The 54,025-nt window shown below is 65.2% G+C and carries 63 protein-coding genes and 1 tRNA gene (2 of these 64 cut by a window edge); 40 read left to right on the plus strand and 24 right to left on the minus strand.

From position 1 onward, the window contains the following. Window positions 1-305: the 5' portion of a low molecular weight protein-tyrosine-phosphatase gene (locus tag B0I08_RS10590; RefSeq protein ID WP_106212613.1), read on the minus strand. The gene continues 220 nt to the left of window position 1, outside the view; 305 of the gene's 525 nt are visible here — the first part of the coding sequence; the start codon lies at window positions 303-305; the stop codon falls past the left edge of the window. A gap of 191 nt (window positions 306-496) precedes the next feature. Here B0I08_RS10590 and B0I08_RS10595 point away from each other — a divergent pair, with 191 nt between their 5' ends. Next, complete coding sequence (locus B0I08_RS10595; RefSeq protein WP_146134388.1) at window positions 497-751, plus strand: hypothetical protein; 255 nt, start codon at window positions 497-499, stop codon at window positions 749-751. Then, on the plus strand, window positions 748-2,229 hold the full coding sequence (locus B0I08_RS10600) for an alpha/beta hydrolase family protein (protein ID WP_106212617.1): 1,482 nt from the start codon (window positions 748-750) through the stop codon (window positions 2,227-2,229). The genes B0I08_RS10595 and B0I08_RS10600 overlap by 4 nt, the downstream gene beginning before the upstream one ends. Before the next feature lie 64 nt (window positions 2,230-2,293). Here the strand turns inward: B0I08_RS10600 and B0I08_RS10605 are convergent, their stop codons facing one another. The 5 genes from B0I08_RS10605 to B0I08_RS10625 form a co-directional block, all read right to left on the minus strand. Further along, complete coding sequence (locus tag B0I08_RS10605; protein ID WP_245884752.1) at window positions 2,294-3,400, minus strand: adenosine deaminase family protein; 1,107 nt, start codon at window positions 3,398-3,400, stop codon at window positions 2,294-2,296. A 3-nt stretch (window positions 3,401-3,403) separates the two neighbouring features. Then, the gene (locus B0I08_RS10610) at window positions 3,404-4,480 is read right to left on the minus strand and encodes an extracellular solute-binding protein (RefSeq protein WP_106212619.1); all 1,077 of its coding nucleotides are present in this window, start codon (window positions 4,478-4,480) and stop codon (window positions 3,404-3,406) included. 142 nt (window positions 4,481-4,622) lie between these two features. Then, entirely contained in the window at window positions 4,623-5,627 is a 1,005-nt protein-coding gene (locus tag B0I08_RS10615; RefSeq protein WP_106212621.1) for an ABC transporter ATP-binding protein, read from the minus strand. Further along, a complete protein-coding gene (locus B0I08_RS10620; protein ID WP_245884753.1) occupies window positions 5,624-6,421 on the minus strand; it encodes an ABC transporter permease in 798 nt (265 codons plus the stop codon). The genes B0I08_RS10615 and B0I08_RS10620 overlap by 4 nt, the downstream gene beginning before the upstream one ends. After that, window positions 6,418-7,239 carry an ABC transporter permease gene (locus tag B0I08_RS10625; RefSeq protein ID WP_106212623.1) on the minus strand — a complete coding sequence of 274 codons (822 nt, stop codon included), beginning with the start codon at window positions 7,237-7,239 and terminating at the stop codon, window positions 6,418-6,420. Before B0I08_RS10625 ends, B0I08_RS10620 begins: the two co-directional genes overlap by 4 nt. Before the next feature lie 201 nt (window positions 7,240-7,440). Between B0I08_RS10625 and B0I08_RS10630 the strand changes: the two genes are divergently transcribed. After that, window positions 7,441-8,412, plus strand: coding sequence for a LacI family DNA-binding transcriptional regulator (locus tag B0I08_RS10630; RefSeq protein ID WP_106212625.1), 972 nt, complete (start codon window positions 7,441-7,443; stop codon window positions 8,410-8,412). A gap of 55 nt (window positions 8,413-8,467) precedes the next feature. Here B0I08_RS10630 and B0I08_RS10635 read toward each other — a convergent pair whose 3' ends face one another. Then, complete coding sequence (locus B0I08_RS10635; protein ID WP_106212627.1) at window positions 8,468-8,866, minus strand: phage holin family protein; 399 nt, start codon at window positions 8,864-8,866, stop codon at window positions 8,468-8,470. Window positions 8,867-8,957: 91 nt separating this feature from the next. Here B0I08_RS10635 and B0I08_RS10640 point away from each other — a divergent pair, with 91 nt between their 5' ends. The 13 genes from B0I08_RS10640 (at window position 8,958) to B0I08_RS10700 (ending at window position 20,595) form a co-directional block, all read left to right on the plus strand. Then, on the plus strand, window positions 8,958-10,007 hold the full coding sequence (locus B0I08_RS10640; RefSeq protein ID WP_245884765.1) for a histidinol-phosphate transaminase: 1,050 nt from the start codon (window positions 8,958-8,960) through the stop codon (window positions 10,005-10,007). 5 nt (window positions 10,008-10,012) lie between these two features. Continuing rightward, window positions 10,013-11,137, plus strand: coding sequence for a thiamine pyrophosphate-dependent dehydrogenase E1 component subunit alpha (locus B0I08_RS10645; protein ID WP_106212631.1), 1,125 nt, complete (start codon window positions 10,013-10,015; stop codon window positions 11,135-11,137). Next, on the plus strand, window positions 11,134-12,117 hold the full coding sequence (locus B0I08_RS10650) for an alpha-ketoacid dehydrogenase subunit beta (protein ID WP_106212633.1): 984 nt from the start codon (window positions 11,134-11,136) through the stop codon (window positions 12,115-12,117). Before B0I08_RS10645 ends, B0I08_RS10650 begins: the two co-directional genes overlap by 4 nt. Before the next feature lie 11 nt (window positions 12,118-12,128). Further along, the gene (locus B0I08_RS10655) at window positions 12,129-13,535 is read left to right on the plus strand and encodes a dihydrolipoamide acetyltransferase family protein (protein WP_106212634.1); all 1,407 of its coding nucleotides are present in this window, start codon (window positions 12,129-12,131) and stop codon (window positions 13,533-13,535) included. A gap of 475 nt (window positions 13,536-14,010) precedes the next feature. Next, window positions 14,011-15,030, plus strand: coding sequence for a metal ABC transporter substrate-binding protein (locus B0I08_RS10660; RefSeq protein ID WP_106212636.1), 1,020 nt, complete (start codon window positions 14,011-14,013; stop codon window positions 15,028-15,030). Further along, complete coding sequence (locus B0I08_RS10665) at window positions 15,027-15,863, plus strand: metal ABC transporter ATP-binding protein (protein WP_106212638.1); 837 nt, start codon at window positions 15,027-15,029, stop codon at window positions 15,861-15,863. The genes B0I08_RS10660 and B0I08_RS10665 overlap by 4 nt, the downstream gene beginning before the upstream one ends. Then, window positions 15,863-16,789 (plus strand): metal ABC transporter permease, encoded by a 927-nt coding sequence (locus B0I08_RS10670; protein WP_106212639.1) that lies wholly within the window; start codon window positions 15,863-15,865, stop codon window positions 16,787-16,789. Before B0I08_RS10665 ends, B0I08_RS10670 begins: the two co-directional genes overlap by 1 nt. A gap of 13 nt (window positions 16,790-16,802) precedes the next feature. After that, window positions 16,803-17,189 (plus strand): Fur family transcriptional regulator, encoded by a 387-nt coding sequence (locus B0I08_RS10675; RefSeq protein ID WP_106212641.1) that lies wholly within the window; start codon window positions 16,803-16,805, stop codon window positions 17,187-17,189. A 220-nt stretch (window positions 17,190-17,409) separates the two neighbouring features. Beyond that, window positions 17,410-17,646: a 50S ribosomal protein L28 gene (gene rpmB / locus B0I08_RS10680; RefSeq protein ID WP_106212643.1), complete on the plus strand. Its 237-nt coding sequence runs from the start codon at window positions 17,410-17,412 to the stop codon at window positions 17,644-17,646. Beyond that, complete coding sequence (gene rpmG, locus B0I08_RS10685; RefSeq protein WP_077054657.1) at window positions 17,646-17,813, plus strand: 50S ribosomal protein L33; 168 nt, start codon at window positions 17,646-17,648, stop codon at window positions 17,811-17,813. Before rpmB ends, rpmG begins: the two co-directional genes overlap by 1 nt. 2 nt (window positions 17,814-17,815) lie before the next feature. Then, a complete protein-coding gene (gene rpsN / locus B0I08_RS10690) occupies window positions 17,816-18,121 on the plus strand; it encodes a 30S ribosomal protein S14 (RefSeq protein ID WP_106212645.1) in 306 nt (101 codons plus the stop codon). 74 nt (window positions 18,122-18,195) lie between these two features. Continuing rightward, a complete protein-coding gene (locus B0I08_RS10695) occupies window positions 18,196-18,483 on the plus strand; it encodes an HU family DNA-binding protein (RefSeq protein ID WP_106212647.1) in 288 nt (95 codons plus the stop codon). 129 nt (window positions 18,484-18,612) lie between these two features. Beyond that, on the plus strand, window positions 18,613-20,595 hold the full coding sequence (locus tag B0I08_RS10700; RefSeq protein WP_106212649.1) for a bifunctional copper resistance protein CopD/cytochrome c oxidase assembly protein: 1,983 nt from the start codon (window positions 18,613-18,615) through the stop codon (window positions 20,593-20,595). Between the two features lie 53 nt (window positions 20,596-20,648). Here the strand turns inward: B0I08_RS10700 and B0I08_RS10705 are convergent, their stop codons facing one another. Further along, the gene (locus B0I08_RS10705) at window positions 20,649-21,620 is read right to left on the minus strand and encodes a hypothetical protein (RefSeq protein ID WP_106212651.1); all 972 of its coding nucleotides are present in this window, start codon (window positions 21,618-21,620) and stop codon (window positions 20,649-20,651) included. A 117-nt stretch (window positions 21,621-21,737) separates the two neighbouring features. Here B0I08_RS10705 and B0I08_RS10710 point away from each other — a divergent pair, with 117 nt between their 5' ends. Next, a complete protein-coding gene (locus B0I08_RS10710; protein ID WP_106212653.1) occupies window positions 21,738-23,024 on the plus strand; it encodes an ATP-dependent DNA helicase in 1,287 nt (428 codons plus the stop codon). Between the two features lie 99 nt (window positions 23,025-23,123). Here B0I08_RS10710 and B0I08_RS10715 read toward each other — a convergent pair whose 3' ends face one another. Beyond that, a complete protein-coding gene (locus B0I08_RS10715) occupies window positions 23,124-23,528 on the minus strand; it encodes a DUF4383 domain-containing protein (RefSeq protein ID WP_106212655.1) in 405 nt (134 codons plus the stop codon). Between the two features lie 199 nt (window positions 23,529-23,727). Between B0I08_RS10715 and B0I08_RS10720 the strand changes: the two genes are divergently transcribed. The 5 genes from B0I08_RS10720 (at window position 23,728) to B0I08_RS10740 (ending at window position 26,847) form a co-directional block, all read left to right on the plus strand. Continuing rightward, on the plus strand, window positions 23,728-24,246 hold the full coding sequence (locus tag B0I08_RS10720; RefSeq protein WP_106212657.1) for a DinB family protein: 519 nt from the start codon (window positions 23,728-23,730) through the stop codon (window positions 24,244-24,246). A gap of 164 nt (window positions 24,247-24,410) precedes the next feature. Then, window positions 24,411-24,884 carry a DUF7144 family membrane protein gene (locus B0I08_RS10725; protein WP_219905646.1) on the plus strand — a complete coding sequence of 158 codons (474 nt, stop codon included), beginning with the start codon at window positions 24,411-24,413 and terminating at the stop codon, window positions 24,882-24,884. A 12-nt stretch (window positions 24,885-24,896) separates the two neighbouring features. Continuing rightward, window positions 24,897-25,634 carry a potassium channel family protein gene (locus B0I08_RS10730; RefSeq protein WP_106212659.1) on the plus strand — a complete coding sequence of 246 codons (738 nt, stop codon included), beginning with the start codon at window positions 24,897-24,899 and terminating at the stop codon, window positions 25,632-25,634. 126 nt (window positions 25,635-25,760) lie between these two features. After that, complete coding sequence (locus tag B0I08_RS10735) at window positions 25,761-26,234, plus strand: PhzF family phenazine biosynthesis protein (protein ID WP_245884754.1); 474 nt, start codon at window positions 25,761-25,763, stop codon at window positions 26,232-26,234. Window positions 26,235-26,376: 142 nt separating this feature from the next. Then, on the plus strand, window positions 26,377-26,847 hold the full coding sequence (locus B0I08_RS10740; RefSeq protein WP_106212661.1) for a DUF6325 family protein: 471 nt from the start codon (window positions 26,377-26,379) through the stop codon (window positions 26,845-26,847). A gap of 241 nt (window positions 26,848-27,088) precedes the next feature. Here B0I08_RS10740 and B0I08_RS10745 read toward each other — a convergent pair whose 3' ends face one another. Together B0I08_RS10745 and B0I08_RS10750 are read right to left on the minus strand one after the other, a co-directional pair. Beyond that, window positions 27,089-27,403, minus strand: a complete 315-nt coding sequence (locus tag B0I08_RS10745; RefSeq protein ID WP_146134389.1) for a hypothetical protein — start codon at window positions 27,401-27,403, stop codon at window positions 27,089-27,091. Window positions 27,404-27,546: 143 nt separating this feature from the next. Further along, window positions 27,547-28,386 (minus strand): serine/threonine-protein kinase, encoded by an 840-nt coding sequence (locus B0I08_RS10750; protein ID WP_106212665.1) that lies wholly within the window; start codon window positions 28,384-28,386, stop codon window positions 27,547-27,549. 214 nt (window positions 28,387-28,600) lie between these two features. On the opposite strand from B0I08_RS10750, the gene B0I08_RS10755 reads away from it, so the two are divergent. Continuing rightward, a complete protein-coding gene (locus tag B0I08_RS10755; RefSeq protein ID WP_181243387.1) occupies window positions 28,601-29,431 on the plus strand; it encodes an EAL domain-containing protein in 831 nt (276 codons plus the stop codon). A gap of 49 nt (window positions 29,432-29,480) precedes the next feature. Here B0I08_RS10755 and B0I08_RS10760 read toward each other — a convergent pair whose 3' ends face one another. Beyond that, window positions 29,481-29,741: a hypothetical protein gene (locus B0I08_RS10760; RefSeq protein WP_106212667.1), complete on the minus strand. Its 261-nt coding sequence runs from the start codon at window positions 29,739-29,741 to the stop codon at window positions 29,481-29,483. Window positions 29,742-29,872: 131 nt separating this feature from the next. Between B0I08_RS10760 and B0I08_RS10765 the strand changes: the two genes are divergently transcribed. After that, window positions 29,873-30,181: a DUF7882 family protein gene (locus B0I08_RS10765; protein WP_106212669.1), complete on the plus strand. Its 309-nt coding sequence runs from the start codon at window positions 29,873-29,875 to the stop codon at window positions 30,179-30,181. 8 nt (window positions 30,182-30,189) lie between these two features. On the opposite strand, the gene B0I08_RS10770 is transcribed toward B0I08_RS10765, so the two are convergent. After that, on the minus strand, window positions 30,190-30,942 hold the full coding sequence (locus B0I08_RS10770; protein ID WP_181243388.1) for an EAL domain-containing protein: 753 nt from the start codon (window positions 30,940-30,942) through the stop codon (window positions 30,190-30,192). Window positions 30,943-31,075: 133 nt separating this feature from the next. Between B0I08_RS10770 and B0I08_RS10775 the strand changes: the two genes are divergently transcribed. Both B0I08_RS10775 and B0I08_RS10780 read left to right on the plus strand, forming a co-directional pair. Then, window positions 31,076-31,894, plus strand: coding sequence for an alpha/beta fold hydrolase (locus B0I08_RS10775; RefSeq protein WP_106212673.1), 819 nt, complete (start codon window positions 31,076-31,078; stop codon window positions 31,892-31,894). Further along, the gene (locus B0I08_RS10780; protein WP_106212675.1) at window positions 31,894-33,303 is read left to right on the plus strand and encodes a sensor domain-containing protein; all 1,410 of its coding nucleotides are present in this window, start codon (window positions 31,894-31,896) and stop codon (window positions 33,301-33,303) included. Before B0I08_RS10775 ends, B0I08_RS10780 begins: the two co-directional genes overlap by 1 nt. 15 nt (window positions 33,304-33,318) lie before the next feature. Here B0I08_RS10780 and B0I08_RS10785 read toward each other — a convergent pair whose 3' ends face one another. Beyond that, a complete protein-coding gene (locus tag B0I08_RS10785; RefSeq protein WP_106212677.1) occupies window positions 33,319-34,299 on the minus strand; it encodes a diacylglycerol/lipid kinase family protein in 981 nt (326 codons plus the stop codon). 67 nt (window positions 34,300-34,366) lie between these two features. On the opposite strand from B0I08_RS10785, the gene B0I08_RS10790 reads away from it, so the two are divergent. Next, window positions 34,367-34,627 (plus strand): zinc-ribbon domain-containing protein, encoded by a 261-nt coding sequence (locus B0I08_RS10790; protein WP_106212679.1) that lies wholly within the window; start codon window positions 34,367-34,369, stop codon window positions 34,625-34,627. A gap of 71 nt (window positions 34,628-34,698) precedes the next feature. Here the strand turns inward: B0I08_RS10790 and B0I08_RS10795 are convergent, their stop codons facing one another. The 3 genes from B0I08_RS10795 to B0I08_RS17795 are packed head-to-tail and all read right to left on the minus strand — an operon-like array spanning window position 34,699 to window position 36,454. After that, a complete protein-coding gene (locus tag B0I08_RS10795; RefSeq protein ID WP_106212681.1) occupies window positions 34,699-35,289 on the minus strand; it encodes a DUF3618 domain-containing protein in 591 nt (196 codons plus the stop codon). Then, entirely contained in the window at window positions 35,286-35,702 is a 417-nt protein-coding gene (locus B0I08_RS10800) for a phage holin family protein (RefSeq protein WP_106212683.1), read from the minus strand. The genes B0I08_RS10795 and B0I08_RS10800 overlap by 4 nt, the downstream gene beginning before the upstream one ends. Further along, window positions 35,699-36,454: a hypothetical protein gene (locus B0I08_RS17795; protein WP_106212685.1), complete on the minus strand. Its 756-nt coding sequence runs from the start codon at window positions 36,452-36,454 to the stop codon at window positions 35,699-35,701. The genes B0I08_RS10800 and B0I08_RS17795 overlap by 4 nt, the downstream gene beginning before the upstream one ends. Window positions 36,455-36,735: 281 nt before the next feature. Here B0I08_RS17795 and B0I08_RS10810 point away from each other — a divergent pair, with 281 nt between their 5' ends. Further along, window positions 36,736-36,987: a hypothetical protein gene (locus B0I08_RS10810; protein ID WP_106212687.1), complete on the plus strand. Its 252-nt coding sequence runs from the start codon at window positions 36,736-36,738 to the stop codon at window positions 36,985-36,987. 133 nt (window positions 36,988-37,120) lie between these two features. On the opposite strand, the gene B0I08_RS10815 is transcribed toward B0I08_RS10810, so the two are convergent. Further along, window positions 37,121-37,342 (minus strand): hypothetical protein, encoded by a 222-nt coding sequence (locus B0I08_RS10815; RefSeq protein ID WP_106212689.1) that lies wholly within the window; start codon window positions 37,340-37,342, stop codon window positions 37,121-37,123. Between the two features lie 159 nt (window positions 37,343-37,501). Here B0I08_RS10815 and B0I08_RS10820 point away from each other — a divergent pair, with 159 nt between their 5' ends. Both B0I08_RS10820 and yiaA read left to right on the plus strand, forming a co-directional pair. After that, the gene (locus tag B0I08_RS10820) at window positions 37,502-38,869 is read left to right on the plus strand and encodes a glucose-6-phosphate dehydrogenase (protein WP_106212691.1); all 1,368 of its coding nucleotides are present in this window, start codon (window positions 37,502-37,504) and stop codon (window positions 38,867-38,869) included. Between the two features lie 195 nt (window positions 38,870-39,064). Further along, entirely contained in the window at window positions 39,065-39,520 is a 456-nt protein-coding gene (gene yiaA / locus B0I08_RS10825; RefSeq protein WP_106212693.1) for an inner membrane protein YiaA, read from the plus strand. A gap of 60 nt (window positions 39,521-39,580) precedes the next feature. Here yiaA and B0I08_RS10830 read toward each other — a convergent pair. Then, window positions 39,581-39,651: transfer RNA gene (locus B0I08_RS10830), tRNA-Gly, on the minus strand. A 54-nt stretch (window positions 39,652-39,705) separates the two neighbouring features. Here B0I08_RS10830 and dcd point away from each other — a divergent pair. Beyond that, the gene (gene dcd, locus B0I08_RS10835; protein WP_106212695.1) at window positions 39,706-40,314 is read left to right on the plus strand and encodes a dCTP deaminase; all 609 of its coding nucleotides are present in this window, start codon (window positions 39,706-39,708) and stop codon (window positions 40,312-40,314) included. 60 nt (window positions 40,315-40,374) lie between these two features. On the opposite strand, the gene idi is transcribed toward dcd, so the two are convergent. Continuing rightward, window positions 40,375-40,896 (minus strand): isopentenyl-diphosphate Delta-isomerase, encoded by a 522-nt coding sequence (gene idi, locus B0I08_RS10840; RefSeq protein ID WP_106212697.1) that lies wholly within the window; start codon window positions 40,894-40,896, stop codon window positions 40,375-40,377. Window positions 40,897-40,917: 21 nt separating this feature from the next. Here idi and B0I08_RS10845 point away from each other — a divergent pair, with 21 nt between their 5' ends. The 6 genes from B0I08_RS10845 to B0I08_RS10865 are packed head-to-tail and all read left to right on the plus strand — an operon-like array spanning window position 40,918 to window position 46,149. Continuing rightward, on the plus strand, window positions 40,918-41,988 hold the full coding sequence (locus tag B0I08_RS10845; RefSeq protein ID WP_106212699.1) for a polyprenyl synthetase family protein: 1,071 nt from the start codon (window positions 40,918-40,920) through the stop codon (window positions 41,986-41,988). Then, a complete protein-coding gene (locus tag B0I08_RS17800; RefSeq protein WP_181243389.1) occupies window positions 41,985-42,851 on the plus strand; it encodes a phytoene/squalene synthase family protein in 867 nt (288 codons plus the stop codon). Before B0I08_RS10845 ends, B0I08_RS17800 begins: the two co-directional genes overlap by 4 nt. After that, window positions 42,848-44,608, plus strand: a complete 1,761-nt coding sequence (gene crtI / locus B0I08_RS10850; protein ID WP_181243390.1) for a phytoene desaturase family protein — start codon at window positions 42,848-42,850, stop codon at window positions 44,606-44,608. Before B0I08_RS17800 ends, crtI begins: the two co-directional genes overlap by 4 nt. Before the next feature lie 2 nt (window positions 44,609-44,610). After that, a complete protein-coding gene (locus B0I08_RS10855) occupies window positions 44,611-44,991 on the plus strand; it encodes a lycopene cyclase domain-containing protein (protein WP_106212701.1) in 381 nt (126 codons plus the stop codon). Next, on the plus strand, window positions 44,988-45,293 hold the full coding sequence (locus tag B0I08_RS10860) for a lycopene cyclase domain-containing protein (protein ID WP_106212703.1): 306 nt from the start codon (window positions 44,988-44,990) through the stop codon (window positions 45,291-45,293). The genes B0I08_RS10855 and B0I08_RS10860 overlap by 4 nt, the downstream gene beginning before the upstream one ends. After that, window positions 45,280-46,149, plus strand: a complete 870-nt coding sequence (locus B0I08_RS10865; RefSeq protein ID WP_219905647.1) for a prenyltransferase — start codon at window positions 45,280-45,282, stop codon at window positions 46,147-46,149. Before B0I08_RS10860 ends, B0I08_RS10865 begins: the two co-directional genes overlap by 14 nt. Window positions 46,150-46,160: 11 nt before the next feature. Here the strand turns inward: B0I08_RS10865 and B0I08_RS10870 are convergent, their stop codons facing one another. From B0I08_RS10870 to B0I08_RS10885, 4 genes are all read right to left on the minus strand, one after another. Next, window positions 46,161-47,150 (minus strand): septum formation family protein, encoded by a 990-nt coding sequence (locus B0I08_RS10870; protein ID WP_106212705.1) that lies wholly within the window; start codon window positions 47,148-47,150, stop codon window positions 46,161-46,163. A gap of 170 nt (window positions 47,151-47,320) precedes the next feature. Next, window positions 47,321-47,758, minus strand: coding sequence for a MarR family winged helix-turn-helix transcriptional regulator (locus B0I08_RS10875; protein ID WP_106212707.1), 438 nt, complete (start codon window positions 47,756-47,758; stop codon window positions 47,321-47,323). 107 nt (window positions 47,759-47,865) lie between these two features. Next, a complete protein-coding gene (locus tag B0I08_RS10880; protein WP_106212709.1) occupies window positions 47,866-48,654 on the minus strand; it encodes an isocitrate lyase/PEP mutase family protein in 789 nt (262 codons plus the stop codon). A gap of 65 nt (window positions 48,655-48,719) precedes the next feature. Then, complete coding sequence (locus B0I08_RS10885; RefSeq protein WP_106212711.1) at window positions 48,720-50,141, minus strand: MFS transporter; 1,422 nt, start codon at window positions 50,139-50,141, stop codon at window positions 48,720-48,722. Between the two features lie 600 nt (window positions 50,142-50,741). Between B0I08_RS10885 and B0I08_RS10890 the strand changes: the two genes are divergently transcribed. The 3 genes from B0I08_RS10890 to B0I08_RS18055 form a co-directional block, all read left to right on the plus strand. Further along, window positions 50,742-51,287 carry a hypothetical protein gene (locus tag B0I08_RS10890; protein WP_106212713.1) on the plus strand — a complete coding sequence of 182 codons (546 nt, stop codon included), beginning with the start codon at window positions 50,742-50,744 and terminating at the stop codon, window positions 51,285-51,287. 140 nt (window positions 51,288-51,427) lie between these two features. Beyond that, on the plus strand, window positions 51,428-53,287 hold the full coding sequence (gene dnaK, locus B0I08_RS10895; protein WP_106212715.1) for a molecular chaperone DnaK: 1,860 nt from the start codon (window positions 51,428-51,430) through the stop codon (window positions 53,285-53,287). Between the two features lie 3 nt (window positions 53,288-53,290). Next, a protein-coding gene (locus B0I08_RS18055; protein WP_245884755.1) for a nucleotide exchange factor GrpE crosses the window boundary here: on the plus strand, window positions 53,291-54,025 show its 5' portion. The gene runs 27 nt beyond the window's last position; the window shows 735 of its 762 coding nt (coding positions 1-735); its start codon is at window positions 53,291-53,293; its stop codon lies off the right edge, out of view.

Here is a 54,025-nt window from a genome sequence, read left to right on the forward strand (position 1 = left end):
CTGCGGTCGAAGACCACAACGAGGTCGAGGCTGCTGAACCAGTCCGGGTCGAACTGCCTGGCCCGGTGGGAGCTGCCATCGTGGCCCTGGGCCGCCAGCGCGGCTACCGTGCGGGAGTCGCTCGGTTCACCCACGTGCCAGTCGCCGGTTCCCGCCGACATCACGGATATCGCGTGGGTGAGACCCGCCTTGCGGATCAGGCTCTTGAACACGGCCTCGGCCATGGGAGAGCGGCAGATATTGCCGGTGCAGACGAAACAGATGCGGAACAGTGCCGACTCGGCGAGAGTGCGGTCGAAGCTCATTACCCTAGTGTCCCGCAGTTTCCCCTCCTTCACATGACGCATCTGCGGCACCGAGGCAACGGATATCCGCAAACCTGCTGGCGAATGATCGTCGCCCGGAAGACTTTGTGCGAGGAAGTGCGGACGTGACGCCCAGAGGCGACGTGCGCACGTGATGTGCGCGAGCAACGAGCAGGGAAAGGGGTGCGGAGATGACGATGGGCGGCGATCTCCGATTGCTAGCCGTGCTGGCCGAACAGCGCACGGATCTCAGCTCGGCGCTCTGGCGACTCGAACGGGCGGCGCACCTGGTGCCCACGGTTGATACAGCACAGTGGCAGGGACCCGCGCGCGGCGCGTACGACCTCGCGCTGGCACGGCTGCGCTCGTCGCTGACCGCGGCCATCAACGAGCTGACGGCCGCACGCAACGCGACCCACACCGCAGAGCGGACCCTGTTGCGGTGAGCCGGGACCACGACGGCACCGCAGGCCTCGTAGTGTCGGGCGGCGGCACCGTGATCGTCGCCTCCGATGAGCTGCGGAGCCAGGCGGACGCGCTGATGAGACTCTCCGGGGACCTCGATGAGGTACGCCGCCTGGTCTCGGCGGTCAGCCACCGGTACGGCCAGGCCTGGCTCGTGGCCCTCGACGCCCCGGTGAGCGCGGTCGCGGCCGATCGAGCCGCGGCGGCGGCCCTTGACCTGATTGTGGGATGCCGGGGCGAAGCCGAACGAGTGTCGTGGATGCTGCGCACTGCCATGCACGGTTACGGCGTCGCGGAGGCATTCAGTACCCGGCTAAGCCAGCAACTTGCGGCGCGCCTGGGGCACGCGGTGGGCACACTTCTCCCCCTCGCCGTGCTGCTGGCACTCCCGGTGCTGGGCGGCGCCGTCGTCGCCGTTGCGCTCGGGACGCTCGCGCCGGGCGAGAGTCCGGGCGAGGTGCTCCGGGGGGTTGCTGAGTGGGCGCGCGAGCACAACGAGGTGCTGAGCGATCCGATCACGGTGGCGCTGGTGCGCGGAGCAATGCACAGCTCAGACGACGTGCTCGGCGGCGCGCTGCAGCTTCCCGCTGAACTCCTCACCCTGCTCGGCGACGAGGGCGCGGGGCTGACCAACCTCAGCACCGCCGCGACCCTCGTCGTGCTGCTCGGTCGCACGGCCGGAGTGCTTCGGGAAAGTGGGGTTGCGGTGACACAATCCACCGCCGCGCCCGCCACGGCCCCGCGCTCGCTCGCCGGCCGGGCTGCGCGAATACCGCGGCCGTCCGCGGGCACGGGTGAACAGATCCGGATCGATCGCTACTCCACCCCGGGGCAACCCGACCGCTTCGAGGTGTACGTCGCGGGAACGATCGACTTCGGAGTTGTGTCCGATGAAGAGCCCTGGGATATGACCAGCAACATCACGGGGATAGCGGGAATGCCCGCGGCGTCTCCCGCCGCGGTCATGGAGGCAATGGCGCAGGCGGGCATCACCGCGACCAGCCCGGTGGTGTTGACCGGCTACTCGCAGGGAGGCCTGGTCGCGGCGGTGGTGGCCTCCTCCGGCAACTACAACACGCAGGCCCTGGTGACGTTCGGGGCGCCGAGCGGACCGGTGCAGATTCCGTCGGGCATCCCGGTGCTCGCGGTGCGTCACACCGACGACATCGTGCCGGCGCTGGGCGGGTACGACACGTCCACCCAGGCTCTCGTCGTCGAGCGTGAACTGTTTGCGGGCGTTCCGGTGCCGTCGGAGGAAGCCTTCCCCGCCCACCAACTCAGGCACTACCGCGAGACCGCGTCACTCATCGACGCCGCGCAGAGCCCCGAGCTGCGGGCGACACTGAGGCACCTCGATGAGTTCGCGGGGCAGGGCGCGGGCCCCGCGGCATCCGCCTCAATGAATTCGGCACGAACGACGGTCGAATCGACCACGTACCGCGCTAGGCGAGTGGGCTGAGGAGTGGAGATCCAGCGCCAGGCAAGTCGGCTGAGGAGCGTCGGTACCGCGCGAGGCGAGTCGGCTAGGGCGCAGCGATTGCCGTTGCGACCTCGGCGCGCAACCGTGCCTTGTCGGTCGTGGGCAACCAGGATGCCTCGACGGCGTCGAGCGCCATCGCGGAGAGTCGGTCCCGGTCGATGCCCATCTCGGACATGATCTCGTACTCAGCGCCGAGGGTGGTGGGGAACATGCCCGGGTCGTCTGAGCACGGCACAACGCGCAGGCCCGCATCGACCATCGCCATGATTGAGGCGCGCCGCCACGGCCGCCACGACCGGCGCGAGGTTGTCGAGGCGACGGTGAAGACGACGCCCTGCTCGGCCACCCGTTCCACGACGGCGGGATCCTCGAGCACAAAGTAGCCGTGATCGATCCGGTCGCAGCCAAGCAGATCGAGGCAGGTGACCGTATTGGCGGCGGTGGGGGCATGCTCGGAGGAGTGGGCGGTGCGGCCGAGTCCAGCCTCGCCGGCGAGCCGGTAGGCGTCGACGAACCGTTCGGGCGGACCTGCGGTCTCGAGGTTGTCGAGACCGATCCCGGCGACATACTCGTGCGGGTTATCGACGACCTGCCGGACGAGGGCAAGGGCTTCCTCTCCGCTGCGGCTGCGATCGATGCCGGCGATCATGCGCCCGGTCATGCCGAAGTCGCGCTCGGCCATACGGATACCCTCCGCGTAGGCCTCGACGCTGCCGCGATAGCCCAGCGAATGCAGATGGGACGGCACCCCGTCGAAGAAGAGCTCGAGGTGGCGGGTGTTGCTCGCGTGGTGCGCGTCCTCGAACGCTTCGTACACAATTCGGGTCAGGTCTTCCGCGCTCCGCAGTACCGCGACGGCCCAGGCGGACACCTGGAAGAGCGAGTAGGAGACGGTGGGCTCGTTCGTTGACTGCCCCTGCGGCACCGGGATCACGGTGTCGCGGTAGAGCGCCGGATCCGGCGGACGGGAGTTGATGTCGGCGAAGATGCGCTCGGGGTCAGCGGGCAGCGCCAGGTTCTCGCGCCGGGCGAGCTCGGCGAAAGTGGAGGGGCGGATGGTGCCGATGAGGTGACAGTGCAGGTCGACCTTTGGGATGCGATTGATCCACTCGGTCGTCGCGGCGTCAGGACGGGCGGTGTCGAGCGTCACGGGCTACTTCGCGGTCACTTCGCGGGCGAAGCGGTCGACCCACTCGCTGCGGGTGGGCACCAGCTCGGTCGGGTCGAGGGTCTCGTAGCCTGCGGCCACCGGGTCGGTGACGATGTCTCCGACGACGGCGGTAATGCTGTCGGGGACGGTCGCCGCGAGGTTCACGGGCAGGTCGCCGACGATTTCGGCCGAGGAAGTCTGGGCCTCAGCCGACAGCAGGTAGTCGATGAACTGCTCCGCGGCATCAACGTTCGGGGCGCCGGTGGGGATCATGGCACGGTTCGTCGCCATGTAGCGGCCCGTTTCTGGTGCCGTCCAGGCGATCGGCTCGCCCGAGGCGACGAGGTCGGTCGCGAAGCCGCTCAGGGAGTCGGCCGCGACGATCTCGCCCTGGGTCAGCAGGTTGGTCACCTCGGTGGAGGAGCTGTAGAACTGCAGGATGCCGGGCGCCCAGTCGGAGAGGGTCTCCAGGGCGGTGTCTATGTCGTAGGGGCCATCGCCGAACGTGTCAGCGATGCCACTGACGGTCAGCTGGCCGGCAGTGACGGCGATATCCGGCAGCGCCAGCCGTCCGGAGTACGCCGGGTCGCCGTAGAGGTCCCAGGAAGAGGCCTGGGCTGCGGTCAGGGCGTCGGTCGAGTACAGCGTGCCATTGAGCTGGTAGCTGTACGCCGGGCCGAGGTAGGTGTCTTCGGTGGCAAACTCGGCGATCTCGGAGATGGTGGGAACCTGGGCGGCGTCGACCTGCTGGAACAGGTCGTCTTCCTGGCCGAGGGCGGCGTAATAGTCGCTGATCAGCATCACGTCGATGCCCGGGTCTCCCCCGGCGAGCTGCAGCTGCGAGAGACGGTCGGCGTTCGACCCGGTCTCCACCTCGACCTCAATGCCGGTCGCCTCGGTGAACGGATCGACAATGGCTTCCTGGAACTCTTCAACCCCAAACGCGAAGGTGCTGACGACGAGGGTGTCCGAGTCGGCGCTGTCAGCGTCGGAGGTGCTCGAGCAGCCCGCGAGGGTGAGGATTCCAACAAGAGCACCGGCGGCGAACGGAATGGCGCGACGAGTCGTGGAGCGGGGCATGGACGTGTCCTTTCATAGGGCGTGCAGGGCGAGCAGGGCGAGCAGTCATGGGGCGAGCGGTCATAGCGCGAGCAGTCATAGGGCGTGCAGTCGTGGGGCGTGCGGTCACAGGGCGTGCAGCACGCCGGGTGGGGTGGGAGCTTTACGCGGCGATGGGGACGAGCCGCGTCTGGTGGGCGCTGACCGTGACGCGATCCCCGACGGTGACCGGCGGCGCGGTGTCCGCGCGGAGGTCGGAGACGAGCGTGACGTTCAGGCCGCTTGGATCGGTGGACTGGACGGTGACGAGAACGTCGACCCCGCGGTAGGCGACGTCGGTGACCGTGCCGGGCAGGCTCAGGCCCCCGTCAATGACGGGCCGCCCGGCTGGAGCGACCTCAAGGTGCTCGGGTCGGACCGTGTGCAACGAGCCATCCGTCATGGTGATGAAATTTTCATACCCGAGGAACTCGGCGACAAACCGGTTGGTCGGTGACCCGAAGACGTTCGAGGGTGCGCCCTGCTGCATGATCTTGCCCGCGCGCATCAGGACCATTTCGTCGCTCATCTCGAGCGCTTCGTCCTGGTCGTGCGTCACGAGCACCACCGTCAGGCCGGTTTCCGATTGGATGCGGCGAATCTCGGAGCGCATCTGAACACGCAGACGCGCATCGAGGTTCGACAGGGGCTCGTCCAGGAGCAGGAGTTTCGGGCGAATCGCGATGGCTCGGGCCAGGGCGACGCGTTGTTGCTGTCCGCCGGAGAGCTTGCGGGGACGGCTGGCGGCGAGGTGGGCGAGCCCGACCATTTCGAGGCTCTCGGTGATGCGGGCGCGTCGGGCGGGTCCGGTGATGCCCCGGAGTTTCAGCCCGTATCCCACGTTGTCGGCGACAGTCATGTGGGGAAAGAGCGCATAGGACTGGAACACCATGCCGAGGCCCCGCTTCTCCGGCGGCAGCTTCGTGCTGTCGACGCCATCGATGAGGATGCGCCCCGCGGTGGGTGCCGAGTAGCCGGCGAGCATCCGCAGCGATGTGGTCTTGCCGCACCCGCTCGGACCGAGAAGGGTGGTCAGCTTGCCCTGCGGAATGCTGAGATCGATCGCGTCGACGGCCGTGAAGTCGCCGAACTTCTGGCTGACCTCCACAAATTCTGCTGCTGCTGTCATCGGTTGATGCCTCCGAAGATTTTCGCGAAGCCGAGCGTGCGTTCCGCGATGATCGCGATAACGACGGTGGCTCCGAGGATGAGGGTCGAGGTCGCAGCGACCATGGGGTCATAGCTCTGCTGCACGTAGTCGAGCATGGTGACCGGCAGGGTGCGGGCGTCCCTGCTCTGCAGCAGCAACGACAGCGGAACGTTGTTGAACGACGTGACAAAGCCGAGCAGCGCGGCGGAGAACAGGCCCGGCCGCAGGATAGGGAGAGTCACCGTAACGAAGGTGCGAAGCGGTGAGGCCCCGAGCCCCCGCGCGGCCTCCTCGAGAGACGGGTCGGCGTTAGCGAGGGATGCCCCGGTGACTCGCACCGCGTAAGGCAACAGCAGTGCGGTGTGACCGATGAGCAGCACGCTGGCGTTCTCGAGGTTGTAGGTGATCACCAGCTGCTGGAACAGCGCGAGTCCGACCACGAGTTCGGGCACGATCAGCGGCGAGAGGAAGAGACTTTCCACGATGTTTTTGCCGGGCAGGCGGCCGCGGTGGATCGCGATCGTCGCCGGAACCCCGAGCAACAGGGCGATCGCCGTAGACGCCACCGCCAGCTGGAGGCTGGTGACGAGCGACTCCAGGAACGGGTCATAACTGAGCGCTTCGCCGAACCAGCGCAGCGACAGGCCGTCGGGCGGAAACTTCAGCGTGGAACCGGCGGAAAATGCTGTGGCGACCACGAAAAGAATCGGCACGATCATGATGATGTAGCCGGCGACTGCGAGGGTTCCGGCGACGGGGCGCGATGTTTTCACGAGGTCGCTCCCCTGCGTGCGGCGAGTGACGACAGCCCCGAGACCAGGAAGACGAGGAACGTCATGATCATGGCGGTCGCGGAGGCGCCCGCCCAGTCGATCGTCACACTGGAGTAAGAGAACAGTTGCGTGCTGAGCATGCGCTGGCTGGACCCGCCGAGCAGGTATGGAGTCGTGTAGGCGGTCACGGACCCCGCGAAGACGAGGGTTGCCGCGACGACCAGCCCCGGGAGGGACAGCGGCACAACCACATCCCAGAAGGTGCGGGTGCGGGAGGCTCCGAGGCCGCGGGCGGCGTCATCGAGCCCCGCATCGACCTGGGACACGGCCGAGTAGCAGGAGATGATGGCGAGCGGCAGGAACAGCTGCGTCAGGCCGAGCACAATCGCAAGCTCGGTGTAGAGAAGCTGGGGGGCCTCCTCGAGCACACCGAGGCCGGTGAGGAGCTGGCCGATCACCCCGTTGGAGCCGAGGATCACGAGCCAGCCGAACGTGCGCACGACGTTGCTGAGCAGGAGGGGAAAGATCGCCAGCGCGAGCAGCACCCCGGCCCAGCGGGACTGGGATCGGGCGAGCAGGTACGCGATCGGAAAACCAAGGGTGATCGACACAACAACAACGACGAGCCCGATGGCGACCGTGCGCCCGATGATGCGCAATTCGTACGGGTCGGTGATCATCTCACCGAGGCGCACGAAGATCTCGCCGGTCTCGGTTCCGGGAGGCGAGAAGAGCATCGCGAGAGACGGAATCAGAAACCCGAGAACGAGAAGCGCCAGCCCGGGCAGTACGAGGAGAGACGTCGTACGAGATCTCATGCCGTGCCTCCAATCTGACGGGCGACGCTCGCCCAGCGGCGTCGGCACGGATGTAACCGGTTGCAACGACTGTACGACACGGTCTTTCCTGGTTCAATTCCGGCTTGTTAAATCTATGTTTCACGGGAATGAGGAGTCGTCAACTGCGGGTGGTACCGGTTGCAAGCCACCGCTAGGATGATGGCCATCGAAAGGACGAGCATGGCTACGCTGGCAGACGTTGCACAGCTTGCGGGAGTGTCGAAGGCGACTGCGTCGCGTGCGCTGAGCAAGCCGGAGATGGTGCTGCCGGTGACGGCCCAACGCGTCCTCGACGCGGCCACGAAGCTCGGCTTTGAACCCAACAACACCGCGCGGTTGTTGGCTCGGGGGCGCAGTGGCGTGCTCGCGCTCGTGGTGCCGACCCTCGACAATGCCTTCTTCACTCCCATCATCGGTGGTGCGCAGCGCCGGGCAGCGGCGGCGGGGCTTCAGCTCACGGTGGCCGTGCATCCGCTGGAATCGGTGACAGAACTCGCCACCTTCGATCGCCTCGCGCGCCAGGTGGACGGCTTCGTGGTGGTGGCGCCTCGTGGCAGCGATGACCTCATCATCGCCGCGGGCACGCTCAAACCCACCGTGCTGGTCGACCGGGAGATCGAGAGCCTTCCGTCGGTGGTCGCCGATACGGCGTCTGCGTTTGGCTCGCTCGTGGACCACTTCGTCGCCCAGGGACACACCAAAATCGCCTACATGGGCGGGCCCGCCGGGTCGTGGCAGGACCGCCAGCGCACCGCGGCCGTGGTCGCCGCAGCCTCCGGGCGCGCCCACCTCGACGTGCTCGGCCCCTATCCATCGACGTTCGCAGCCGGTCTGTCCGCCGCCGTGGCGGTGCGGGCATCCGGGGCGACCGCGGTCATTCCCTACGCGACCGCTATCGGACTCGGTGTGCAGTACCAGTTGCTTGCGTCTGGCGACATCCACCCGCCCCTCGTGATCAGCTCGGAACGCGCGATCGTCGACGCCCTGGGGCTGCCCGGCGTCCCGGCGATCGATGTGGACGGCGAAGAACTCGGCAGGCGTGCGACGGAGGTGCTCCTGGAACGAATCGAGTCCCCCGGCGCGCCACCATCACACGAGCGGCTCGGCGTTCCTATCTACTGGAGCGGCGCCGACGAGGTCGAGCTGCGCTAGCGATGGCGCCGACGGGGTCGCACTGCGTTAGCGAGGGCCGATGAGGTTGAGCTGCTTAGCGACGGCCGATGAGCGGGCGCAGGAGGATTCCGATGAGCCAGCTGAGCAGCGCCAGCACGAGTGCGCCGAGTACTCCCCAGCCAAACCCGTCAACCTGAAGGCCGAAACCGAGCAGGCTCGTGAGCCAGGCGACCAGCATCAGCAGGAGCGCGTTGACCACGAGCGAGATCAGGCCGAGCGTGATGATGTAGAGCGGGAAAGCCACGATCCGAATGAAATTGCCGATCAGGCCGTTGACAACTCCGAAGAGCAGCGCCACGAGCAGGTAGGTGAGCACGAGCTCGAGCGTTCCGCCCGGGGCAAAGGGAACCACGCGCACTCCCTCGCTCACGATGATCGTGGTGAGCCAGAGGGCAACCGCATTGATAAGCAGGCGCACGAGGAATCTTGTCATGCGACCACTATGCACCGCCGCATCTGGTGTCGCAATTAGGCTGGCACGTGTGAACTCCCCCCGCGTGCGGCTTCGTGCCGATATCGAAGCCATGGCCCCGTACCGTCAAGGCAAGCCTGCCGCTGCAGATGCATTCAAGTTGTCATCCAACGAGAATCCGTTCGAGCCGCTGCCCGCCGTGCTGGCCGCGATCGCCGGCGCGACCGTCAACCGGTACCCGGACGCCTCCGCGGCAGAGCTCCGCGGGCGCCTCGCCGAGAAGTACTCCGTCACGCCGGAGCAGATTCACGTGGGTTCGGGGTCGGTCGCGCTCCTTGCCCAGTTCATCGCGGCCGCGGCATCCCCCGGTGACGAAGTCATGTACAGCTGGCGCAGCTTCGAGGCCTATCCCAATCTCGTCACCGTCGCCGGCGCAACGAGCGTCACGGTTCCGAACACCGCCGACCACCGCCACGACCTGCCCGCGATGGCCGCCGCCGTCACCGACAAAACGCGCGTGATTCTGGTCTGCAGCCCAAATAACCCCACGGGCGCCATCGTGACCCTCGACGAGTTCGAGCGGTTCATGGCCCTTGTGCCGTCGACCGTGCTCGTGCTGCTCGACGAGGCCTACATCGAGTTCGTGTCGGATCCGTCCGCGGTACGCGGCATCCCCCTCCTCACCACCTACCCGAATCTGGTAGTTCTCCGTACATTCTCGAAAGCGTATGGGCTTGCCGGGCTGCGGGTGGGCTATGCGATCGGAGCGGAATATTTGATGGATGCCGCGCGGGCAGCAGCCATCCCGCTTTCGGTCATCGACCATGCGCAACGCGCGGCCATTGCGTCTCTCGATTACGAGGATGAGCTGTTCGACCGGGTCGCTCAGATCTCGGAGCTGCGCGACAGCCTGTGGCAGGCTCTGCGCGAGCAGGGCTGGGATATTCCGCGGCCCCACGGCAACTTTTTGTGGCTGCCCACCGGGGCCGATACCGCCATGGCGGCCGCAGTATTTGCGCGCAACGGCATCGTGGTGCGTGCCCTCGGCGACGGCGTTCGCGTCAGTGTGGGAGAGTCCGCGGCTGTGGACAAACTCCTAACCTCGTCGGCGGAGGTTGTGCACAACCTCCGAACGGGCGCCGCTCGAGCCACGTTAGATTAGGACTCATGTCTTACACCGAGGCGACGATCCAGCTCTTGAATCCCGAGGGCTCGCTCGTCACCAGTGACGCGTCCGCCGAATACCTCCCCTACATCGACGCGCTCAGCGACGAACAATTGCGCGAGTTCCACCGCCAGATGGTGGTGGTGCGGCGCTTCGACGAAGAGGCCGCGAACCTGCAGAAGCAGGGCCAGATGGGCCTGTGGGTGCCGAGCATCGGGCAAGAGGGCGCCCAGGTGGGATCCGGCTTCGCCGCGCGCGCGCAGGACCACATCTTCCCGGCCTACCGCGAGCACGCGGTTGCGCGGATTCGCGGGGTCGACGTGCTCGACATCGTCAAGCTGCTGCGCGGAACCACCCACGGCGGCTGGAATCCGGCCGAGCACGGCAATTTCCACCTGTACACGCTCGTCATCGCCGCCCACACGCTGCACGCCACGGGCTACGCGATGGGGATAGCGCTCGACGGCAAGTCCGGAACGGGCAACCTCGACGCCGATGAGGCCGTCATTGTGTACTTCGGCGACGGCGCGACCAGCCAGGGCGACGCCAGCGAGTCCCTGGTCTTCGCGGCGAGCTTCCAGACGCCGCAGGTGTTCCTTCTCCAGAACAATCACTGGGCGATCTCGGTTCCCGTCTCCACCCAGTCGCGTACTCCCCTGTACCTGCGGCCCTCCGGCTTCGGTATTCCTGGGGTGCAGATCGACGGAAACGATGTGCTGGCCAGCTACGCGGTCACGCGCAAGAACCTGGACGATGCCCGCGCCGGTGCGGGCCCGCGTTACATTGAGGCGCTGACCTACCGAATCGGTGCGCACACCTCCAGCGACGACCCGACGAAGTACCGCAAGGACTCCGAACTCGACTACTGGCGCCAGCGGGACCCGATTCCGCGGTTCGAGGCCTTCCTCCGCAGCCGTGGCGAGGGTGACGCGTTCTTCGAAGAAGTTCGGGTCGAAGCGGAGGATCACGCCGCAGACATCCGCCGACGCACCTTCGAAATTCAGGACCCGGGCACCTCGCTGATCTTCGACCACGTGTATTCGGAGCCCCACCCGCTCGTGGTGGAGCAAAAAGCATGGCTTGCGGCGTACGAAAGCGCTCTTGATGAGAACGGTGCCCAGGCATGAGCGACATCCAGACTCTCCCCCTCGCCAAGGCGATCAACGCGGGACTGCGCCAGGCGATGCTGGACGACCCCAAGGTTTTGCTGATGGGCGAGGATATTGGCCCTCTCGGCGGAGTGTTCCGGGTCACAGAGGGCCTGCAGGCTGAGTTCGGTGCGAAGCGCGTTATTGACACACCCCTTGCCGAAGCGGGGATCATCGGGTCGGCGATCGGGCTCGCGATGCGCGGCTACCGTCCGGTCTGCGAGATCCAGTTCGACGGCTTCATCTTTCCCGGGTTCAACCAGATCACGACACAGCTCGCCAAGCTGACGAACCGGCACGAGGGCCAGATCCAGATGCCGGTGGTGATCCGGGTGCCGTACGGCGGGCACATCGGCGCAGTGGAGCACCACCAGGAAAGCCCCGAGGCGCTGTTTGCGCACACCGCGGGTCTGCGGTTGGTCAGCCCCTCCACCCCGAATGACGCGTACTGGATGATTCAGGAGGCCATCGCGAGCAACGACCCCGTGATGTTCTTCGAGCCGAAGGGTCGCTACTGGCCGAAGGGCCCGGTCGACTTCTCGGCCAGCTCCGCGCCGCTGCACTCCACTCGCGTGGTGCGGGAAGGAACCGAGGTCACCCTCCTGGGGCACGGCGCGATGCTCAGCGTTCTTCTCGAGGCGGCCGACATCGCCGCCGACGAGGGCACGAGCATCGAAGTCATCGACCTGCGCTCGATCTCCCCCATCGACTACGGTCCGATCCTCGCGTCGGTGCAGAAGACCGGCCGGCTGGTTGTCGCGCAGGAGGCTCCCGGTTTCGTCAGCGTCGGCTCCGAAATTGCCGCCACCGTGACCGAGCGGGCGTTCTATTCCCTCGAGGCTCCCGTGCTGCGGGTCACCGGCTTCGACACACCGTTCCCTCCCGCAAAACTCGAGACCATTTATCTGCCAGACGCCGACCGCGTGCTCGAAGCCGTCGACCGCGCCCTGGCGTACTAAGGACTGCACTGATGGCGAACTTAGAATTCCTCCTCCCCGACGCGGGCGAGGGTCTGACCGAGGCCGAAATCGTCAGCTGGCGCGTAAAGCCGGGTGACACGGTCGCGGTCAACGACATCCTCGTGGAGATCGAAACCGCGAAGTCGCTTGTCGAACTCCCGTCGCCGTTTGCCGGGGTGGTTGCCGAAATTCTCGTTGAAGAGGGGCAGACGGTGGATGTCGGGACGGTGATCATCACCGTTGCCGGTCCTGGGTCCGCGGCATCCGCTTCATCGAATGCGCCTGGCGCCTCCGCTGGCCCTGCACCTGCCAGCATTCCCTCCGAGGAATCTGTCGCGCTGGTAGCAGATGCCGCAAGCAGCATATCTTCGGAGGCGACCGCTGTCGGATCTGCCGCGGAGGACAAGCCGGGCGCGGTTCTGGTGGGCTACGGCACCAAGACTCATGCCGGATCGCGCCGACGCCGCGGAGGCGCCGCTGCGGCGTCGACAACCAGCACCCCGCCGTCGACCCCCGCCGCTCCCCCGCGGCCGCTGTCTGTTCCTGCGGCGTCGTCCGCCGTCGTCATCGCGAAGCCGCCGATTCGCAAGCTTGCGAAGGACCTCGGAGTCGACCTGTCGCTCGTCGTTCCGACGGGGCTCGCGGGCGAGACGACGCGCGACGATGTCGTGCGCCAGGCCAAGCAGGCGAGCGTCTTTCGCAACATCCAGACGCCCGAGTGGAGTGACGAGCGCGAGGAGCGCATCCCGGTAAAGGGCGTCCGCAAGGCGATCGCCGCCGCGATGGTGAACAGCGCGTTCACCGCTCCCCACGTGAGTCTGTTCGTCGATGTCGATGCCACCCGCACGATGGAGTTCGTAAAGCGTCTGAAAAACTCGACGGACTTCGCCGGGGTGCGCGTCTCTCCCCTGCTGATCATGGCCAAGGCAATCATCTGGGCGTCCCGTCGCAATCCCACGGTCAACTCCGCCTGGACCGACAAAGAGATCATCGTGCGGCACTACGTCAACCTCGGCATCGCGGCCGCGACACCGCGCGGGCTCATCGTTCCGAACGTCAAGGACGCGCAGAGCCTGTCCCTGTTGCAGCTCGCGACCGCGCTGGAGCAGCTCACGATCACCGCGCGTGACGGCAAAACCACTCCGGCGGACATGGCGAACGGCACGATCACCATTACCAATATCGGATCGTTCGGGATGGACACCGGCACGCCCATCCTCAACTCGGGCGAGGTTGCGATCGTTGCCCTCGGAACGATCAAGCCGAAGCCGTGGGTGGTCGACGGCGAGGTGCGTCCCCGCCTGGTCACCACCATCGGCGCGAGTTTTGACCACCGAGTGGTTGACGGAGACGTGGCCAGCCGGTTCCTGGCGGACGTTGCGAGCGTTATGGAGGAGCCGGCACTACTCCTGGACTGATCGCCGCCGTCTGGAGCCAGTGGACAGCAATCAGCGAGTGGACAGCAATCATCACGCGGGCGCCTCGACCGGGCAGCAACTGTCGAGCCGCCCCGTTGACCGGACAGCACCCGACCGTGTTCGGGCCGGAACCGCTCGAGACCTGGCCGCTCGGCGGCGTCGTGCTGCCCGAATCGTCGTGAACTGCCCGCTGGGAGGGGCAGAGGCGCCACGGGCGCAACAACCGAGACACTGGACAGACGCGGGGCGCGCATGGGACGTCGCCGACGACCTGGCTGGTCCGACGACCTGGCTGGTTCGACGACCTCGATGTTCCGACGACCTCGATGTTCCGACGACCTCGATGTTCCGACATATTGGATGGCCGGGACAACCGTCACGGCGGTCGCCTCGATTTGCGAAGCTGGCGAGCTCCCCTATAGTTGATAACGGATATCATTACGGTGTCCTCCTACGACTCTAGAAAGTCCCCACCATGCGCCTCCCCGTATCCCTCAGCTTCGCTACCGCAGGCGTCGCCCTCACTGCGCTCGCGCTTTCCGGATGTGCGAGCACACCCGCCGCATCCGCGGACGGCACCGTTCACATCGTCGCGTCGACCAACGTCTACGGCGATATTGCCGAGCAGATCGGGGGCGACCTCGTCACCGTCACCAGCTTCATCACCGGCGCCGCGCAGGACCCGCACAGCTACGAGGCCTCGGCCCAGGACCAGCTCGCCCTCTCGAAGGCGTCGATCGTCATCGAGAACGGGGGCGGTTACGATCCCTTCATCGACACCCTGCTCGACGCCGCCAGCAACGATGACGTTGCAGTGATCAACGCGTCCGAGGTGTCCGGGCTGCTCGACGGCGATGACGAGCACGCAGATGACGAGCACGCAGACGAGGCCAGCACCGGCGAGGCGAGCACCGACGAGGCCAGCACCGACGAGCACACCGAGGACGACGGCCACGACCACATCGAGGGCTTCAACGAGCACGTCTGGTACAGCTTCCACGGCGTGGAGCGCGTCGCCGAGGCCATTGCCACCGAGTTGAGCACCGTCGACGCGGACAACGCCGACACCTACGAGGCAAACCTCGCCGCGTTCGTCGAGAAGATCGCCACCCTCGAGGCAGACGCGGAAACGCTGCGCGCAAACACCGCCGGCCTGGGCGCGGCTATCACCGAGCCCGTGCCGCTGTACCTGCTCGAAGAAGTCGGCCTGACGAACAGGACCCCGGACGAGTTTTCTGAGGCAATCGAAGAGGGAACGGATGTCGCGCCGCTGGTGCTTCAGCAGACGCTCGCTCTCTTCGAGGGCACCGACGTTGCGCTGCTTGCATACAACGAGCAGACCGCCGGGGCAGAGACCGAGCAGGTGCGGGATGCCGCGGACGCCGCGGGCATCCCGGTGGTCTCGTTCAGCGAGACGCTCCCGGATGGAGCAGACTACATTTCGTGGATGACCGAAAACCTCGCAGCGATCTCCGCCGCGGTCAGCCCGGAGTGACGCCAGACTCTGCCGCTGCGCCCGTTCTCAGCTTCGCAGACGCATCGCTCGGTTTCGGCTCCCGAATCCTCTGGCGCGGCCTCGACCTGAACATCCGACCGGGGGAGTTCCTCGCGGTACTCGGACCCAACGGATCCGGCAAGACCAGTCTGCTGAAAACCATTCTTGGCCAGCAAAAACTTGACTCCGGCTCGGTGACGCTCGCCGGTGCGGCAGTGCGCCACGGTGACCGGCGCATCGGCTACATTCCGCAGCAGAAGCTGATTCCCGCCGGTGTTCCGCTGCGGGGTCGCGACCTGGTTGCGCTCGGGGTCAATGGGCATCGGTTCGGTGTTCCTCTGGCCTCCCGCGCCGTGCGTCGACGCGTCGACGAGTTGCTCGCCGACGTCGGAGCGACAGCCTACGGCGACCAACCGGTGGGGGAGTTGTCTGGCGGCGAGCAGCAGCGACTGCGTGTCGGACAGGCCCTCGCGGGCGATCCCGTGTTGCTGCTCTGTGACGAACCGTTGCTCAGCCTCGACCTGCAGCACCAGCGCGGGGTGTCCGAGCTGATTGACCGACGACGCCGAGAACACAACACCGCGGTGGTCTTTGTTACCCACGACGTCAATCCCGTGCTCGGCATGGTGGATCGAATTCTCTATCTTGCCGCTGGGCAGTTCCGCGAGGGCACCCCCGCAGAGGTGCTCCGCAGCGACGTGCTCAGCGAGCTATACGGCACGCCGGTTGAGGTGCTGCGCAGCGGCGAGCGGGTGTTCGTTGCCGGAGTGCCGGATGGTCATGCTGAAGGCCACCACCACGCGGATCCTCACCGCGGAGAGGGCGCCTCCTGATGGACACCCTCGGCGACCTCTGGTCGAGCCTTTTCAGCTTCGAAAACTACGGCGAGCTGGTTGTACTGCTGTCGAACTCCATCATCGCGGCCGCCGTTCTCGGCATTGTCGGCGGCCTGATCGGGGTTTTTGTGATGCAGCGTGACATGGCCTTTGCCGTGCACGGCATCAGCGAGCTGTCGTTCGCCGGCGCGGCCGGTGCGCTGCTGATTGGCGCCAACGTGGTCACGGGATCCCTCGTGGGTTCCCTGCTCGCGGCGATCCTGATCGGCGTGCTCGGGTCGAAGGCTCGGGACCGAAACTCGATCATCGGGGTCCTGATGCCGTTCGGCCTCGGGCTCGGCATCCTCTTCCTCGCCCTCTACCCCGGCAGGAGCGCGAACAAGTTCGGGTTGCTCACCGGGCAGATCATCTCGGTCGATATCCCGCAGCTGGGCCTGCTCATGGGCATCGGTGTCGTGGTGCTTGTGGCGCTTCTCGTCATGTGGCGCCCGCTGACCTTTGACAGTCTCGATGCGGATGTCGCGGCCGCTCGTGGCGTGCCGTCCCGGGTTATCGCCCTCGCCTTCATGGTGCTGCTCGGCCTCACGGTCGCCGTGTCGGTGCAGATCATCGGGTCGCTGCTGGTGCTGGCGCTGCTGGTCACCCCGGCGGCCGCTGCGCTGCGGGTGTCGTCGTCGCCGGTTCTCGTACCGCTGCTCAGCATGGGCTTCGGTTTGGTTTCTGCGCTCGGGGGAGTGCTGCTCGCGCTCGGGGGCTCATTGCCCATCAGCCCGTTCATCACCACAATCTCGTTCACCATCTATGTGGTCTGCCGACTGCTCGCACTGCGCAAACGCGGTGCGGGGCGCGACCGCGGAGCTGGACGTAACCGTGGTGCCCCGCTCGCACCGCAGCGCGCGGCGCTAAAATCGGCAGGAAGCTAACGAGGAGTTACGGGTGAAGCGCAATACCTGGCAGCGAGAGGCCGTTCGCGAGGCCCTCGGCACGTCCGAGGGATTTGTGAGCGCGCAGGGGCTCCATTCGGCCCTGCGGGACGCTGGCTCTCCCATCGGGCTGGCGACGGTCTACCGCGCGCTCGCGGACCTCGCGGTCGAGGGGGATGCCGACTCGCTCCAGCAGGAGGGTGAGAGCCTGTACCGGGCCTGCACCCCGGGAAGCCATCACCACCACCTCATCTGCCGCAATTGCGGGCTGACGGTGGAGATCGAGGCGGACGCGGTGGAGAGCTGGGCGTCACAGGTCGCGGCGGAGCATGGTTTCACCCAGCCGAGTCACGTCGTGGACGTCTTCGGCCTGTGCGCGAACTGTCGCGCCGCCCAGTGACGCGGCCCCGCGGCATCCAGCTCACCAAATAATGTTGCGCGATGGTGTGCAGCCCCGTAGGATAGCTCCTTGGTTGAGTGGTATCCACACTCACATGTACGCCAATCCCCACATGTAGGTCGATTCTTCACCGAAGAGGCCTGCTGAAAGAGGATTTTGCGCGTGCCGACAAGGGATCTTGGGTAGAGCACCTCGCTCTACGGTACTAAGGAGAAGACACATGGCAGCAACCTGCCAGGTGACCGGAGCCATTCCCGGCTTTGGGCACAACATTTCCCACTCGCACCGACGCACCAAGCGTCGTTTCGACCCGAACGTGCAGAAGAAGACGTACTACGTCCCCTCGCTGCGCCGCAACGTAACCCTGACGCTCAGCGCCAAGGGCATCAAGGTCATTGACGTACGCGGCATTGAGTCCGTCGTCAAGGACATCCTCGGACGTGGGGTGAAGATCTAATGGCTAAGCACCAGGACGTACGTCCGATCATCAAGCTCCGTTCGACCGCGGGAACCGGGTACACCTACGTGACCCGCAAGAACCGTCGTAACGACCCTGACCGTCTCGTGCTGAAGAAGTACGACCCCGTCGTACGCAAGCACGTCGAATTCCGCGAGGAGCGCTAACAATGGCCAAGAAGAGCATGATTGCCAAGAACGAGCAGCGCAAGGTCATCGTCGCGCGCTACGCCGCGAAGCGTCTCGAACTGAAGAAGGCACTCGTCGACCCCGCAGGGACCGACGAGTCCCGCGAGGCCGCCCGCGTCGGTCTCCAGAAGCTTCCGCGCAACGCGTCGCCGGTCCGCGTCCGCGGCCGCGACTCCATTGACGGTCGCCCGCGTGGTTACCTCAGCCAGTTCGGTGTTTCCCGTGTTCGCTTCCGCGACATGGCGCACCGGGGCGAATTGCCCGGTATTACCAAGTCCAGCTGGTAGGTTCGAGGCGGTTCCACAGCGCCTCGGCCTGCCGGAACAGTCTCTAATTGCACAAAGTCCGAGGAGGACAACTCATGGCTGATAAGTCACTGAACCGCACTGAGCTCGTTGCCGCTGTTGCCGCTGAGTCTGGCCAGAGCCAGGCAACTGTCAACGGTGTGTTCGACGCACTGTTCTCGACCCTCGCCACGTCCGTGGCCGAGGGAACCAAGGTCACCATCCCGGGCTGGCTCGCAGTGGAGCGCACGCACCGTGCCGCTCGCGCTGGTCGCAACCCGCAGACCGGTGAAGCAATCCAGATTCAGGCAAGCTTCGGCGTGAAGGTCAGCGCCGGCAGCAAGCTGAAGGCTGCTGCCAAGTAGCTTTTGCTTTTCGAGGGGGACGGTGGCCGAAAGGTCGCCGTCCCCTTTGGCGTACCCGGTCGCGTGGGCGTACGCCGAGGGTGGGTGCACACGCACGTGACGCACACCTAAAGCGCCTAAGCTTTTACGGTGAACCGTCTTGCCCGACCGCTGGGCCCCGCCCTGCTGCTGCTAGTGGCGTTCCTCACCCTTTTCGTTTCCCTGGCGTACGGCGGGGGAGCAGACGCCCCGCTCGCCACCGACCCCGGCGCCGCCGTGCGCTACGGTCTGCCCGTCTCCAAGCTCCTGGTCAACCTCGGCGCTGCAGGATCGCTGGGCGGTCTGGTTCTCGCCGCGTTTGCGCTCGCGCAGACCAAGCCGGAATTCGGGCGGGCGTTGGATGTCGCGGCCGGAGCCAGCGCGGTCTGGACCGTAGCTTCTGCCGCCACCGGATTTCTCACGTTCCTGAGCATCTACAGCCAGCCCGTCAGTTTCGACGACCGCTTCGGCGATCTGCTCGCGACCTTTATGACCACGACCGAGCTCGGGCAGGCCTGGCTGACGACGACGCTCGTCGCTGCGGCCCTCACGGTGCTCTGCTTCGCCGTGCGCAACCAGACCGCGATTGTGTTCGTCGCCTTTCTTGCCGCCGCCGGGCTTGTGCCGATGGCGCTGCAGGGCCACGCCGGCGGAACCGAGACGCACGACGCCGCGGTCACCGCTATCTGGCTGCACATCGTTTTTGCCGCGCTCTGGGTCGGCGGCGTCCTCACCGTCGTCTGCGCTCGCTCGCTCCTCACCGGCAAACGCCTCGGATCTGTGGTGGAGCGCTACTCGACACTCGCGCTGATCTCGTTCATCGTGGTGGCCGCCTCCGGGTACGTCAGCGCGGAGATCCGGGTCGGAACCCTCGAGAACCTGCTGACTCCGTACGGAATCCTTGTGCTCGTCAAGGTCGCCGCGCTCGGCGCGCTCGGGCTGTTCGGTGTTGCCCAGCGGCGGTTCCTGGTCGGGCGGATGAACGCCTCGACCACCGGAGGGCGTGGCTACTTCTGGTGGCTGGTCACCGCCGAACTGGCGTTTATGGGTCTCGCCTCGGGCGTCGCGGCGGCGCTCGCCCGCACGGCCACCCCGCAGACCGAGGTGCCCGCAGCGCAGCTGACCAATCCGACCGCGTCGGAGCTTCTGACCGGCAGCGTCCTACCGGAGCCGCCGACGGCGCTGCTCTACCTCACCCAGTGGGACTTCGACCTGCTCTGGCTGCTGCTGTGCGGATTCGCGATCTTCTTCTACGTTGCCGGGGTGTGGCGGCTGCGTCGTCGGGGCGACCGGTGGCCCGCCCATCGCACGGTGCTCTGGATTGCCGGCATCCTGCTGCTGTTCTGGATCACGAACGGGGGAGTGAACCTCTACCAGAAGTACCTGTTCAGTTCGCACATGCTCGCCCACATGACCCTCGGCATGATGGTGCCGGTGCTGCTGGTTCCCGCCGCTCCCGTGACCCTGCTGCTGCGCACCGTCGCCAAGCGCTCCGACGGCAGCCGCGGCGCCCGCGAGTGGGTTCTGCTCGCGGTCGGCTCGCGCTACTTCGGGTTCCTGTCCCGGCCGCTGCCCGCAGCAATCCTGTTCGCCGGGTCCCTTTGGGCGTTTTACTACACGCCCCTGTTCAGCTGGGCGACCACCGACCACATCGGGCACGAGTGGATGATCGTGCACTTCCTGCTCACCGGGTACCTGTTCGTGTCGTCACTAATCGGCGTCGATCCGTCTCCCCACCAGGCGCCGTACCCGATGCGCCTGCTCATCCTGCTCGGAACGATGGCGTTCCACGCCTTCTTCGGCTTGACCCTGATGACCGGAACCGGCCTGTTGCTCGCCGATTGGTATGGGGCGCTCGGCTGGGACCGCGGCATCGACGCCATCACGGACCAGCAGAACGGCGGCGGGATCGCCTGGAGTGTGGGGGAGATCCCGACTGTGGCCCTGGCGATCGCCGTCGCGACGATGTGGGCGAGGAGCGACGGCCGCGAGTCGAAACGGTACGACCGCAAAGCCGACCGCGACGGGGACGCGGAACTCGCCAGTTACAACGAAATGCTGGCTCGCCGGGCGAGCGCCGCCCCGCGTCGCTGAGAAGCCCTGCACGCTGAGCAATCCCGAACGCACCAAGCCGAGCGCGCACCGCGTCAGCTGAACAGCGCCGAGATGAAGAGCTTGTCGTTGGCGTCGATGCTGATGTCGTAGGACACCGTGAAGGGCACGTCCTCGTCGAATTGGGTGCGCGTGCCGTCAAACAGCGACCGAACCTCGACCTGCAGGTGGGCTGCCGCCGGCGTCTGGGGCACCAGCCAGTCCCCGACTGTCTCGCCGGGGATGACTTCGATATCGGGGTAGGTCGCGATGGACCAGACCGGCGTCGTGTCTATCCGGTTCTCAAAACCTTTGCCGAAGGGACATCCGGTGGGGAGAAGCACTTCCTGGGTCGCGCAGCCGTCAAGGAACTCTTTCAGCTCGTTCGACACCTGCTGGGTGAAGTAGGTGTTTGCCTGCACGTCGACCTGCACGGCGGTCACGCTGCCCGGCTCGCTGATGGGAACCGCGACGGAGTCGGCTTCGAGGTAGGTCGATTCGTGGTCGAAGGTGTACAGCCCGGGGGCAAAAACGAGGAAGCCACCCGACGCGGTGGGCTGGTCGTCGGCGGTGAGGTCTACGGCATTCGCCCGAAAACGGTCGTCGTGCAGCACGGTGACGGCGACGGTCGCCAAGGGGGACGACTCGAATTTCCAGGTCGGGAACAGTCCGAGAAAAGCGCCCGTCTGCACGACCCGGAACGAGCTTTCGGCGAGTTCACCGCCGATGTTGTACTCGTAGCTGAGGGTATGGACGCCGTCGGAGTCTACGTCGTTACCGATCAGCTCGATTTCGCTGAGCTCGCCGAGCGCGCCATCCGTCAGCAAATTTGCCGCGGAGTCTTCTGAGGCGAGCACGCCGGGGAGTTCGCGGGCGCTGGTGGCGTCCTGACGGGCGAGTGCGTTCAGGTAGGTGTCCACAAAACCGGACGAGCTGTACAGCGTGGCGTTCATTGCCACTACGGTTACGGCGAAGGCGCCAAGCAGAACCACGAACGCGATCGCCCAGGAGATAAACACGCGCCGCATCCCCACATCCTAAGTTGCGTAGCCACCCGGGGTGCACAGGAGGGTCTGCCTGCCGCGCACCGGCCGCTGCCCCGAGTAGCCTTGACACGCACCGCCAGACAACCCGTGGAGACCCCTGTGACGCAATTGACGCTCTCTGCCGAGCAACAGGCGGTCTTCGACGCGATCGAGACGACCCGCGAGAACATCTTTGTCACCGGGCGTGCGGGCACGGGCAAGTCCACCCTTCTGAACCACCTCTCCTGGAACACGTCGAAGCAGATCGTTATCTGTGCGCCCACGGGCGTTGCGGCGCTGAACGTGGGCGGGCAGACCATCCACTCCCTGTTCCGCCTGCCGATCGGGGTGATCGCCGATCACCAGATCGAGCAGGTTGCCGAGCTGCGCAAGCTCCTCAACACCATCGACACCCTCGTCATCGATGAGGTGTCGATGGTGAACGCCGACCTGTTGGATGCCATCGACCGCAGCCTCCGCCAGGCGCGCCAGAAGCCCCACGTGCCGTTCGGGGGAGTGCAGGTCGTGCTCTTTGGTGACCCGTACCAGCTCGCTCCCGTTCCCGGAGATGCTGACGAGCGGGCCTACTTCGAGGATCAGTACCGATCGATGTGGTTCTTTGATGCGAAGGTGTGGGATGACACGGACCTCCGTATCTACGAGCTCAACGTCATCCATCGCCAGCACGAAGACGAGTTCAAACACATGCTCAATGCCGTGCGGCACGGACGCGTCACGGCGGAGATCGCCGGTCGCCTCAATTCCACCGGCGCTCGGCCCGCGCCCACCGAGGGAGCAATCACTCTCGCGACGACCAACAGCACGGTGACCCGCATCAACGCCAGCGCGCTCGGACGCCTGCCGGGTAAGTCCCAGACCGCACGGGCCGAGATCTCGGGCGAGTTTGGCGGGCGAGCGTATCCGGCGGATGATTCGCTCGAACTGAAGATCGGCGCCCAGGTGATGTTCCTGCGCAACGACGCAGAGCAGCGCTGGGTGAACGGCAGCATCGGCACCGTGCGGCGGATCGACACCACCGTGTGGGTCGAGGTCGACGGTGAGGTGCACTCGGTGGTCCCGGCGATCTGGGAGAAGTACCGCTACACGTACTCCGCAGCGACTAAAGCACTCAAAAAGGACATCGTCGCCGAGTTCACCCAGTTTCCGCTCCGCCTGGCCTGGGCGGTCACGATCCACAAGTCACAGGGCAAAAGCTACGACCGGGCCATCGTCGATCTCGGGTCCCGTTCCTTCGCGCCCGGCCAGACCTACGTCGCGCTCAGTCGCATCACCGAGCTCGACGGGCTGTACCTGAGCCGACCGCTCCGCCCCTCCGACATCATCGTCGACCCCAACGTGCAGCGGTTCATGTCGCGGGCCGTCGCGGTACCCGGCATCCAGGCCTGATCAGCAGGGAGCTGCCGGGCGGCCACGGGGTCCCCGCGTCCCCCCCTCGCTCCTCGCCCCGCGCTCCTCGCCCCGCGCTCCTCGCCCCGCGCTCCTCGCCTACGCTCCGACGCGATCGGCCTTCTCGGCCCCCAGACCGACGGCGAGCAGCAGCACCGCGCTGCCGAAGTGGAGCACATTGCCCGCGGCATTCACGGCCAGCAGATTGTTTGGGGTGCCGACCAGAAACAGCCCCGCGATGCCCAGCGCGAGGCAGACAGTGCCGACGACGATGTTCACCCTGCGGGCAGCGGGCACGCTCGACAGCCCGGCCAGGAGCAGCGCGGCCCCCAGGAGCACGTGCGTGAGCGTGTGCACGGTGTTCACGGCGAGGGTTCCGAGCAGCAATCCGCCGACGGTGTCGCCGGGCGCAGAGCCGAGCGTGACGGTCAGCCCGACAAATCCCAGAAGCGTGTACCCCGCGCCGACGATGACGCCGATCAGGCGGTTGGGCGAACGGGACATAGGTGACTCCTGAGCAAGACGGGGCGGCCGGCTCCTAGTCTGTCCTGTAAACCGTCGCGGACGTCGGACGTCGCCGGCCAACCTCCGAGCGAGCCCACGACCGAGCCCCCGTCCGGCCCACCCCGACCCCACCCCAAGCCGACCCCGAATTGGCACTAATTCGCTGGCCACGGCGGTGAGTCCCGGCCACACTGGTCAGATGCCCATCACCCCCGACACCAAAGACTGGACCTGGGTCATCGAGCGGCCCTGCGGCGAATGCGGCTACGACGCGTCTGCCCTCACGCCCGAGCAGGTGGCCGATCGTATCCGCGAGAACGCGGCGGCCTGGCCCGCGGTGCTCGCGCGCAGTGATGCGCGGGACCGCCCGCGCGACGACACCTGGTCGCCACTGGAGTACGCCGCCCATGTACGCGACGTGCTGCGACTGTACCGCGAGCGGTTGCACCTGATGATCGAGACGGATGATCCGCTCTACCCGAACTGGGACCAGGACGCGACGGCGCTCGCCGAACGATACAGCGAGCAGGATCCGGCGATGGTGGGGAGGGAGCTGGGGGATGCCGCGGCGGCACTCGCCGCGGACTTCGACACCGTTTCCGGCGACCAGTGGCAGCGCCCGGGCCGCCGCAGTGACGGTGTCAGCTTCACCGTCGCCACCTTCGCGCTGTACTTCATTCACGACCCCATTCATCACCTGTGGGACGTGCGCGGCTGACGCCGCGCCTCGTTTCCTGCCGTCGCGCAAAGCCGCCTGAATCGGGCGCTTCTCATCACCCGAATCGGTCGCGCATCGTCACCCGATTCGGGCGACGATGCGGCACAGGCGCCGCAGTAGCGTGCCAAACGAGGCCATCCCTTGGGCTCGAATGGAGGAATCACATGAACGCCACACGAGAAACCACGGGCACGTCGACCGGGGCACAGTCGGGGGCACGCAGCGTGCAGGAACCCACCTGGGGAGGTGGCGAAGCACCGTCCGCATGGACCGGATGGGTCGTATTTGCCGGCGTTGTGATGGTGATGATGGGCAGCTTCCATCTCATCCAGGGATTTGTCGCGTTGTTCCAGGACACGTACTACGTCGTGCGGGCTTCTGGTCTGGTCGTGCAGCTGGACTACACAACCTGGGGCTGGGTGCACATGGCGATCGGCGTGCTCATCGTGGTTGCGGGTATCGCCCTGTTGGCGGGCCAGCTGTGGGCGCGCATTTTCACCGTCATCTTGGCGTTCGGCAGTGCCATAGTGAATATCACCTTTATGGCGGCATACCCGCTCTGGTCGCTCGCCTTGCTCGCTCTCGACGTAGTGGTCATCTGGGCGGTCACGGTGCACGGCGACGAACTGAAATCCTGACCGCGCCCTGCAGTGGCACCGCACGCTGGCTCCACCACTGATCGTCACGATCGGCCTGATCGAGACGATCAGACGACTCGGGGAGACCGGACCGACCGCCGCGACCGCCGCGACCGGTGGGAGGCGGCGACCGCGGTGCCGCTCGTGGGGATTGGTCTCGCGTTTATCGTCGCCTACTCGGTGCTTGTACTGAACGAGTCGCCTGCCCGCTGGGTGCTCGTGACCGTGTGGGTGGTTCTCGTGACGGCGTGGGTGGCGTTTTTCACCGACTACGCGGTGCGGTGGTGGCTGTCCGGCCGAGGCGGACGGGCAGACTTCATGCGCAGGAACGTGCCCGATCTGCTGTCGGTGCTGGTGCCCGTGTTCCGGGCGATGCGGGTTGTTGCGCTGCTGCGCAATGTTCCGTACTTCCAGCGCAGAACCGGTAAGGCGGTGCGAGCGGCGGTGATCACCTACGCGGCCGCGTACTCGGTGATTTTTGTATATTTCATCGCCATCGTGACCCTTCACGTGGAGCGGAACGCTCCCGGCGCCACGATCACCGACTTCGGTCTCGCGATCTGGTGGGCCTGCGTGACACTCGCGACCGTCGGGTACGGCGACACCTATCCGATCACCACGCCCGGACGCATCTACGCGGTCATTCTCATGTTCGGCGGCGTCGCGATTGTGGGCACCGCGTCGGCGCTGGTCATTTCCTGGATCACCGAGCGGGTCGCCCAGGTGAACCGCCGCAATGGCGGCCAGTAGACCGTCGACGTCTTGTGTTTGTCTGGCCGCAGACATCGGTTACGCGGAAACCGCCTTCGTGGTCGAGCGTGGCGTCGAAGGCGATGACCGCCGATCCCGGGTGCGCTAATTCTCGTCGAGCCCGAGGTGGCGCCGCTCGACGCCGCCGTTTTGGAATACCTCCTCGGATTGCTCGGACTCGCGCCGTTCGATCTTGACGAGCGCTACCCGGTGCGGCTCTCCTACGCAGGAAACTGGCATCCGATTCTGGTGCTTCGCGACCGTACGGTGTTCGACGCGTTTCGCTTCGATCCCGTTGCCCTGCGTGCCCTGATGGACGCGAAGGGCTGGAAAGGCACCGTCAGCGTGCTGTTCGCCGTGTCGGCGCACGAGTATGAGGCTCGCAATCTTTTCCCTGTGGGCGCGATTACCGAGGATCCCGCGACCGGATCGGCCGCGGCATCCCTCGGTGGATATGTACGTGCCCTTGGTGTGGTGGATGCCCCGGCGCGGGTCATCGTGCACCAGGGTCGCCACGTCGGAAGGCCCAGCCTGCTCACCGGCGACATTCCGGAGGCTGGCGGCATCGTCGTGAGCGGCACCGCCGTTCCGATCGCCTGAGCGCCCTCGCGCTGCAGCGGATGCACAGCGAATGAGGTCACTCCTCGGCGGAAATCTAGGCCCTGCCGCTTCGTTTACGCGACGCGTAGTGTGGCGCCCACAGCCTCGATTATCGCGATCGAAGCAGACGAAGGGATGCACGATGACAGACACTTCTCTCGACACCTTGGGGCCTGTCGACTTCTTGATTGTGGAGTTCCCCGCCGGGGAATCCAGCTTCACCGGGGAGATTGCGGAAGAGCTGGTGCGGCTCGTTGACGCTGGGACAATTCGAGTGATCGACATGCTCATTCTCGCGAAGGACGCCGACGGAAGCATCGAGGCGCTGGAGCTGTCGGACACCGACGACCTGGGCCCGCTGCAGAGCCTTGAGGCCGAACTCGCCGAACTCCTCGCGGAGGAGGACGTCGAGAACCTCGCCGCTGCCATGGATCCGGGAAGCGTCGCGGGAGTGCTCGTCTACGAAAACTTGTGGGCCGCGCCGTTTGCATCGGCTGCCCGGCGCGCGGGCGGGCAGCTGATCGCGAGCGAGCGGATTCCAATGCAGGCCATTATCGCGTCGCTCGAGGCGGATGCCGCTTCTGACGTCGCGTCCGAGCAGAAAGGGAAGTGACGGAGATGCCATTGAGGCCAGCACGAGTTGGACGGGTCGGCGTTGTCCGCAGGCCTGTCGCAAAGGCCGCCGTCGTCGGAGCAGCCGTGACCCCCGGTCGTTCACCGGTAGCGCGCGCAGCCGTCGTCGGAGCCGCGGTCACGCCAGGGCGCCGACGCATCTAGCCGGGGAACGAAACGGAACCGGTTCACGAACGGGTCCCCGAGATTCTCGGGGGCCCCAAGATCCGAAGACCGAAAGTTTAGAAGATCAACGAGAAGCCGGCGATGGCCGAGCACATCAGCGCGGCAGCCGCGATCGCTTTGAGCAACACGACCTCACGCAGGTCGGTGTTCAGCGGAGACCACGTCTCCACGGCCCGCTGAGCCTGCGGGAGCGAATCGAACTCGCCCACGGTCTTGCCCTGCCGGTTGACCGCAACGAAGCGCTTGCCCAGATGTTCAATCATTCCCTGGTACTCGCCCTGCGCAGACGAGACCCAGAGATCGGGTTGTGGACTTCTCCACAGTGGCGTCGACACCGAGACATCCGACCAAGCGTCAAGCACTGCAGTCATCGCTCACTCCCATCGGCTGGCCGGTACTTGCTAATGACCAATGCTGACAGCAGGGGCGAGGTGAGATCGGGGGTTGCCGATGTGACCGAAGCGTGTTACAGCATTGAAGTTGTGAGGCGGATGCCGCGGGGCAAACCGTGAGGTCAGCGACGTTTCCGCAGCAGCGCCCGGATCTCGGACGCAGTCTCGGCGGCGCTCGGTCGCTGCGCCGGATCCTGTTCGGTCATGTGCGCAATGAGTCCCCGCCATTCGCGCGGGACCTCCCTAGGAATGAGCGGATCCTGGTTGAGGCGTCGCAGGGCCGACCGCACTGCCGCGCCGGGGAAGGCGACCACGTTGGTGAGGCACTCGAGCATGACGAGGCCGAGGGAGTAGATGTCCGTCGCGGGGGTGAGCGACTGGTTCTTCACCTGCTCCGGGCTGAGGTAGGCAGCGGTGCCCGTGACCTGCGCGTCCGCGGCGTGGATGTAGTCCGTGCCGATGGCGATACCGAAGTCGGTCAGGCGCGCGCGCGATCGCGCGGAGGCGGTTCCGTAATCCGTCAGCATCACGTTCGACGGAGTGATGTCGCGGTGGATCACGCCCTGGCTGTGTACATAGTCAAGCGCCTCCGCCACTTCGTACCCGATCTCTCCCACCTTGCGGAGAGGGAGGGAACCTTGCCTCAGGGTTTCCTGGATCGTGTGCCCGCGCACGAGCTCCATGACCAGAAAGGGGCGGGGGTCGGCGGGGGTCGAAAGGTCGATGCCGGCGTCGACGATGGACACAATTCCGTGGTGGCTGAGTCCGGCGAGAACGCGGAGCTCCTCGCGGTATTGCACGAGATCCGTCCCGGCGCGGAACACCTTGATGGCGACCGCGCGTTGGAGCGTTTCGTCAGTGCCCTCGTAGATGAGTGCGCTTCCGCCGCGGGCGAGCAGGGTCCGCGGACGGTACCTGTTGAGCAGCAGCGGTGCGTCCAGTGGCTGCAGGGCGTCGCTCATATCTAACCCCCGGGTAGTACGCGATCGATGGACCCTCGGATTCTCGGATCGCGGGAGCGTGGAAGCGTTTGCCGCGAGAAAATTTGACGTTCGCGAGCGCTGCAACGAGAAGTATAAGGCTACGCAGGGCGCCCCAAGGCGCGTTGACGAGTCGTTGCACAGCGCGAAACATTGTGTGTGGGACCAACCAAAGTGCGTCAGACAGGATCTAATCGTGAATTATCCGTACCCCAGCGACCCGGCTGCGCCGCGTTCGCTCGGCGATCTGTCTCGCCTGCACGCGAATCTGGCGGCCGACCTCGACGGCGCCGCCGAGCGAGGCGAGCTGGTCGCCTACTTCCAGCCGCAGATCGATCTGGCGACGGGTCGCGTCGTGGCCGCAGAAGCCCTGTGCCGATGGTGGCATCCCCGGTTGGGGATGGTCTCGCCTGGAGTGTTCATTGCCATCGCGGAGCAGTCCGATGTTATCCACGAGGTGGGCGCATTTATGCTCGAAGAGAGCTGCAGTTTTCTGGAAGAGACCAGTAAAAACGGGCATTCCCTTGAGGTTGCGATCAATGTATCCCCGGCGCAACTCACTTCGACGGGGGTGCTCGACTACCTTGCCCCGCGGATTGAGTCGGGCGCGCTCGACCCGCAGAAAATCACCCTTGAGGTGACCGAAACAATCGAGATAGTCGACCTGGGCCTCGCGGCCGCCCAGTTGAACGCGATGCGTGCGATCGGCCTCGGTGTATCGCTCGATGACTACGGAGCGGGCCACTCATCAGCCACCCAACTGGGTGCGCTCCCGGTCACCGAAGTCAAGATCGATCGTTCCCTTGTGCAGGGCGATTCTGAGGACAGTCGCACCCAGGTCGCGGAGGTAATCGACCTCGCACGCGAGCGTGGACTTCGTGTTGTGGCGGAGGGGGTTGAAAATTCTGAGCAAAACGAGTACGTGGTCGGCGCGGGATGCGAGCGCGCCCAGGGGTTCCTGCTCGGACGCCCGATGAACCTGTCGAAATTCGACCGTTACCTGACCGGGTGGCTCGCAGAGGCCTGAGCCGGCCGGGTTATCACATCAGGTCGTCCGCCGACATCAGGTCGGCGAATTACATCAGGTCGTCTGGGTCGATGTCGGAGTCTTTGTCCGCATCGTTGTGAGCTTCCGGTTCGCCTACGTCGAGTTGCGTCCAGACCACGGGCATCCCGGGGGAGAACAGGATGTCGACACCCGATCCGGACTTCAGGGGCGGGATGTTGACGTAGCCGCCCCCGGACTTCACCGCCGCGAGAACCTGGTCACGCAACTCCGTTACGGGGTGGGGAAGGAAGTAGTCCTTCCCGTCGACGGTCAGCCTATGCACGATCATTGTCTGTCCCCTACCTGCCAATGGTGCTGGCGCGAAAATGTCTCGGCTATCAGGCTACCTCGCCCTGGGCGGGCGTTCCGGCACGGTATGGTGCTACAGCACCGAGCCGGTCGGGAATAGGGGGCAGTACCGTGGGAATTCTCTATTACGACGGCCAGGAGTTCGACTTCGAGGACCGCACCCTCACCCATCTCCAGATCGTCATCAGCACGAAGCTGCGCCGCAAAGAGGATTTCTTCCTCAGCTGGAACCAGCCTGTGGAACGCGGCAGTGGCCGTCACGCGCTCTGGATTGACAACGGTGTGCCGATCCACTTCTTTTACGAGGGTTCGCGCCCGCCGACGGTTAACCGCGAGTGGATTGAGATGCTGGTTCTCGCCGCCGGCCGCGCGTCTGGCCTGCAGCTCACGGAAGTGGCCGAGCCCCGGTCTCTTCGCTAGAGCGCTCGTTACGTGAGCGCCTCAAGCAGGTGCACGGTGTCCCGTTCGGGCAGCGGCCGACCGAACAGGTAGCCCTGAACCCGGTCCACCCCTAGCTCCCGTACGACGCGCAGCTGCTCCTCGGTTTCCACACCCTCGGCAACAACGCGAAGCCCTCGATCGCGCGCCATCTCCACGACTTCGGTGATGAACGCATCCGAGCTGGTACCGCCCTGTACGCGTGACCTGTCGATCTTCACTTCGGTGGCGGGTAGTGCCATGAGCTGGGACATCGACGAAAAGCCCGTGCCGTAATCATCCACCGAGATCCCCAGCCCGATGGAGCGCATGCGATTCAGCCGGTCGCAGACTTCGGCAATCGCAATCACCGGCAGAGACTCGGTGATCTCGATGACGAGCGCAGCGGCGGGCAACTCGTGCTGCCGAAGCCTGACCGCGACATGGTCGAGCATTGCCGGGGTTCTCAGCTGTGCCGCAGAGACGTTGACGGCCACCTGGACGCCGAACCCGCGATCGTCCCACTCCGCAGCACACCTGCAGCCCTCGTCGATCATAAAACTGCCGATGTCGGCGATGAGACCGTACTGCTCCGCGAGCGGGATGAACACGCCGGGCAGGATGAGGCCGAGGGTGGGGTGGCGCCAGCGCGCAAGGGCTTCGACCGCAACGACTCGACGGGTGATGGCGTCGACCTGGGGCTGAAAGTACGCGATGATTTCACCGCGCGCGACCGCCTGAGAAAGATCCGGTACTAGGTCCACGGTTGTTTCTCCGGATCGGTCGGACGTCATCGTCGAGCTGATCGGGGTCCGGGAAAAGCGCGATGACGTTACAACAGAGTAATCAGATTTCCTGCGCCTATATAATTTGGCGAGGGACAGATTTGGAGAACAGATGCCCATTTCGCCCATTCACGCTGGCATATCTCTCCACCGCAACAACGTGCAGGTGAGCGGAAACCCGCTCGGCCAGCCCGTGTTGTTTGCCCACGGATTCGGCGGAAGCCAGGAGTCCTGGCAGCTTGTTACGCCCGCGTTTCTCGACGATTGCCTGGTGGTCGTGTTTGATCACGTGGGCTCCGGCGGCTCCGACGTGAGTGCATACGACCGCGGCAAGTATGACTCGCTGCACGGATATGCCGACGACATCCTGGAGATCATCACCGAGCTCGGTCTTCGCGACGTCGTCTACGTCGGGCACTGCGTGAGCGGAATCATGGGCATTCTGGCCGCAAATCGATCACCCGAATTGTTCAGCAAGCTGGTCCTGGTTGGCCCGTCGCCGAGGTATGTCGCCGACGAGGACTACGTGGGCGGCTTCACGCAGGACGCCATAGACGACATGCTGGATTCACTGGATTCCAACTATTTGGGTTGGTCCTCCGTCATGGCGCCGACGATTATGGGCAACTCCGACCGGCCACAGCTGGGCGAGGATCTCACCGCAAGTTTCAGCACCGTGGATCCCGCGATCGCCGCCCACTTCGCGCGAGTGACCTTCCTCTCTGACAACCGCCGCGATCTGGCCGACGTCGTGGTGCCAACTCTCGTGCTCCAGTCGACCGATGACGTGATCGCGCCGCTCGCCGTTGGCCAGTACGTCACCGAGCAGATCGCGGGCAGCACGTTCGTCGTCATGACCTCTCGGGGCCACGTTCCCAACCTGTCTGATCCTGACGAAGTCGCAGGTCACATTCGATCGTTCCTTGATTGATGGATGTCCCGCTGGCATCGAGCGATGACCTGTACGATCACGCCCCGTGCGGCCTGCTCCTGACGACGCCTGACGACCTCGTGCTCACGGTCAATGCGACGTTTCTGGAGTGGACCGGCTACGCCGAATCCGATGTGGTGGGTCGCGACTTTCACCAGCTGTTAGACCCGGGGAGCCAGGTTTTCTACGCGACCCGATATCAGGCGGAACTCTGGGCGCGGGAGGAGATTCGCGAGGTTGCGTTCACCCTGATCAAGGCCGATGGCTCCGCGATGCCGGTGCTGTTGAACTCGGTGCTTGAGCAGGCAGACGTGGGCGAAAACTCGTTTGTGCGCCTTGCGGTGTTCGATTCGACCGGCCGCAAGGACTACGAGCGCGAGATGCTTCTAGCCAAGCGGCAGGCCGAGGTATCCGAGACAAGCGTTCGTCTCCTCCAGGAGGCATCCACGCGGTTCCTTGCGGCGACCACGGAGACCGACGTCGCCGTCGCTCTTGCCGAAGCCGCCTGCGAGGCGTTCTCGGCGGCCGATGCCGCTGTCGTCCTGTACGACGCCGCCGGCGATGCCGTGTTCCTGGCGGGCGCCCATCTCAGCGAGCCGCTGCGAGAACTCAATGACGCCCGATCGCCCCAGCTACCCTCGCTGGAAGACGGCATGATCATCATCTCGAGTCTCGATGAGGTGTACGCCGATTCCTCGCGCGCAGGCGACATCCTCCGTTCCATCCGCACGGAGGCATTGACTGCGATCAGGATCGTGGACGGCGACACCGTAGTCGGCGTTTTGGTGACCACGTTCGGGCGGCCGCGGGAATTCGACGAATACGCGATCTCGCTGCACCACGCGTTCGTCAGGCAGGCGGCACTCGTGCTCTCGCGTGTGCGGCTGCAACTGGCGCTGCGTGAAATGGCGATGCACGACCAACTGACCGGGCTCGCCAACCGCAACCTCATCGATGAGCGTCTCACCCACTCAATGGCGGTCTCGGCGCGGAGCGAACTGCCCATCGCGCTGATCTTTGTCGATCTCGACGGTTTCAAGCTGATCAATGACGAACTCGGGCACCGGGCAGGGGACATGGTGCTGCAGACCGTCGCAGAGCGCATGCGCAGTACCGTGCGAGAGGTCGACATCGTCGGGCGGTTCGGCGGCGACGAGTTTGTGGTGATCTGCGAGGGCGCGGACGAAACGATGGCGCTCAGCATCGCCGAACGCATCCTCGCCGAGGTCCGGCTGCCGATGCCGGGGTTGGCGGAGGGATTCAGCATCACCGCATCCGTCGGCGTCGCGGTGCACGTGACACGCGAGACGGCCGCAACAACAACCGACTACCTCATCCGTCGCGCAGATGCAGCGATGTACGAGTCGAAGCGCGGCGGTTCCGACCGCGCTACGATCGCACGTCTGTAGCTCGCGCCCTGGTGACTAGGGGCGCACGGCGGGGATACGAACCCGCAGGGCGCTCGGCTCGATCCACGCCTTGAAGGCCGCCGCTTTGCCGAATCCGTCGCCGTCGAGCTCGATCTCCTCGGGCCGTGAGAAGCGGGCGGTGAACTTCGTTCCGGTTTCGTAGTGCAGATCGCCGTCGTTCTGGTGCTCGCCCGCGAGTGCTCTGCCCGCCTTGGTGCGGCGAACGATGCCGTTGGTCCAGGCGACCTTCACCCACACCCGGATCCACCCGAGCACGCCTCCGGGTCGGGTCATCATGACGTCGAACAACCCGTCATCCAACACCGCTTCGGGCATCAACAGAATGTTCGCGGGAAGCGAGCCGCAATTGCCGAGGATGAGGGTGTGCACGGTCGCGCGCTTGGCGGTACCGTCGTCGAGCCGGAAGCGGAGCTGAAGCTCGTCGGGGTCGCGCAACGAGGCGACGATTGCCTTCACGTAGGCGGCCCAGCCGGCCTTCTTTTTCAGGTCTTCGTCGGTGTTAGAGATCATCTTCGCATCGAGGCCCAAACCGGCCATCACAACAAACGCGTGCTCGTCGCGAGACTTGTCTTCGCGCTCGATGCGGATCATTCCCAGATCAATGGCCTTGTCTTCGCCCGTGAAGGCGGCCCGCACACTCCCGGGCATGTCGTTCAGAGTCATCTTCAGGTTGCGCGCGAGAAGATTGCCGGTGCCGGAGGGCAAGAGCGCGACGGCTACGTCGTGTCCACGAACGCCCTCGACAACCGCACGCACGGTGCCGTCACCCCCGGCAACAATGACGAGGTCGACGCCCTGCTTGAGCGCTTCGGCGGTCACGCCCTGTCCCACGTCTTCCACGGACGTCTCAAACCAGAGGCTCTCTCCCCAGCCTGCGGCGGAAGCTTCCGAGTTCACGGCTTCGCGCAGGGCATCAAGGTCGACCTTGATGGGGTTGTAGATGACGGCAGCGGTGCGGAGCTTGGTGTCGGTCATTTTGTCAGTGTAAGGTGCGCTCTCCGGGAGATGCCCGTCAAAACCCCCTTGAGCCGTGAGGTGAGTCATGTTTCTCCTTTTCGGAGCGCGCACTGCCGAGGCGCTCATTAATGTTGTGACGTTCGTGTGTGGCTACTGCGGCGTCAGAGCCGAGCAGCAGGTAGTGAAACGTGCGACAAAATTCACCCTGTTCTTCGTGCCGCTGTTCACCGTGTCTTCGTCGTACAGCAATACCTGCACGCACTGCGGCGGTACGACGAACCTGACCAAAAACCAGGCCAAGCACTCGCTTGAGTGGACGCAGGCGAACAAGGCTGCCCAGCCGTAACGGCGATACAACAGCGGTGGTGCCGGGCGCATCATTCGCGCCCGGCACCACCGGGTGATTTTGGGTTCAGGCTAGGAGTTCTGGTCCTGGACCGTTTCTTTGGCGTGCTTGGCAGAGTCTTTGACCTCGTCAGCCGCAGCGGAGGCGTCTGACTTCACTGCATCAACGGCATCCGTGGCGGTGTCTTTCACCGATGCGGCGGCCTGCTGCGCGGGCTCCTTGAGGTTGCCGGCAATGTCCTTCGCCGCATCCGTCACCTGGGTGACGAGGGGCTCGGCAGCATCCTTGACCGAGGCTGCGAGCTGCTTCTCCTTGTCGCTCGCCGGGATCAGCGAAGACACGAGAAGTCCAACACCGAAGGCGATGAGCCCAACCGCTACGGGACTGCCCTTCGCCTTGGTGACAGCGGTTCCGGGGGAGCTGGCGACGTTGCTCACGCCGTCCGCAGCCGCGGAAGCCGCGTCGCGCACATGATCGCGGGTGTCGGAGGCGGCACCCATAACCTGGTCCTTCACGGAGCCGAGGGCGTCCTTCACCTTGTCGGTCTGGCGGTGCACGATCTTGGACGGCGTCACCTTGTCGGCGAGAGCATCAACGTTTGAGCCCAAGTCGCCACGGGTGCGCTCGATGTCGGCGCGGATCTGGTCGGCGTCACTGGTCATCGGTTTTCCTCATTCTTTCTCAACGTTTCCGGGATTTTCTTCAATGAGTCGACGGTCTGGGGCGCACCCTCGACGGTCTTGAGCGACTTGCGGCCGCTGCGGTAAAGGATCAGGCCGATGATCGCCCAAATTGCGGCGACGATCACGGCAGACCATCCGTTGTCGATCAGGTGGCCGAGGCCCCACCACAGGGCGATGGACAGAAACAGCACTGCCATCATCCCGGCGTAGGCCGCGCCGCCGACGAGTCCGGCTCCCTTGCCCGCCTTCGCGGCAGACTCCTTGAGCTCGGCCTTTGCGAGTTCGACTTCCTGCCGCATCAGCGTCGAGATGTCACGAGTGACCTCTCCCAGGAGGTCGCCGAGCGAGGTGGATGCCGCTTTCGCCTCTGCTGGCGTGGTGGGATCACTCACGAGCGGGGGTTCCGGTAGTACGGATCGCCATCGACCGGGGAGGCCTCAACGTCGTCGACGTCGCGACCCAGCGGAGCGGCAAACAGCTCGTCGGCCGCCGGCGGTGTCACCACGGGAGGAACGGTGGGTGCCGACACCACGCCGGTAGTCGCGGTGGGAAACGCGGATGCCGGCGTGGTCGTCGTGGTCGGAGCTGACGCGGCAGCGTGCTCGGCGGCGGCCTTCTCGTCCGCTGCCTCGCTGGTGAGCGAACGCGTCAGGCGCCCCGCCAGGATGCCGGCGACAGCGGCAAGGCCGATGAAGGTGCCCGGGCGAGTGCGCGCGAAGGTCTTGACCTCGTCGAGCAGCGATCCGGGATCGCGATCGTCGAGCCACGTCGCAACTCCGCCGGCGCGGGTCGCTACCTGCTTCACGAGGTCAGCGGCAACTCCACCGCCCTCGGACTTCTCCGCCATGGTTCCGAGCTCGTCGCTGAGCGAGCGCAGTCCGCCGGCAACCCGCTTCTGCTGGGTACCGGCCTGCTCGCGCAATTCGGTCTGGGTCTGCTTGAAAAGATCTTTGGCCTGGGTCGTGACCTCGCCTGCAACGCTTGCTGCCTGCTCCTTGGCCGTGCCGAGGACGTTTTCGCCGGCAGTCGCGGCGTCGCTGGCGACGTGAGACGCCTGCTCTTTCGCTGTGTCCGTGGTGCCCGATGACGCTGGGGTGCCAAACGGCGCGTCGGACGCCGGTGTCGGGGGGTAAATGTTCGACATTCTGTGCCCTTTCGTGATGTTCGCCGCTGGATTCAGCGGAGATGGCTGCACTGTGCGGTTATCAGCATTCACCACGGGAGGACGCAAACTTGGGGGGCGACAATCTCAGGAAAGCGCGGTACCGTACCGGCGTTGTGCCGACGCACTGAGGGAACTCCGTGCTCCCGCTCAGGTCGCCGTGCGTACACTTCATTGCCCAAACGGCTCATCGTCTGAACGGCTCATAGCCTGAACGGCCCATTGCCCGAAACGGCGTTCGCTGCCAAACGACTGGAGACCCCGTGGATCTTGGACCGTACTCTTCCTACCGGCTGCCGCCGACGATTCGGGCTGCATTCGGCGTCGAGACCGCACAGGAGCTCGCGGACCAGCTTGGTTTGACGGGCACGCTCACTGCACAGGTTGCGCGTGAAGCCGAGCGCGCATACAACGGGTACAGAGCTGGTGACCCATCCGCCGTGAGCGCATTCCTCAAGGCCCATACGGGGATGGACGACCAAGCGGTCGCCACAACACTGAGCAAGTTACCGTAGGCCTGGCGCGTTGCCCGGGCCTGCATCACGCTCTTCGCGCGGCGACCAATCGCGTGGTCCGGGCTCGCGCCAGAAATGCTCCAAACGTGCCGAGCGTGACCGAAGACCAGGTCGGTACTACCCGGTTTCCCTGCTACTCGGAGTCGCGGAGGTCTATGTCTTCCCCGGCGAGCTCGTTGTCGAGCAGCTCGGGCTCCGCCTCCAGGGGCTCTGATCCGGCGGGCCCGGCGTAATTGCCGTTGTCCACGACCGTCTCGCCCGCCACCGCGTCGTTGGTCACGGTCTGCTTGCTGGCAGCAGGATCCGTCAGGGGGTCACCGGCGTTCTCGGGCGTAGTTGCACTGGTGTCAGTCATATTTCCAGCCTGCCACACGCGAAACGCGAGCGGTCGATCGGCCAACTCTCGCGCAGGAGACTTACAGAGTCACTCGATTCGCGGGCAACCTCGAGTGAGCTTGCTGAACATACGCACGGCGTTCGCTCCGCGGCTTCGTCGTGCGACTAGGTTCGAACAATGGCTGCACACCGTAAAACCTTGGTAATTTTCGGCGCAGGTGGAGACCTGAGTACCCGCTTGCTTCTTCCCGGGCTCGGTCAGCTTCTCGCGGCTGACCGGGACATCGAGCTCGAGCTGATCGGTGCGAGCAACGCGACGATCTCCACGGAGGCGTGGCAGGACATGCTCCGCACGGCCTTCGCAAAGGGTGGCGCGGATCCAGCGACGACTGAACCCGTGGTCGCACGAAGCCGCTACCTAGTCGCCGATGCCACGAGCGCAGACGATCTGCGCCAGATCCTCGGCGAATGCGCGACCCCGCCCGCCCTGTACTTCGCGCTTCCGCCGGCCGTGACCGAGGCGAGCTGCCGCGCGCTTGACACCATCGAGCTCCCCGAGGGCACCTCCCTCGCCCTGGAGAAGCCATTTGGCACCGACCTGGCAAGCGCGGTTGCGCTCAACCGGCTCGTCTCGCGCCTTGTGCCTGAGTCGAGGGTTCACCGCGTCGACCACTTCCTCGGCAAGTCCACTGTGTTGAACCTGCTTGGCCTTCGCTTCGCGAACCGCATCTTCGAGCAAAACTGGAACGCAGAAAACGTCGAGAAGATTGAGATCAGCTACGACGAAAAGCTCGGCCTGGAGAGTCGCGCCGGGTACTACGACAAGGCGGGCGCGCTTGTCGACATGATCCAAAGCCACCTGCTGCTGGTGCTCGCCCTCACCACCATGGAACCGCCGTCGACCCTCGACTCCGACGATCTACGCGGATCGATGGCACAGGCGCTCCGCGCGACTCACCTATGGACCGGAGACCCGCACCTCGTCGCTCGCCGTGCGCGCTACACCGCCGGAACAATCGACGGTCGCGACCTACCCGCCTACGCGGACGAAGCGGGCGTCAACCCGAAGCTCAACACCGAGACCCTCGCCGAGATCACCCTCACGGTAGACAACTGGCGGTGGGCCGGGGTTCCTATTGTTTTGCGCTCGGGAAAGGCCCTCGATGACACCCGCAAGGACATCGTGGTCACCTTTAAACCCGTGCCCCATCTGCCCACGGGGCTCACCGGCGCCACGGCACCCACGCGGCTGCACATCGCGCTCGACCCGAACGGGATGAAGCTCGACATCAACGTCAACGGCGAGGGCGATCCTTTCACCCTCGAGACGGTTTCACTCGAGACCGACCTCAGTGCCGGACAGCTTGACGCCTACGGCGAGGTCCTTGCGGGCATCCTCACGAGTGACCCGTCGATTTCAGTGCGAGGGGACGTCGCCGAGGAATGTTGGCGGATCATCACCCCGATACTCGAGGCGTGGAAAAACGGTGACGTGCCGCTCGACGAGTACCCGGCAGGCAGCGCGGGCCCGTCGCACTGGCGCTGAGGCGCAACGTCGATTGCGCGCGACCGTCACATCGCTCGACGGGGAATTTGTGCCTCCCGCTGAAACGTCGTGAGGACACGACAAAACGGCGAGAGCAAGACCGAATGATGTCAAATCGCCCGCATGTCCCTAAGGTGAGACAAGATCCGCACACGCGGACTGACGCACCATTCCGATGCAACCCGGGGAACACACATGACTGACTCAAATCAACTAGGTCGTCCGACAGCAGCGTTTGTCGGCGCGTCGTGGTTCATCTTGGTACTAGGCACCGCCGTGTACATGATCGGGTTGTCGAACGCGGACATGGAGCTCAACGAGCAGGGCTATTACCTGACGGTGTTCCTCTTTGGCCTGTTCGCCGCCGTTTCTCTGCAGAAAGCTGTCCGGGATCGAGCTGAGAACATCCCCGTCACCGGGCTTTATATCGGCATCGCCTGGTTCTCGCTGCTGGCATCGCTGACTCTGCTGGCGGTCGGGCTCTGGAATGCCGGCATGCTCCTGTCGGAGAAAGGCTTTTACGGCGTCAGTTTCGCAATGTCGCTGTTCGCGGTGATCGCGGTTCAGAAAAACGTGCGGGATTTGGCTGCCTGGAATGCAGCGCATCCGGGGTATCAGCAGAGAGACAGCAGCAAAGTCTCTGGCGACTAAGCCCCGAGAGGAACCGCATTCGGTCGATGGAAGAACCCCGATGTTCCGGCGCTCAATGAGAGCGAGCGACGGGAATCGAACCCGCACTACCTGCTTGGGAAGCAGGAGTTCTGCCATTGAACTACGCTCGCGTGGCTGCCTGAGGCAACGAACCCATGTTACCCGGCTCCGGTAGTCTCGACGCCATGCTTCTCAGTGATCGGGACATCAAGTCCGAACTTGCTTCCGGCCGCATCGGACTCGACCCGCTCGACCTTGCGATGGTCCAGCCGTCCAGTGTCGACGTGCGTCTCGACCAATTCTTCCGGCTGTTCGACAACCACAAATACCCCTTCATCGACCCGGCGGAGGACCAGCCCGATCTCACCCGCCTGGTCGAGGCGAAACCGGGGGAGCCGTTCATCCTTCACCCGGGCGAGTTTGTGCTCGGGTCCACCTATGAGCGGGTCACCCTGCCCGATGACATCGCAGCCCGACTCGAGGGCAAGAGCTCGCTCGGACGCCTCGGACTGCTCACGCACTCCACCGCGGGCTTTGTTGATCCCGGGTTCTCCGGGCACGTGACGCTCGAGCTGAGCAACGTCGCGACGCTGCCGATCAAGCTGTGGCCCGGCATGAAGATCGGACAGCTCTGCTTTATGCGCCTGACCTCGCCGACCGAGCAGCCTTACGGATCGAGCGCCTACTCCTCGCGCTACCAGGGGCAGCGCGGACCGACGGCCTCCCGCTCGCACCTGAACTTTCACCGCACCGAAATTGCCCGCGTCGACCTCGACGCCGCGCCTGTCGAGTAATCCGGGCCTGCCAGGCCGGTCGAGTACGTCGGGCCAGCCGCCCCGGCCGAGTAAACGCGGCTAGTCGGGCCAGCGGCTGAGCTGCCAGCCGAGCCAGGGACTAAACGCATAGGGGGCGGATGCTGCGGCCGCCCGCAACTGCTCCGGCTCGACCCACGCGAACTCTGCTACTTCGCTGGGGTTTGGCTCAGGGACATCCACCGTAATTGCGCGGTAAACGGGGCAGATCTCGTTCTCGACAATGCCGCTGGCGTCGATGGCGCGGTAGCGGAAATCCGGGATGACAAGCTGAAGATCCGTCACGGTGATGCCCAATTCGAGCTGGGCGCGACGGGCAATCGCCGCCTCCTGGGTCTCGCCGGGGGCGGGGTGGCCGCAGAACGAGTTGGTCCACACTCCGGGCCAGGTCAGCTTCGACAGTGCACGCCTGGTGACCAGCAGCTGTCCGTCCGGGTTGTAGACGTGGCAGGAAAATGCCAGATGAAGCGCGGTGTCCTCGGTGTGGACGGCAATCTTGTCGGCGACGCCGATCGCGGAGCCGGCGTCGTCAACCAGGACGACTTGCTCAGGTAAATGTGTCATGGGTCGCGGTAGTCTGCCTAGGTGAATGGTTCTGGCCTTCGAACGGTCGCCCAGCAGAGGCAAGCCCAGGTCGATGGCGTTCTGAATCGATTCTTTAGCCTAGCCAAGAACCGGGCGGCGGCGTTCGGCCCCGAGTATGTGCAGCTGTGGGAATCGCTCGAAGAGAACACCAACGGCGGCAAACGGTTTCGCCCGCGCATGGTGTTCGCGGCCTACGAGGCGCTCGGGGGAACAGATCTCGAGGCGGCGGCCTACGTCGGCGGCGCGTTTGAGCTTCTGCACACGGCCCTGATCGTGCACGATGACGTCATCGATCACGATTTCGTGCGCCGTGGCATCCCGAACATTTCCGGCGCCTTTCGCAACCGGGCACTGGACGCCGGCGCGAGTAACGAGGTGGCCGAGCACAACGGAGTTTCGGCGGCCGTCATCGCCGGAGACCTCGCCCTGTTCAACGCCTACCGCCTCATCGACCGCAGCGGGGTGGGAGATGCCGTGCGCGGACGCCTTCTTGAGGTGATGGATGACGCGTTGTTCGCCAGTGCGGCCGGCGAGCTGATCGACGTCGAGTTTTCTATCGCTGCCGACATGCCGCGCGTCGACGACATCCTCACGATGGAGCGCCTCAAAACCGCGGTCTACTCCTTCGAGTGCCCGCTGCGCGCGGGCGCGATCCTGGCCGGCGCCTCGGAGGACGTCGTGACCACCCTCGGCGACTTCGGCCGCGAGATCGGCATCGCATACCAAATCGTGGACGACCTGCTCGGCGTGTTCGGCGAGGCGGCGGAGACCGGCAAGACCACCATCGGCGACCTGCGCGAGGGTAAGAGAACCGTGCTCGTCGCCTACGCCACCAGCACGGCAGAATGGCCCACGATTGCGCCCCTGATCGGCAAATCCGATCTCACCGAAGATGAGGCCGCCGCCGTGCGCGAACTGTTTATTTCGAGTGGAGCGCGGTCGTTCGCGCAGGGACTCGCCCGCTACTACGCCAACCGGGCGCTGGCGAGGCTGGCAGAACCGCACATCCCTCCGGCTCTCCGTGCAGAGCTGCATCCGGTCGCCGACGCCGTTCTTGGACGGGTCAAGTGACCCGTCTCGCGCTCTACGACCGGGTGGCAGAAGAGACCGCCAGCATCGTCATCCGCCGCTACTCCACCTCCTTCGGTCTCGCCGCACGCCTGCTCGAAACGGGTGTGCGCCAGCATGTCGAGAACATCTACGCGCTGGTGCGGGTGGCAGACGAAATCGTCGACGGACCCGCGATGGAAGCCGGACTCGACGCCGTTGGGGCCTCTCGCGCACTGAACGAGCTCGAACGCGAGACCGAATTGGCGATGGAGAGCGGCTTCAGCGCCAACCTCGTGGTGCACGCCTTCGCACTCACCGCCCGCGAGACCGGGTTTGGCAGCGAGCTGACCACACCGTTTTTCGAGTCGATGCGCACCGACCTGAGCGCGACCGTGCACGACCAGGAGAGCTTCGACCGCTACGTCTACGGCTCGGCCGAGGTCGTGGGGCTGATGTGCCTGCGTACTTTCTTGCATGGTCGGGATGTCTCGGCGCCCGATCGGGAACGCTTCGAGGTCGGCGCCCGCAGCCTCGGCGCCGCGTTCCAGAAGGTCAACTTTCTGCGCGACCTCGCCGCCGACTTCGAGGCGCTCGGACGCAGCTACTTCCCCGGGATCCGCGTGGAATCCTTCAGCGAGGCTGACAAGATCCGGTTGCTCGACGACATCGACGCCGACCTGAGGGTGTCGGCGGCCGTGATCCCCGACCTGCCCGCGGGCAGCCGCCGGGCAGTCGCCCTCGCGCAGGGATTGTTCGCGGAGCTCGCGGCGCGGCTGCGCGCCACACCCTCCGACAAACTCGTGGCGGCGCGCATCCGCGTTCCCAATCCCGTCAAACTACGCATAGCGGCCGCCGCCGCCATCGGAAGGACACCCCGAGCATGAGTACCGCGCCCGCACGCATCCCAACAGAGAGTCCTGCTGGATCCCGTCACGTTGTGGTGATCGGTGGAGGCATCAGCGGACTCGCCTCCGCCGCGCTGCTGGCCCGCGACGGCTACCGGGTCACCGTGCTCGAAGCCAACGACGAGCTCGGCGGCAGGGCAGGAAGCTGGGAGCGCGACGGCTTCCGCTTCGACACCGGCCCGTCCTGGTACCTGATGCCCGAGGTGTTCGACCACTTCTACAAGCTGCTGGGAACCAGCTCGGATGAGCAGCTGTCGCTGGTAACCCTCGATCCCGGTTACCGGGTGTATTTCGAGGGCGAGGAGCAGCCGCTCGACATCGCTGCGTCCCGCGAGGGCAACATCGCACTGTTCGAGAGTGTCGAAAAGGGCGCAGGCGCCAAGCTCGATGCGTATCTCGACTCGGCGGAAGACACCTATGACATCGCGAAGAAGCGATTCCTCTACACAACGTTCGAGGACTTCCGGCCGCTGGTCACCCGCGACGTGCTCGCGCGCGGCGCAAAGCTGGGTCGCCTGCTGCTGGAGCCCCTGGCAACTCTGGCCGCGCGCACGGTGTCGGACGACCGGCTGCAGAAAGTGCTCGGCTACCCCGCGGTCTTCCTCGGCTCCTCGCCGTACATCACCCCGAGCCTGTACCACCTGATGAGCCACCTCGACCTGAGCGACGGTGTGCTGTACCCGATGGGCGGCTTCACCCGCGTTATCTCGTCGATCGCCGATCTCGCTCGTGCCGAGGGAGTGGAGATCCGCACGGGCGCCGCCGTGCGCCGCATCCTCGTGGAGAACGGCGCGACCGTGGGTGTCGAGTACACCGACGGAGCGGGCACGCTGCAGCGCGTTGAATCCGACCTGGTGGTCTCCGCCGCCGACCTGCACCACACCGAAACGGCCATGCTCGAGCCCGCGCACCAGACCTACCCCGAACGCTTCTGGGAGAAGAGCACCGCCGGGCCCGGCGGCCTGCTGTTGTACCTGGGTGTCACCGGCGAGGTGCCCGAACTCGAGCACCACACGCTGATGTTCACCAGGGAATGGCAGCGCGGCTTCGAGGCGATCTTCGGCAAAAACACCAGTGTGCCCACGCCCGCTTCGCTGTACGTGTGCAAGCCGAGCGTTGTGGACCCCGCCACCGCTCCGGAGGGGTCAACCAACCTTTTCGTGTTGGTGCCGATCCCGTCAGATCCGACCATCGGCCGCGGTGACGTTGACGGCGACGGCGACGCGCGCATCGAGGCGCTCGCCGACCACGTCATCACCCAGATCGCGACCTGGGCGAACATTCCCGACCTGGCCGAACGCATCACGGTGCGACGCACGGTCGGTCCCCGTAACTTCGTCGAGGAACTCAACTCCTGGAAGGGCACGCTGCTGGGCCCCGCACACACCCTGAAGCAGAGTGCATTCTTCCGCGCCGGCAACGTCAGCAAGAAGGTCCGCGGCCTGTACTACGCCGGCGGATCCAGCATCCCCGGCATTGGCCTGCCGATGTGCCTGATCAGCGCCGAGATTCTCGTCAAACGGCTTCGCGGGGACACCAGCACCGGCCCGCTCGCCGAGCCGCTGCGCGCCACTGCGTCCCGTGTCTCGCCGAAGGCTGCCGCGTCAAGCGCTGCTGTTGCACAGGCTGCGCCGGCCAAGGCTTCAGCGCCGGCCAAGGCCTCTGCGCCAGCCAAGGCCTCTGCGCCGGCCGAGGCTTCAGGGTCGACGCGCAAACCGGCGCCCGCGGCGGACTGACCATGGGCCTGATCTACCTCGGCGCCCTCGCGATCTCCCTCACCGGCATGGTCGTGCTCGACCGGCGCTTCACCCTGTTCTTCTGGCAGGATGCCCGCCGCGCGAGTATCGTTCTGGCTGCCGGCGTCGTGTTCTTCCTCGTCTGGGACCTCTTCGGCATCGGCCTGGGCATCTTCTTCCGCGGCGAAACGTCCTTTATGACGGGCCTCCAGCTCGCGCCGGAGCTGCCCGTTGAGGAACTCTTTTTCCTCATCCTGCTCTGTTACCAAACGATGAACGTGTTCGCCGCCGCCGTGCGTGTGGTGGATGCCGCGGGCCGACGTCGCGCTGCCCGAAACAACCCGACCACAGCACCGTCCCCGGTACGAAGCGACCTCCGATGACCTACTGGGCGCTCAACGCGATTTTCCTCGGGGTGGTGGTTGTCATCGCTCTGGCGGCCGTGTTCTCCAGGCGCGCACCGTCGTGGCTGGCGGTGGCCCTGACGGCCGGGGTACTCCTCGTGATGACCGCGATCTTCGACAACATCATGATCAGCATCGGTTTGGTCGGGTACGACTCGTCCCTGATCAGTGGGGCATTTGTGGGCATCGCTCCGCTCGAGGACTTTGCTTACGCGGTTGCCGCCGTGATCCTCCTTCCATCGCTCTGGACACTGTTGGGGTCTCGCCGTGAACACGCTTAAAGCGCTCTTCGTCTCTTCCCGCCCGCTGAGCTGGGTGAATACGGCCTTTCCGTTTGCCGCCGCCTACCTGACGACGACACGCGAAATTGACCTGGTCTGGGTGCTCGGCACCATCTACTTCCTCATCCCGTACAACCTTGCGATGTATGGCATCAACGACGTCTTCGACTACGAGTCCGACCTGCGTAACCCGCGCAAGGGCGGCGTCGAAGGTGCCCTGCTCGACCGGTCGATGCACCGCACAACGCTCTGGGCCGCGGCGATCACTAATATTCCGTTCCTGGTATATCTCGTCTGGGTCGGCTCGCCGCTGTCCTGGCTGGTGCTTGCCGCGAGCGTGTTCGCCGTCATTGCCTACTCCGCGCCGGGCCTCCGCTTCAAGGAACGGCCGTTCGTCGACTCGCTCACCTCGAGCACCCACTTTGTATCTCCGGCGGTCTACGGATTGGTTCTCGCGGGCGCCACCTTCACCCCGGAACTCTGGCTGGTACTCGGCGCTTTCTTCCTGTGGGGAATCGCGTCCCACGCCTTCGGTGCTGTGCAGGACATCGTTGCTGACCGCGAGGGCGGCATCAGCTCGGTTGCAACGGTTATCGGCGGTGCCGCGACCGTGCGGCTGTCCGTGATCGCGTATCTGCTGGCTGGAGCATTGCTGCTCTTCGCCGGGTTTCCCGCTGCGATCGCGTCGGTGCTCGTTGTTCCCTACGCGCTGATGTGCGCCCCATTTTGGTCCGTGACGGATGCCGCCGCCGAGACAGCCAACCGTGGCTGGCGACGTTTCCTCTGGCTCAACTTCGTTTCGGGCTTTGTCGTCACGATGTTGCTCATCGCCTACTGGTGGATTACCGCAGCCTGACCCCGTTTCGGTCACCCCACCCGGTCGAGATTCGACCAACAGGCCGCCGTTCGGCCGCCTTCGTCCCAACTGTCTGCAGACGGGTAATAGAACCACCCACTCGGTGCCTGCACTTCGCCGCGGAGCCGTGCCGCAGCATCGCAGGTCGCGTTTGCCGCGGCGACGAGTGCCTCCTCGCCGGGGTACGGCGCCTCTTCCGGGTAGCCGAGTGGGTGCATGCCGTCGAAGAGCCAGCGCGCGGATTCGGTGCAGGCGGTGGGCTGGCTGCCTTGCGTCTGTTGCGGGCCGACGTCCGCCGACGATCCGGGCGCCCAGCGACAGTACTGGAAGTCGTCTGGTGAGGTGAACGAAGCCAGGACAAGGTCGTGAATGCTCGCCGGAAGCGCGGCCAATTCAAGCTCGCCGGTGCCGGAATCGGGCGCGTATTGTGCGACGTCGCACCGGACCCATCGCGCCCCGGCGTCCCGTTCGGCATCCGTGGGGAGAAACGAGAACCACTGCACGAGCACCTGACGTTCGGTCAGCCGCGGGAAGAGATCGTCGAAGCGCGAGCCGCAGATGTCACGTATCGCATCGTCGATGCGCACCTGGAGGGCGCTGTCTGCGGCGTCCGAGGTGCTCGCCCGCATCTCGTCGAGCAATTCCGCGGGCAAATCCTCCGCCGCGTAGGTATAGGTGGTGTGCTCCTCGCTGCACGGAACGTACTCACCCCCACGCCAGGTGCGCCACGCCCCCACCTCGTCAGCCGTTGCGACCCAGCAGCGGCCGAACACCTTCGGCGAGAGCGACGGCAGGTAGGCAGACCCGGCCGCTGACGGGTCGGCGCTGTTCTCGTCGGCCGCCGACGCACCTACGGACGCCGCACCAACGGTCCACTGAGATTGCGCGCACCCGGTGAGAAATAGCGCAGCGGCGAAGATCGCCGTGAGGCACACCGCGTTGCAGAGCCATACCGACAGGGGCCGCGCGGCGTTGCGAGGATCATGAGGATGGAGTTCCATCCCCTGATCGTTGCGCGGACAGCAACGTCCAAACCGGGTGAGGCAGAATTTGTGGAAAACTCTGCGTACTCCCGCAAGGAGTGCGGCGGCCGCCGGGGTGCCGACGAGTGGTGCGGCGGCAGCTACACGTTGTTCCAGCCGACCCGTCGTTTAGCTACACAGCGTTTCAGTCACACGTCGTTCCAGCCGAGGTTGCGCGCGACCTGCTCGAGGGTGGTGATAGTCGTGGCGTACTCCGCGTCGCTCACACCCTCGGTGGCAATCTCCCGATTCGCCGCGACCACTTCAGCCAGCCGAGTGTACGCGGTGGAGCCGCGTTCGGTGATCTCATACCGGCCCTCGGCCGAGGGCCCATCGGCTGCAGTCACCCACCCGCTCTCAATGAGTTCGCCGAGGTGCTCGGTCGACGATTCGCCTTCAACCGTCGACAGAAACGGCGCGACCGCGGCATCCAACTCGTCAACCGTTGCACTCCCGCGAGAGAGTACGGTCAACAGCTGCCACTGCCGTCGGGTAACGCCGTGTTCTTCCAGCGTGGACGCGAAACGCTCATCGATCATGCGGTCGACGAGCTTGAGCCAGAATCCGATCGGACGTTGATCAGTCATAGCTTCAGATTAGACATTTTCGGGCGAAAAATGAAGGAACTTCGTGCCAATAAAGTGTGGTGGATGTCGCGTCCGCGAGACTCGGGCACCGACATCCACCACGTTTGCTAGAAGTCGAAACCGAGCTCCTTGGGGTACTCGCCGAGAGCGGTGAGCTGCGCGGCGGCCGCGCTGAGGTGCGCGAGCGTGAGGCCGAGGGTTTGGGGCCCAAAGCTCACGCGCGAGACGCCGAGTTCGGCCAGCTTCGCGAGCGGGACCCCGTCCGGCTTTCCGATCACGGAAATTTTGCCGTGCACCTCGGACAGGGCCTTGGTGACCAGCTCTTCCGTGCCGAGGCCGAGGAAGAAGATGACGTCTGCTCCCGCGTCGAGGTAGGCGTTGGCACGTGCGACGGCGTCGTCCCACTCACCACCGCCGGCGAGGGTATCGACGCGGGCGTTAATGACGAGGGGGACGCCGGTCTTGTCGGCAGCGGCGCGGGCGGCGGCAACGCGGGCAGCGGCCTCCTCGATCGGGAACGTTGGGGCCTTGGGCGCTCCGACGCTGTCTTCGATGTTGATTCCGGCAGCGCCAGCCTCGATCAGGCGGGTCACGTTGGCCTCAACGCCAGCCGCGTCCTTTGCGTAACCCTTTTCGAAATCGACGGAGACGGGGAGGTCGGTGGCATCGATGATGACCTTGGCTGCGGCGATCGCCTGGTCAACGGAGAGGCCTTCACCGTCTTCGACGCCGTGGGCGAAAGACACGGAGTGGCTCGCGGAGGCAAGCGCCTTCACTCCGGGGACGTCGGAGACGATGCGGGCGGTCACGGCGTCCCATACGTTGCTGACGATGAGGGGAGTGCCGGGAACGTGCAGCGACAGAAGCAGTTCGGCCTTTTCGGCGGTAGTAGTCATCTCCCCATCATTGACGGGAAGTCTGGATGAATCATCTGCCGATGAGATGAGTCGTTTGCAGTTGCCTAGGAGACCTTTTTGCCCGCGGAGACGAACAGCATCATGACCAGCCCGATCAAGATAATGGACACGATCCCGAGGATGCCCCAGTAGACGGCGCCGAAGATGGCGATGAGGATCGTCCAGGCTGCCTGCGACATAAAGCTGGCCGCACGGCCGGTGGTGGCGTATAGGCCGAAAATCTCGCCCTCGCGGCCGGCCGGGGTGAGGCGCATCAGCAGGGAACGGCTGGCGGATTGGGCCGGGCCGACGAAGAGACAGAGCGCGAGGCCGAAGACCCAGAACGTCGTTTTTCCGGCGTCGTGCAGCAGGAAGGTGGCCGTGCCGGCAACGACGAGCCCCACCAGCGCGGTAATGATGACGGCGCGGGGGCCGAATCGGTCATCGAAGCGCCCAGAGATAACCGTGCTTATTCCAGCCACGAGGTTGGCCGCGATGCCAAAGATAACGACCTCCAAGAATTGGAAGTCGAAAACGAGGCTGGCGATGATGGCGCCGAAGGCGAAAACCCCGGCGAGCCCATCGCGGTAGACGGCACTGGCGAGCAGAAACCAGAAGGTGGGACGGGCTTCGCGGTAGATGCGGACGATGTCTTTCACCAACACGACATAGCTACCCAAGAAGCTGACGCGCTCGCGGCCGGGGGCCGGGGCGATCTCCGGCACGTTCAGAATGAGAGGGATGGTGAACACCACGGTCCACACCGCGCAACCGACGGCGACGAGTCGGAACGGCAGCCCCTCCTCCTGTGGAAGGCCGAACCAGTCGGAAGAGTACGCGACCACAACCAGCACAAGGGCGAGAATGCCGCCGATATAGCCGAGACCCCAACCCAGCCCGCTGACCTTGCCAACGGTCTTCGGTGTGGAGACCTGCACCAGCATGGCGTTGTAGTTGACGCCGGCGATCTCGCTGAACACGCTGCCGATCGAGACGAGCGCGACACCCAGCACGAAGTATGCGGGGGATGCTTCGACAAAGAACAGCAGCGCCATCGAGACGACGACCGCGGCCGAGGCGATCAGGAGGCCCCTTTTGCGACCGCCGGACGTATCGGCACGCTGGCCGAGGATCGGCGCGATCAGCAAGATGACAAGCCCGGCGATCGTTCCGCCGAGGCCGAGGCCGCTCGCGAGTTCGGCGAGCCCGGCCTCCTTCGCCGCATCACCGTCGGGCAGCGACGCGAGGCCATCCGGGAGGAATACCTCCGTCGTCAGGTAGAGGGCGGTGAAAATGAAGGTGAGGACCACGGTGTTGAAGGGCTGGTTGGCCCAGTCCCAAAGCGCCCAGGAAATGACCTGCCTGCGGGGAATGACCTTGCCCTCTTGCAGCTCGAGCCCGACGCGGGCGAGAGCGCCGGTGGCTGCCGGGGCTGCTGCGGATCCGCCGGGGATCAGGTTCGCGTCGTGGGGGGTGGGGGTGCTCATGGACACAGAGTAGTGGCCCTGTGCAAACTCCCGGGGATGAGCCTGCACTCCAGTAGACCGACTGGTTGTGCGCTCTCGATTCGGGGTCCGGGCGTGGGCGCAACAATCCGCTCAAGTGTCAGGTTTTGTCGCCCGCCCAAAACGTGAGGTGCCACGATTTGTCTCTGCCTAGCTGAAGTGTCATGTCTCGTCGCTGGCCAGAATTTGAAGTGACACGTTTCGTCGCTGGCCAGAACTTCAAGTGTCAGGTTTCGTCGCTGGCCCGAGTTTGAAGTGTCCCGCTTCGTCGCTCCTCGTGGGTGAGGTGGCCCAATTCGTCGTACTTTTTCACGAGTTTCGACTAATCGTGGCACTTCGGCTGGAGCGCGCCTGGAACGGCCCAGGGGGAGTGAGGTGTCAGGTTTGGTCGAGCGAGTACGGCCGTGCGGCGTCGTCATCCCGCGTCGTACGGTCCGCCGCAGCGGCGCCGAACGCTGGGCCGCTGCCTGCGCCGCATCGGCGGTAAACGGCAGGTGTCGTCGGCCTCACGATTCGAAGTACAGCGGGTCAACCGAGCGCTGAGAGTGACCTCGCAATTCGACTCGGTGAAATGCTGACGATATGACGAACCAACTGAGCATCAAGGTGGAGGTAGACGGCTGGGAAGGGTCCCTGACCCCCGAGGTGGATGGCGTGTCTCTCGCCGATCTCGCCAAGTCATTTGAGGAGAGCCGCGAGTTCGACGTGGCCGGTGGCTACGGCGGCATCTTTCCGGCACTTTTTCGGTTCGGTGACCTATCCCTGTACTACCTGGGGCTTGGCGCCAGCCAGTGGCCGGCACCCGGTGAGGCGTGGCTTCTCGGGTGCAGCTGCAGGGAAGTCGGATGTTGGCCTCTCACCGCGCGCATCACCGTGACCGACGCTCTCGTTGCATGGTCTGACTTCTCGCAGGAACATCGACCCGACCGGGACTACTCCGGATTCGGCCCGTTCGAGTTCGACCGCTGGCAGTACGAATCCGCGGTCGCGGTCGCGGTGAACTCGCTGCCGGATTTGTCAAAGCGCCAACCGCAGCAGGCATGCAGGCCCAAAAAGCGCGAAGCAGCGGAGCTACCCGCGGCGCAGGAGCTGCCCGCCGCGCAGGAGCAACCCGCCGCGCAGGACTAAATCACCTCATACCAATAACTTGAGCCACTCACACTCAGCTTTCAGCTGCTGAACTTGACAGCGATTCCTCGCGCATAGAAACTTGATACAGCGAGGCTCAAGTCCTCGCTCCCCGCATTCTCGTAAGGAGTACAGCCCACATGGCTCGAGCAGTAGGAATCGACCTCGGAACCACCAACTCGGTAGTTGCCGTCCTCGAAGGTGGAGAACCCACCGTTATCGCCAACGCTGAAGGATTCCGCACCACGCCGTCGGTCGTGGCGTTCACCAAGGATGGCGAGGTGCTGGTCGGTGAGACCGCCAAGCGCCAGAACGTCACCAACGTCGACCGCACCATCACGTCCGTAAAGCGTCACGTGGGTACCAACTGGACCACCGACGTCGACGGCAAGAAGTACACGCCCCAGGAGATCTCGGCACGTATTCTCGCGAAGCTCAAGCGTGACGCCGAGCAGTACCTCGGAGAGCCCGTAACCGACGCAGTCGTTACCGTTCCCGCGTACTTCAACGACGCCGAGCGCCAGGCCACGAAGGACGCCGGTGAGATTGCCGGCCTCAACGTGCTCCGCATCATCAACGAGCCGACCGCTGCCGCTCTCGCGTACGGCCTCGACAAGGGCAAGGAAGACGAGCTCATCCTGGTCTTCGACCTCGGTGGTGGAACGTTCGACGTTTCCCTCCTGGAGGTGGGCAAGGACGACGAGTTCTCGACCATTCAGGTTCGCTCGACCGCCGGTGACAACCGCCTCGGTGGAGACGACTGGGACGCCCGCGTTGTCGACTACCTGGTCACCAAGTTCAAGGAGACCACCGGAGTCGACGTCTCCACAGACAAGATCGCCAAGCAGCGCCTCAAGGAAGCTGCCGAGCAGGCCAAGAAGGAACTCTCTTCGCAGACCAGCACCACGATCCAGCTTCCGTACCTCTCCCTCACTGAGAACGGCCCCGCCAACCTCGATGAGACCCTGACGCGTGCGAAGTTCGAGGACCTCACCAAGGACCTCCTTGAGCGCACCCGCAAGCCGTTCGAGGACGTCATCAAGGAAGCCGGAGTCAAGGTTTCCGAGGTCTCCCACGTGGTTCTCGTTGGTGGATCGACCCGTATGCCCGCCGTGCAGGAGCTCGTCAAGAAGATGACCGGCGGCAAGGAGCCCAACAAGGGCGTCAACCCGGATGAGGTCGTCGCCGTCGGCGCCGCTCTCCAGGCCGGCGTTCTGAAGGGCGAGCGCAAGGACGTTCTGCTCATCGACGTCACCCCCCTGAGCCTCGGTATCGAGACCAAGGGTGGCATCATGACCAAGCTGATCGAGCGCAACACCGCTATCCCGACCAAGCGCAGCGAGACCTTCACCACGGCCGACGACAACCAGCCGTCCGTAGCGATCCAGGTCTTCCAGGGCGAGCGCGAGTTCACCCGCGACAACAAGCCGCTCGGAACGTTCGAGCTGCAAGGCATCGCACCGGCACCCCGCGGCGTTCCGCAGGTCGAGGTCACCTTCGACATCGACGCCAACGGCATCGTCCAGGTTCACGCCCGCGACAAGGGCACCGGCAAGGAGCAGTCGATCACCATCACCGGTGGTTCCTCGCTCTCGAAGGATGACATCGAGCGCATGGTTCGCGAGGGCGAAGAGCACGCCGCCGAGGACAAGGCACGCCGCGAGGCCGCTGAGGTTCGCAACAACGCCGAGCAGCTCGCCTACTCGATCGACAAGCTGATCAAGGACAACGACGAGAAGCTGCCAGAAGACGTCAAGTCCGAGGTGCAGGCGGATGTCGACGCGCTCAAGTCCGCGCTCGCCGGAGACGACGAGGCCGCAGTGAAGACCGCGTTCGACAAGCTGACTGAGTCGCAGCAGAAGCTTGGTGCTGCCATTTACGCGAGCGAGCAGGCATCCGCTTCAGACGCACCGGCCGAGGAAACCCCGGCCGAGCCCGCCAGCGACGAGGACATCGTTGATGCCGAGGTCGTTGACGACGAGCCCGACACCAAGAAGTAGCCCATGGCAAAGGACAAGAAGAAGAGGAACTCGTCCGACGAGCCAGTCGTTCCGGCAGAGCCGCAGCCGCACTCCGAGGACGGGGATACCGCCGCAGTTGATTCTGCGGAGGACCTGATCGAGGCCGAGGGCCCCGACGTGGAGACCTCGAACGCGGAAGCGCCCGCGGGCGTCACGCCGGAAAACCCCGAGGGCACTGTGCCGGAGGGCACTGTCTCCGAGGGTTCCGTGCCGGAGGGTGCTGGTTCCGACGGTGCGTCCGCGAAGGGGGCGACTGCCGAAGGCGACGCCCCCGAGGTCATCACGCTGACCGACGAGGAGGTCAAGTTCATCGAAGAGGGTGAGAAGGACCTCGTCGCCGAGATGCGCAACGACATGCTGCGCGCCCAGGCCGAGCTGGTCAACTTCCGTACCCGCGTCGAGCGGGACCGCGTCGCCAACCGTGAAGCGGTCATCGTCGAGGTAATCCGTTCGATGCTCCCGGCAATCGATGATCTGGCCCGTGCCGAAAAGCACGGCGACCTCACCGGTGGTCCGCTGGAGCTGGTTGCCCAGAAGATCCACAGCGGCTTCGAGAAGTACGGCCTGCGCTCGGTCGGGGAAAAGGGCGAGCCCTTTGACCCGCACTTCCACGAAGCACTGGTCCAGGTTCCGTCCGCTGACGTCAAGGTCAACACCATCGCTGACGTCATTGAAACGGGCTATGCACTGGGCGACCGTCTGATCCGCGCCGCCAAG

Origin of the sequence: Glaciihabitans tibetensis (genome assembly GCF_003003265.1) — a bacterium.
GTDB lineage: Bacteria > Actinomycetota > Actinomycetes > Actinomycetales > Microbacteriaceae > Glaciihabitans > Glaciihabitans tibetensis.

Excerpts from the sequence above, each read along its gene's own strand:
- B0I08_RS10595 (WP_146134388.1), top strand. The coding sequence starts at position 497 with ATGACGATGGGCGGCGATCTCCGATTGCTAGCCGTGCTGGCCGAACAG.
- B0I08_RS10610 (WP_106212619.1), bottom strand. The coding sequence starts at position 4,480 with ATGCCCCGCTCCACGACTCGTCGCGCCATTCCGTTCGCCGCCGGTGCT.
- B0I08_RS10615 (WP_106212621.1), bottom strand. The coding sequence starts at position 5,627 with ATGACAGCAGCAGCAGAATTTGTGGAGGTCAGCCAGAAGTTCGGCGAC.
- B0I08_RS10625 (WP_106212623.1), bottom strand. The coding sequence starts at position 7,239 with ATGAGATCTCGTACGACGTCTCTCCTCGTACTGCCCGGGCTGGCGCTT.
- B0I08_RS10630 (WP_106212625.1), top strand. The coding sequence starts at position 7,441 with ATGGCTACGCTGGCAGACGTTGCACAGCTTGCGGGAGTGTCGAAGGCG.
- B0I08_RS10635 (WP_106212627.1), bottom strand. The coding sequence starts at position 8,866 with ATGACAAGATTCCTCGTGCGCCTGCTTATCAATGCGGTTGCCCTCTGG.
- B0I08_RS10640 (WP_245884765.1), top strand. The coding sequence starts at position 8,958 with ATGGCCCCGTACCGTCAAGGCAAGCCTGCCGCTGCAGATGCATTCAAG.
- B0I08_RS10645 (WP_106212631.1), top strand. The coding sequence starts at position 10,013 with ATGTCTTACACCGAGGCGACGATCCAGCTCTTGAATCCCGAGGGCTCG.
- B0I08_RS10650 (WP_106212633.1), top strand. The coding sequence starts at position 11,134 with ATGAGCGACATCCAGACTCTCCCCCTCGCCAAGGCGATCAACGCGGGA.
- B0I08_RS10655 (WP_106212634.1), top strand. The coding sequence starts at position 12,129 with ATGGCGAACTTAGAATTCCTCCTCCCCGACGCGGGCGAGGGTCTGACC.
- B0I08_RS10660 (WP_106212636.1), top strand. The coding sequence starts at position 14,011 with ATGCGCCTCCCCGTATCCCTCAGCTTCGCTACCGCAGGCGTCGCCCTC.
- B0I08_RS10670 (WP_106212639.1), top strand. The coding sequence starts at position 15,863 with ATGGACACCCTCGGCGACCTCTGGTCGAGCCTTTTCAGCTTCGAAAAC.
- rpmB (WP_106212643.1), top strand. The coding sequence starts at position 17,410 with ATGGCAGCAACCTGCCAGGTGACCGGAGCCATTCCCGGCTTTGGGCAC.
- rpmG (WP_077054657.1), top strand. The coding sequence starts at position 17,646 with ATGGCTAAGCACCAGGACGTACGTCCGATCATCAAGCTCCGTTCGACC.
- rpsN (WP_106212645.1), top strand. The coding sequence starts at position 17,816 with ATGGCCAAGAAGAGCATGATTGCCAAGAACGAGCAGCGCAAGGTCATC.
- B0I08_RS10695 (WP_106212647.1), top strand. The coding sequence starts at position 18,196 with ATGGCTGATAAGTCACTGAACCGCACTGAGCTCGTTGCCGCTGTTGCC.
- B0I08_RS10705 (WP_106212651.1), bottom strand. The coding sequence starts at position 21,620 with ATGCGGCGCGTGTTTATCTCCTGGGCGATCGCGTTCGTGGTTCTGCTT.
- B0I08_RS10715 (WP_106212655.1), bottom strand. The coding sequence starts at position 23,528 with ATGTCCCGTTCGCCCAACCGCCTGATCGGCGTCATCGTCGGCGCGGGG.
- B0I08_RS10720 (WP_106212657.1), top strand. The coding sequence starts at position 23,728 with ATGCCCATCACCCCCGACACCAAAGACTGGACCTGGGTCATCGAGCGG.
- B0I08_RS10725 (WP_219905646.1), top strand. The coding sequence starts at position 24,411 with ATGAACGCCACACGAGAAACCACGGGCACGTCGACCGGGGCACAGTCG.
- B0I08_RS10740 (WP_106212661.1), top strand. The coding sequence starts at position 26,377 with ATGACAGACACTTCTCTCGACACCTTGGGGCCTGTCGACTTCTTGATT.
- B0I08_RS10745 (WP_146134389.1), bottom strand. The coding sequence starts at position 27,403 with ATGACTGCAGTGCTTGACGCTTGGTCGGATGTCTCGGTGTCGACGCCA.
- B0I08_RS10750 (WP_106212665.1), bottom strand. The coding sequence starts at position 28,386 with ATGAGCGACGCCCTGCAGCCACTGGACGCACCGCTGCTGCTCAACAGG.
- B0I08_RS10760 (WP_106212667.1), bottom strand. The coding sequence starts at position 29,741 with ATGATCGTGCATAGGCTGACCGTCGACGGGAAGGACTACTTCCTTCCC.
- B0I08_RS10775 (WP_106212673.1), top strand. The coding sequence starts at position 31,076 with ATGCCCATTTCGCCCATTCACGCTGGCATATCTCTCCACCGCAACAAC.
- B0I08_RS10780 (WP_106212675.1), top strand. The coding sequence starts at position 31,894 with ATGGATGTCCCGCTGGCATCGAGCGATGACCTGTACGATCACGCCCCG.
- B0I08_RS10785 (WP_106212677.1), bottom strand. The coding sequence starts at position 34,299 with ATGACCGACACCAAGCTCCGCACCGCTGCCGTCATCTACAACCCCATC.
- B0I08_RS10790 (WP_106212679.1), top strand. The coding sequence starts at position 34,367 with ATGTTTCTCCTTTTCGGAGCGCGCACTGCCGAGGCGCTCATTAATGTT.
- B0I08_RS10795 (WP_106212681.1), bottom strand. The coding sequence starts at position 35,289 with ATGACCAGTGACGCCGACCAGATCCGCGCCGACATCGAGCGCACCCGT.
- B0I08_RS17795 (WP_106212685.1), bottom strand. The coding sequence starts at position 36,454 with ATGTCGAACATTTACCCCCCGACACCGGCGTCCGACGCGCCGTTTGGC.
- B0I08_RS10815 (WP_106212689.1), bottom strand. The coding sequence starts at position 37,342 with ATGACTGACACCAGTGCAACTACGCCCGAGAACGCCGGTGACCCCCTG.
- B0I08_RS10820 (WP_106212691.1), top strand. The coding sequence starts at position 37,502 with ATGGCTGCACACCGTAAAACCTTGGTAATTTTCGGCGCAGGTGGAGAC.
- yiaA (WP_106212693.1), top strand. The coding sequence starts at position 39,065 with ATGACTGACTCAAATCAACTAGGTCGTCCGACAGCAGCGTTTGTCGGC.
- dcd (WP_106212695.1), top strand. The coding sequence starts at position 39,706 with ATGCTTCTCAGTGATCGGGACATCAAGTCCGAACTTGCTTCCGGCCGC.
- idi (WP_106212697.1), bottom strand. The coding sequence starts at position 40,896 with ATGACACATTTACCTGAGCAAGTCGTCCTGGTTGACGACGCCGGCTCC.
- crtI (WP_181243390.1), top strand. The coding sequence starts at position 42,848 with ATGAGTACCGCGCCCGCACGCATCCCAACAGAGAGTCCTGCTGGATCC.
- B0I08_RS10855 (WP_106212701.1), top strand. The coding sequence starts at position 44,611 with ATGGGCCTGATCTACCTCGGCGCCCTCGCGATCTCCCTCACCGGCATG.
- B0I08_RS10860 (WP_106212703.1), top strand. The coding sequence starts at position 44,988 with ATGACCTACTGGGCGCTCAACGCGATTTTCCTCGGGGTGGTGGTTGTC.
- B0I08_RS10870 (WP_106212705.1), bottom strand. The coding sequence starts at position 47,150 with ATGGAACTCCATCCTCATGATCCTCGCAACGCCGCGCGGCCCCTGTCG.
- B0I08_RS10875 (WP_106212707.1), bottom strand. The coding sequence starts at position 47,758 with ATGACTGATCAACGTCCGATCGGATTCTGGCTCAAGCTCGTCGACCGC.
- B0I08_RS10880 (WP_106212709.1), bottom strand. The coding sequence starts at position 48,654 with ATGACTACTACCGCCGAAAAGGCCGAACTGCTTCTGTCGCTGCACGTT.
- B0I08_RS10885 (WP_106212711.1), bottom strand. The coding sequence starts at position 50,141 with ATGAGCACCCCCACCCCCCACGACGCGAACCTGATCCCCGGCGGATCC.
- B0I08_RS10890 (WP_106212713.1), top strand. The coding sequence starts at position 50,742 with ATGACGAACCAACTGAGCATCAAGGTGGAGGTAGACGGCTGGGAAGGG.
- dnaK (WP_106212715.1), top strand. The coding sequence starts at position 51,428 with ATGGCTCGAGCAGTAGGAATCGACCTCGGAACCACCAACTCGGTAGTT.